We start from the raw sequence: 57,671 nt of genomic DNA on the forward strand, positions 1-57,671 counted from the left end.
GTCTCCTGCCGAACTGTATGAGGATATGCGACAGTTGCTTGCAGAAGTCGACATTGAGCCCCCGGAACGTGAGACCCTGTACAGCGGAACCGACGTTTCAAACGGCCTACGAAGTCTCTCAGACTGCTCGTACGAGCTAAACGACTGTACAGTACATATCGCGGGCGATGCAATCGGACTGGCGAACCGCCTGACGGGCTTTGGAATGGTACATGCGGCACAGTCCGGCCAAGCTGCGGTGAGGTCCTTTGTGCAGGGGGAGTCGTATACACGCAGGTTGTTGTGCCAGAACTTCTGGACGAAAGCTGTCACTGGTGTGGTTTCGCCCGTCCATCACACCATCGGGTTGGACGGAATAGCTCGTCTGGCAAAGTCTGATATTGAGTATCAGGAGAGTTTCGAGCCCCAGCAGCCGACAGATATTCTGAGTGCTGTTCGAATCTTCATTTAACCCCGCAAGTCAATGTTAAACACTCAGTTGGCCTGAGACGGGTGGTCGGTCAGGAGCGGTTGATACTGGGGTCGTCACATCATTGGTTACTCTATGGATGAGTACCCCCAGCGGATAGCTCTGCTCTTGGTTTCGCACCTGACGCAACCTGCTTCATATCCCGGCGACGGCAACCGTCTGAGTGGTTGAGTGGCTCGGATAGAGATTATTCGCATCAGCTCGCCGCAACACCTACAAAGGCTAACGAGGGTCTTCAGCTATTAGGCCCGACTGCCTTTTTATAGCCAGAAAGTATAGCTAATCAAAATAGCTAGTCAACATATCTAGATAGTATAGCTAGCTATTGTAGCTGCATTAAGTAGTCAAGGAGACCAGCGAACAGGCACTGTCTAGTTCTGAATCTCCTCAGCTGGCGTTCGTCCGTTGAGCGCTTGGTTCGGTCGTTCGTGGTTGTAGTGGTGTCTGAAGCGTCGTAACCACTGTTTCGCGCTGGATTGACTGCCCCGCCAGTAAGAGTGAAAGCGGTCGATGCGCATGGTCACAGTCTGGAACCACTTTTCGATATGGTTCCGGATTCGGTAGTCAAGCCGACCGCTCAAATCATGACGTGAGAGGGCAGTCAGATAGCCGCCAGCATCGACGAGAAACACTGTATCATCGACATCATGTTTCTGAGTGAGTCGATGCAGGAACGCCGCCGCGGGGTCAGTCCCGCGGCGGCTGAACACGTCCACTTCGAGCAGCAACTTTGATTCGGTGTCAACAGCGGCGTACAACCACTTCTTTTCTCCGTCAATCTCGATTTGTTTCTCATCGACCGCGACCCGCGACGGCTCCGCCGTCGGCGGGTCGCTCTGTGCTTCAGACAGTGTATGCACCCAATTCCAGACTGCTCCGTGAGAGCGATCGACACCCAGCAGGTCTAGGACAGCAACCGTCTCCCTAATCGATAGCCCCGCAGTATGGAGACGCACCCCAAACCGCCGGACGGGTGTCGGGGTGCGCTCATTCTCCCAAACGTCTTGACTGTCCTCATCCAACGTTTCTCTGAGGAGGTCTGCGAGTTGCATAGGCACTTCTCGCTACGACCTCCTCGCTTCTCAAACTCGCTCAACTAGACAGTGCCAGCGAACAGGAATAGTCAGCTAACACAACTATCAGTTCCAGTTTTGTTCGATAGCCTACCGAGTCAGGGCTAGGGGCACATCAAACGGAGCGACAAGTAAGGCGCAAAGACAAGGCTTCGTCGACAATTGTGCTTACGAACAAAAATCAAAGCAGATCTTATCGGGAAGCCGCTGACTGCTCCCAGTCGTACCCCCATTCACGGAGCTCTTCTGCCACAAGGTCCGGGTTGTCCATGGCAACGACGAGGGCAGCCTCCAGCGCGTCAGTCTTGTACACGTCCTCTCCAACTTCATCCTCCAGATTGCGGAGGAACGTGGACTCGCGTTCCGCAACTTCGGGCCGGATGAAAATCGGTCGCTGCTTGCGGTCCTGTTTGACCGAGTCACGACGGAATTTATATGGAATGTCGGGTTGGGTCGTAGCTTCTACGTCGGTGGACTCGGTTTCGACAGCCATCTCATCCTGCTGGTCGTCTGATTCTGGCTCTGGATCTGCGTCCGTCTCTGCAAACGGATCGTCGCCGGAGCCGGATTTCATGCTGTTGCCTCCTGTTCGCGGGTCTGGCGGAGGTGTGCCGCCAGTTCCTCGAACTGTTCCAGCGTTTCGATTTCGTAGTCACGTTCCCGACTCCGATGTTCTTCGATATATTTGAACGCCGAACACTGCTTGCGCCAACACCCTTCGAGCAAGGACGTTCGTTCACGAAACACTACCGGGATGTCGTACGATTCCGCCTGGAGTCGTTTGAGCATCTCTTCTTGATCGTTCGTTCCTTTGAATCGGTTCGGTACTGCAGCTAACACGCCCACGTTAATGTCCAGCGTGTCTTCAAGGCCGGTAACGAGGTCTGCAAGTCCCGCAACGGACTGCTGTCCCTTCCCACTCGGCTCGAACGGAATGACGAGGTTCCGCGTCGCGTGCAATGCGTTGTACAGTTTCACGTCCGCAGTCGCCGGTGGATCGATGATGACGGTGTCATACTCGGACGGAACGCCCGCGTCTTTTAGCACACGTAGGAGCTGGACGTTGGGGTTCCAGTTCTCGCCGAAGTCCGCTGCTTCCTCCTCGCGACGCCGGAGGTGTTTCGAGAGCACTTCCAGAGAATTGTGTGCGGGAAGGACATCGACACCCTCTGAGGTTTCAATGAGGTCAGAGAAGGGACCGCGTGGCCGCTCGACAAGATGCCGAACTAGGCTATCGGCCTCTGAGTCAGTTCGGTGGTCCGCAACGTCAAACAGGAATGAGAGGCTCCCCTCCTGTGGGTCCATATCGATTGCGAGTACGTCGTGACCAGCACGGGCGTCGGCGACAGCGAGATTCGCCGCCATCGTTGTCTTGCCGACACCGCCGGCCTCGCTGTACACGGTGTAGGTCAGCATACCTTACCGAATACACTGCACAGATATAAGGATTAGTCAGACGGTATAGCTATACAGTATAGTCATTTTATTTTACTTAACTACCAGCCCGGCGAGGCCAGCTACTCATCAAACAACCCCGCGAGCGCCTCTCGCATCTCTGCCCGACGGTGCGACCGTGCTTCAGACTCCGACAGATAGTTGTCGAGCACAACTTGCGCAGACGCCGACCCCTGCTCAGCTGCGACGTCTTCAAACCGCTCTGCAACCCGCCGGACAGCGGCGCCGTACGTCGTGTACCAGAATCGACGACCCGTTTTCGGCGTCGGCCTGTCACCATCAACGGTGATATCCGCGACTTCTGCCACTGACTTGAACCGTCGGCGAACGGTTTCAGCGGTCAGGTGGCCAGTGGTGGCAGCCGATGAAGGGAGCAAATAGCCGTTCCAATCCGGATCAGAGAGTGCTTCAATACGCTCAGTAACCGTCTTCAGACCGGCAAGCAAAGCTACGGTCCCAGGACCGTTTTTCCGCTCGCCGTCGGCGAATTCTATGTACGAATGAGAGTTATCATCCGGATCAAGGTTGAGCTGCCGGATATGGAGCGAGGCCACTTCGCTCGGTCGAAGCCCCCACCCGCAACATGCGACCACGATAAATCGGTCGCGTAGCTCAGTCGCCGCTGCATAGAGACGCTGAACGGCGTCTCTATCGAGTGCCTTGTTGTCCCAGGATGGAGTCGTATCCCACCCAAATCGGATTTCGAGGTCAGCAAGCGGATTGTACGCGGCACCGCCAAACATCACCAAGTGCTTGTAGAACTGCCGTGTGTCCTGAACGTATTTACGCCGTGATGCAAGCGTCGTCAGGGCTTCGTCCAGTTGGTCAAGTGCGTCGAAGGTCGCTGCAACCCGATCCATTTCAGCAACGCGTTCATCGGGATTCTCCAGCGGTGCGAGCAAATCTTTTGTATCGTGGATATTGGTATATACTTTTGCGTACCGTCGCAAAATCGACCGACGTGTGTCGATTGTCGCATCAGCACGCCCACGTCGAGTCGAAAGCTCGGCGAGGTACTCCTCAATGGCTCGCTGTGTGTTATCAGAGAGAAAATCGAATGGCTCCGACGCCTTCTCGTCTTCCGGCACTTCGATCTCGTCGTAGAACTGCCCCGGAGACAGGTCGAATCGGCGCTGGAGGTGCTTGACAAGTCCCGGAAACCGTCCGTTCAGCCACGCATATGTGGGGGTTTCAGTGGTTGGATTGAGGCCGTCGTCTTTCATCGCCGGCACAACAGTCTCACGGTAGAATGCTTTGCAGTCAGCCAAGTCCATCGTCGAATAGCGGGTTTCAGTCATTGATCTGAGTGTGTGGACAGCGTAACCGACGTACTGTCCCTGCTGGTACTCTAAACCGCCGTAATTTCGTATGTAGCGTATTTTAATCGTACTACTAATAGTTTGTCTTGTATTGTTTTCTCATGCAGAAACCCACAACAAGACAGGTACTGGCAAATTTATTACTGCAACACATAAATCATATGTTGCTATACCAAATTGACGTGGACCACAGTTTCGGAGGATGAGTTAGTTTCGGAGAAGATTGGCGACTAATTGGGGTATTTCGTGTGGTTAGTCACCGAGACCAACACCTGATAACATCGACACCAGAACGTGTATCGATAAATGCGCGGATTTTGACGACTCTGGACAGCGTTCCCACTCATCCCCAGTAAGCGTTCGAGTGTCTAGACGCTCAGTCGGGCAGGATCAGCACCGAGGCGACGAGTTCGACACACTCACCAGCGGTCAGGACCGGTGCGACCAGTTTGAGAGCTGTTTCGAGCGCTGCTTCTGTACCCATACATCTCTCGCAAGACTCGGTGTCGAGATAGAGGAAATCGAAATGCAGTACAACGACGCCTGTGACACTGGCGGTTCTTATTAAAGACTGGTAGCGATATCAGTAAGTTCTCACTCCGCACTTAGACAGTATCGGCTTCAGACGTAGCCGATGAGAGCTTTGAACTTCGTTCTGGAGGTTAGTACGATTTTAGATAATTGTATAGAAGGCACGCATCAAGCCTATCCGCCGAGGTTGTGTAGTTCGGGGAAGTCCGTTTTATGCGGTTTAGATCTTAGATGCACTGAATCCGGATAACGTGCGGTAGCTCCCGCAGTTGCGACCGTAGTGAGTCTATCAAGAATTTTGCCATGTGGAATAGGAATCTGTGCAGTAGTATATCCAACAGCATAGAATCGGATTCAGCAGTTCTGAAGGGTGACTTTACTTAGAGGTCACCGATGTTATTCACGGGGACCAAACTCTTGACAGCCGAATCTATCCCTGTTCTCTGGCTGTGCACAGAGGTAATCAAGCCGTTTTTCCATTTCGGATCGCGGCATGCCCGCTTGATCTTTTCGGGACTCCGCAAGCCGGGCTTGACTGGCGTTTAGCATCTTTTCTTTCCTTTCTAGTTCCGAAACAAGTGTGTCTACGTCCTCGTTACGTGTTTCTAACTGTTTGTTGAGTTCTTCAGCGCGGGCTTTTGCGGCCTGTCGATCTTCCCGAGTCTCGTTCAGTTGTTCACGCAATTCCTCGTTTTCAGCGCGAAGGGCTTCGTTCTCTGTCTGGATGTCCTGTGCAGAATCCTGGAATGCAACCGTTGTCCCGACTGTCCCACTAGTGGCGACCACGGTGGCAACAAGTAGCCAAGAGCTGATGTTACGTGCAAGAGTGCTCACCAGTGAACCACCTCCGACGTAACCGGAGTACTGTACAGATTTCTGCCCCGGTAGTGCAGTAGTGAGGGTTGAGTCATCATGTTCCAGCTTGATTGGTATGTGCTACTAATCGTAGTTTCTAGTTGCCTACGATTAGGCTACGAATGACCTCTAATAGGCAACTAGTACTAATGTAGAGTGTAGCTGAACTAACCGATTAGATCAGGTCCGATGGCGAAGTTGTACATTGCCGCAAATTGCTGCGTGGGTTCTGTGAGTTCCGGTCGCTACCTGCTGCTGGAAGCCGTCAAGCAAACGGATGGATAGGTAACAGCTTTTCTTACTAGTTCAGCGACAGGGTACCTATTCTCTCAAACAGTTCGTCGAGCGTCTACACCGATTTGGTACCAGCGATCCACTATCTTGCCGACGGACCACTGGCCGCCCCTCACCCCGGGTTCGTAATTCGACAATACGGCGATCCAGAGTAAACTTTTTTTGTGTTGTTCATCATCCAGATATGTGACTTCAGTATCGACGCTTCGTGCGGTGAGTCGCGCTGCGAGCAAATACTTCGTCGTCTGGGTCGTCATTCTGGCAGGGCTCGCTCTCGTCAGGCCGGACCCGTTCATCCCAGTTTTGGACTACGTGTCCCCACTACTCGGGCTAATTATGCTTGGGATGGGGTTGACGCTCCAGCCGGCGGACTTTCAGCGACTGATCAAGGAACCAGTGGATATCGGTATCGGCGCTGTCACGCAGTGGCTGGTGATGCCCGCCGCTGCGTACGGGCTGTATGTCCTGCTCGATCTTCCAGATGCTGTCGGTATCGGTCTCATTCTGGTTGGTGCCGCCCCCGGTGGGACCGCATCGAACGTGATGGCGTATCTCGGTCGGGGCGACGTGGCCCTCTCCGTCGCAATCACGACCCTTACGACCCTTGCAGCACCGATCGTGATGCCGGCCTGGGTGGTGTTTACCCTCGGTGAACAGATAAACGTCACCTTCGCAGAGATGTTCCAGAGCATCATTCAGATCGTCATTATTCCGGTGTTTCTCGGGTTCACGATCCGGTATCTGCTGGACCGCTATTCACCGAAAGCTGCTGAAATCGGTACCGATGTGTTCCCGGTTATCAGTGTTGCCGCCATTGTCGCGATCGTCGCTGGCGTCGTTGGCGCAAACGTGGATAATATTCTCACTGCCGGTCTACTCGTGCTGGTGGCAGTCGTTACTCACAACGCTATCGGGCTTGGCTCGGGGTACGGTGTCGGTCGGGCAACTGGGATGTCAACAGACCGCGTTCGGACCTGTGCGTTCGAGGTCGGCCTCCAGAACAGCGGGCTGGCCGTTGCGCTGGCAACGACCCTGTTTGAGCCTGCGGCCGCACTCATTCCCGCGCTGTTCAGCGTCTGGCATAACATCACAGGGCCGGCGCTGGCAAGCTTCTTTAGCTGGCAGGACAGCGGGCAGAAATCCGTTGAGGCTGTGCCAAGCGACGACTGATACAAGATTCCCAGCGGTACGGTTTTTCAGTATTACCGGACGTACAATCCGTCCACGTCCACCATACTCTGCTTATGCGTTACCGGCGATTGGAAACGCCAAACGAGTGCTGGCATCGCGGGCAGTGATATCGGGTCGTATATCCGGTGGTCGAAACGTCCCAGTCTCCTCCGACCATCCCGCTCTCAAAATCACAGTCCGGACAGAACAGGACCATCTTCGAGGGTGTTCCAGTAGTGTCTGTAGTTTCCTTCCGTGCCATTTGCATTGATAGTGTAACATGATGAATGGAGAGCAATATATGCTACCCCCCGGTTTTCAGCAATTGATATCACAGCCGCCCCGTGCTGTTTCCGGACAGAGGCGAGTCCGACCACATCGGGGTGGGAGATTCTGAAGCCCAGAAACCATGTTCACAGAGTTTCTATCCGCACATTACATCCTATCTGAGGGTGGAGTATCACCGATGTAACTACCTGACACCGGTGTCCGCGAGCACTTTTGGGCTAGCTACGCCTTCGTGTTGATGCTGATACACCTACCGACAAAATATGTCTCAACAGAAATCAGATTTCGCTGACGACGCGGATATCGACGAATCACTGGACGAACTGGCCTCCGAAGAAACCATTGAGGAGACCGTCGAGAACTTGGAGGCAAACGGATTCGAGGTCATCGTCGTTAACTCGGCCGACGATGCACTCGCGGAACTGCAGTCACTCATCCCGGCAGAAGCGTCTGTGATGAACGGCCACTCGACGACACTCGAAGAGATCGGGTTCGACGAGTACCTGAGTGATGGGGATCACGGGTGGGAGAGCCTTCCCGAGGAAATCTGGAGTATCGACGACGACGCAAAGCGCCAAGCTGCTCGGCGAGAGTCACAGACGGCCGATTACTTCCTCGGCGGCATCAACGGCATTTCCCAGACCGGCGAACTCGTCGCGGCGGACCGTTCGGGAAGCCGCATCGGTGCGTATCCGTTTGCGGCCAGTAACGTCGTTATCGTCAGTGGTGTGAATAAAATCGTGCCGACGCTTGAGGACGCGCTTGACCGACTGGAAACCGTCGCGTACCCCCTCGAAAACGAGCGTGCAAAGGAGGCCTACGGCGTCGACTCTGCGATCGCCAAGCAACTCATCCTCCGCCAAGAACTCGAAGAGGGTCGCACTACCGTTGTCCTCATCCGCGAACACCTCGGTTATTAACTGAAAGACACTCAGAAGCTAAGCGGTGGTCGGCCCCGCTGCCCTGCCTTTCCGGGCAGAAGCACACTATCAAAAAAACAGCAATCCTCGGTAATTTCCCACCCTCGGTAGTTCTGCAGGCGGATAGCCTGTGATTGACTTGCTCCGGACCGTGTAGCAGAGAGAGTGCACCGTGACCCAGACTGGCAGGAACTACGAAATCAGATGCGAATCGATATACGAGAACAGAGACGCTTTCGCTGCGGCCGTCGCGGCTTCACGGTTGGTCGTGAGGCGGCTATACATGGTTCCTTTAATCGTTGCCAGAATGTGTTCGGCCGCGTGTGTCGGATCGACATCGCGAAACACATCCGCATCAACGCCTCGCCGAACAGTTTTTTCGATGATTGTAGCAAGTCGAGTATCGATTTCGGTGAACTGCTCGCGAAACACCGCCCGCTCAAGTGCTTGCGGGGAGAGCGTGACTAAAACGCTGTGTAGCTGGCGTTTCTCTTCCGGTAGTTGACACGGGAGAAGTGTGCTAATAATGTGGTTGAGATCTTCTTTCGGGTTGTCACCGATGCTGGTGTTGATTGTCGCCTCGAATCGGTCAACGGTGAATCTGAGGAACCGGAGTAGGAGCGCGTCTTTTGAGTCGTAATAGTGGTATATCGTCGACTTGGCCTTGTCAAGCTCATCAGAGATACGCGATATCGAGAGCTCAGCGTACCCGCTGTTAACAAGCGCCCGGTGAGTTGCGTGCATAATTTCTTTTTCAGTTGCACACAGGGCATCGCTCTCGTCAGTCATACAGACAGTCGTCCCTCCTGACTTCGGCTGGGGTGGCAGTACGGTGCCGCTTGCTCAAGCGCGGTATCTGAGCGATCCTGACTAACTCGTTCAATTGGGACACGATGAGTCTCAAGTGAGCAGGAACCGAGGTGAGTGGACCGCATTAATTCACACTCCGTGATTGGCTCGACGAGAGCAGTGTCCCAAGCGTTCCACGGCTATGGTCCCAGATAACGATCGAGGTCGGAAGGACCAGTATGGACGCTACGAACGAATAGAGGACGCTGAGGGCGATCAGCAACCCGAACTGACCCAGGATCGGGACGACTGCGAGGACGAGTACTCCGGTGCCAGATGTTGTGGTGACCATACTGCCCGCCAATGCGCCACCTGTTCCCCGGACGCTAATGTCGAGTGCTTCGAGCAAGCCGACGTCGCCCCGGTACTCCTCGGAGAACCGATGGACGAGGTGGGCAGAGTAATCGATACCGAGCCCAATTCCGATCGATAACGTCGTTCCGGTGAGGACATTAAATGGGATGTCCAGATACCGCATTGTCGCAGCCAAGGCAGCAATGGTAAGCAGTATCGGGATGAGGTTCGCAGCCCCGAGCCCGGGACGGCGTTCGAGTAGCCAGTAGGCGAAGAACAGGAACGCTGCAGACGCGAGAATTGCGAGACCCAGGCTTATGTACGCCGACTCTGCGATTACATCCGAGACGGCTTTTAATACCACAACGCTACCGGTTGCGGTCGCCTCCATCCGGAACTCATCAGCAACGGCTCTCGTGTCATCTGTCACTTCCTGTTGACTCGCATCGGACTCAACAGAATATACAACTCGCGTGCGCGTGAAGTCGTCAGTCATGTACGATGCCGCGCGGTCACCGTACGGTGAGTCATACAGCGCGTTGTAGATAGTCGGAAGGTTCTGGTCGGGAACGCCGTTCCCGTTCTGGTCGTTCTGGGCGACGAGTTGTCGGAACTCCGGCGAAGCACGCTCGTAGCGGTTAATCACCGTCAGGATACTTGTCGTATCTGCACTTCCGCCGGCTGTGACAAATGAGTCAGGCGGGTCCTGATTCGCCCGGTAGATTTCCTCTAACGCTGTTCCATCCTGTAACGATCCTTCGACGTATATTGTTACTGTGTCACTCTCACCACTCTCGAAGGTGTCCTCAAGATAGTTTATTTGTTTCGTGACTGTGTACTCGCTCGGAGCCACAGCTTCCGGCAGAACCTCGACGTATCCGGGGTTCTCCTCCGGTGGGAGGAAGTCCTCAGTGGTGAACCGGGTATCGATTCCAGTTCCATACGCCCCCATGGCTGCCGTAGACACCAGCACAAGAGCGAAGAATACGTACGGGGCCCGGCGGGCGATTGTGACACCGATAGTGAGGGATTTGCCGACTGCGGAGTCCTCAGAGCCGATCGGAGCGATACTGAATTCGGGGAGGTCGTATCGCACCCGCTGCCGGTCCGTGAAGTGTTTGAGCGACGGCAGGAAGATACCGAAAATAAGGAACGTGAATATGATTCCGACACTGGCGACAAACCCAAGGTCGCGGATCGGACCAAGCTGACTGGTCCCGTTGGCCGCGAATCCCAGAACTGTCGTGCCTGTCACGATGAAGAAGGCCGGGAGCAACTGGTCTGTTGCGGTCCGCATTGCGGGCGTCGGCTCGACATCCTCGACGCGCTCTTCACGATATCGGTTCACGGCGTGAATCCCAAAGTCGATTCCAATGGCGAGGAGCAACGGCGGGACTGTGATCAACATCTGCGTGAAGGGGATACCGGCCCAGCCCATGAACCCGAATGTCCAGACAATCGCCATCGCAAGGGAGACAAGGCCAATGAGCAGATCAAACGGGTCCCGGTACGCGATAATGAGGAAGAACAGAATCAGGACCACAGCAGCCGGGACAACGAGTCCCAGCGAATCGGAGATAACACTGCTCAGTTCTGCAGAAATGAGCCCACTGCCGAAGACAGAGATATCACCGTCGACCGAACTGACGATAAACTCCGCTTCCTGCTGAATGGGCGTCAGTGGTGATGACCCCTCTGTCCCGGCACTGCTTGAGACACCTGACACCTCGTGGGTAACAGTCGTCAGTGTTGCCGATGCAGACGGCTCTTCTCGGTTCAGGTCGTTGCTGAGAAGTCCTGCAACTGCCGGCTGGCGCTCGAGCGTCGTTCGAGTGGCGGATTTGATTTCCGACTGTGAGGCTGCTTCTACGGCATCGATCTGTTCGGGCAGTGTCTCCGCGTCCGGGTCAAGCGTCTGTGCGACGGCCTGTGCAACACTCGTCGTTCCGACAACGTCCTGTGATTCGCGCTGTGTCAACCGGTTCTGGGCTTCCAGCATATTGAGGATGGCCGGCTTCGACAGGACGTTCTGGTCTTTCTGGATTAGCGTCGTGGAGCCAGTCCCCTCACCGAACGGTTCGCGTTCGAAGTTGTCGTTCACCTCGTCGAACGCTTCCTGTGCAGGAACGCCGTCGGTGAACTGTGATGTCCCCGAGTCGGTCGCAGTCATGCCGAACCCCGCCGACAGAATGAGGGTTGTGACGATGAACACAGCGACGACTGTCTTGTCACGGTTGACAATCCAATCGTCTAGGATGTCGATATATTTCTGGTAGTCTAACATTGTGTCATATACGTTAGCCTCGGAGAGTTACTGTCGGCTGTACCAGACCACGCCGCCAACGACTGCGAGAAGTCCAACACCACCGATAAGCCACAGTGGCGTCCCGCCGCTTCCGGACTGGTCCGTAACTTCTATTGGCAGACTGTAGGTGTCTGAAACCCGTTTGTCCCCGTCTGGCGTCTCATACTGGAAGTCAAGATTGAGCGGATACGTCTTGTCCAGCGCATTGCTTCCCGCTGAGAGCTGGACGGAAACCGTTTCTGACTCTCTGGGTCCCAGCTCAGCGATAAACGTTTCATCGTCACTGCTGCTGAGCGGATCATTGACGAACGCCTTGCCCTCAATGCTGGTCAGCGTCTTGTCTTTCGTATTCGTTATCGTAAACGTAATTGAGCGGTCTTGTCCGACGCCGAGCGTCGAATTCTGCATTTCGATGTCGAATTCGTCCTGACTGCCATCCACTGTTGAGCGAACTTCAAGTGTCTCTGCGACAACCCTGTCATCGTTGTCGTCGCGATAGCTCACTCCGAAGTCAAACTGCCGAGCGCCTGCCTCTGCGCTGTTGGACACGTCAACACCAAAGCTGAAGTTGGCTGATTCGCCTGCATCGAGATTTCCGACAGCGTACTGCGTCTCTTTTGGCGATAGTGTCGACTGCTGGCTTTCCCAAGCGATAACAACGTTCTCAACATCACGCGTTCCAGTGTTTGTGAGGGTTGCACTCAGTGATCCGTCTTCACCGGCTTGGAGTGAGGTGTCAATATTGGACACGCCAAAGTTCTGTTCAGGTGCCGGACTGAGGCTCAACTGTACATCGTCATAGGTGCTGGTGTCGCCCTCGTGATCATCATACTGGACGTTGGCCGACAGCGCGTAGCTTCGGTCCTCGGCATCGGGGCTGGCTGTTGCATCAACTCGGACGGTCCGAACTTCACCGGGTTCCCAGTTGCCAACATATGCTGTTGTCGAGGAACTCTTGCCGAACGTTATATCGGCGTTCCGTGAAGCAAACGTAACAGATGCGTCATCAACAGTCAACGGGCCTGTGTTGCGGAGCTGAACCTCGTACGTTCCCGTGTTGCTGACGGCGACAGAGCTGCTTGAATTGACGACTGAGAACCGCTGTTCAGGATCAGGTTCGACTGCAATGGATTGTCCTGCTGATTGCGTTCGGAGGCCGTCCTCGTTGTCAAATGCGACCGACAGCTCAAACCCGTACGGCTCCGGCTCGGCGGCTTCAGCGGCACTCACACGATAATTGAACGTCCGGACTTCGCCCGGTTCCCACTTATCAACGAATCGTGAAGTGGCAGCGCCGCCGCTCACTGTGAGGTCCTGACTCTGGGATTCCAGCGTTACCGCGGAGTCCCGTGCGGAACTGCTTCCGGTATTTTCAACAGTAACCGCTACTGTGCCCGTAGAGTCAACGCGGGCATTCGAATCAATATCAGTCACATTAAACGTGGCGTCATTGGTGACATCGATTTCAACGTCGACAGTCCGAGTGTTCTCGTTCTCGTCTCGAGCCCCCGTCTCTTCAGAGATGAAGCTCGCGTGCTTGTACCTCAATTTCAGTTGTGCTTCGTGTGTTCCAGAGTCCGCGTCTTCATCCACGCTGATCTCAAACGGGACTGTAACCTTTGGGCCGACTTGGAGGGTCCCGAGGCTTCGTTTCGAGTTCTTGACGGATATTGGTGCGTCGCCAGAGCTAAGTGACACGGTGAGTCCCTTAGCAGCGGTTACCTCGCTGTTTAACGCCGGATTTTGAGCTGAACCACTTTGCAAATCCCCGGTGTTGACTAGGGAAATTTCTACAGTCTTTTGCTCACCAGGGGCGACACCGTCGTCTTCAAGCGTTGCAACGATATCGGGGCTCCCAACGACCGCAGCGGTTGCCGTTCCGCTAGTTACGACAATGCCAACTACGGCCAGGAGTAGCAGCTTCTGTGCCTTCGGTGCCATATTAGTAAGGCTTCCATTCAATCCGCGGTTCGTTGGTAGTCATAAACGGCTTCGAAATTCTTCGGTTACCAGTCGTCATGTTCCTGTAGTTGACTAAACGTTCAATCACATATAGTGCTTTCGTCTCTTCTGAAGTCAGATAGGACAACCAATCGATCAAAACCCGCGCTGTTTGATTTTTGGGACCTCAGAGTGTTGGCGTTAGAAGGGTCTGAGAGCACACCAAATGGGCAGATACGTGCGATACACTCGGATGAGTGTGTGAATACAAAGAACTAGAATGCAGTCCAATTCACTCCGTGATACAGGGGCCAACAATACGCTTAAGTTTATTGAATGTATAGTCAAGAATATAGCTATCTACCAACAACTGCCCTTACTCAATCCAGTGATGAAAACGAGACCCCAGATTGGCCACGTGGTCAACAGCGAGCGAACAGCAAAACCGTGAGTGATTTGAACCGTACCGCTCAAGCACGGAACGGTCAATGTAAAGATGACTAACGAGATAACCTTTTTTCAGAACCCGGAGGGAACCCGCGAGGAGATCCTCGAGGCAACCTTCTATGCACTGCGTCAGCACGGCTACGCGGATCTAACTATTTCAAAGATAGGTGATGAGTTCGGGAAGAGTCAATCGCTCATATATCATCATTACGATAATAAAGACGAGTTGCTGGTAGATCTTCTTGATTACATGCTTGAGCAGGTCGAAAACCAAGTTCCGCTTCCCAACCAATCCCCTGAAGCATACATTGACGTGATCGTCGACGAAATATTTGGGACAAGCAACAACAGTGATATCGAATTTTCCCAGGCTGTGATTGAGTTGCGAGCGCAGGCAGCGCACGACGACGATTACAACCGTCTCTTTCGCAGGAGTGATGACTTTATTCGAAAGCAGATCGCCCGTGTCATCCAAGCGGGTGTTGACGCCGGCGCATTTACTGTTGAAGACCCATCGCAGACAGCCGCACTGTTCCACACAGTTTTAGTCGGGATTCAGGCGGAACGGATTACCAGCGACGAGGACACAATCGACGACGTGAGAGCCGAATTTCGACGGTACGTCGAGAACTGTTTGCTCTCGGAGTAGCCCCATCAAGTCACGTCTAGCTGAGCGATTAACTGCCACCGTCAGCCATCGTGCCGCCACCGGGCATCGACTGACAGTCTCCTTCGGGCTTCTGGATCGGGTCAACCACACCCCACGAGTGGAAGTCCCACCGCATTGACTCGCCTTCAATACGTCGCGGATATCCGGAGTCCGCCAGAATGTAGTATGTCAGCGGCTTCTGGGACTCAGCCTGAGAGATTTCATACACCAGCACCTCCTCACCATCGATGGTATCCCGACCGACCGGCGTGACTTCCGGGTTTTCCTCCGGCTGATCGGAGAAACGGCCTGGATCAACCTCGTCACGACCCATCCCCTGTTGCATCGTTCCCCGGACACACTGCCCTCCAACAACGGTGTACGTACTGTTCCCAATGTGATACATCTCCATCTGTTGTCCCTGCTGGTCGAATGACCAGTACATATCTCCCCGGTAGAAACGGCCAGACATCTCCACGGTCCGCCCTCCGGACTGCACTGTGGCTGTCATCGCATACGATTTAGGGAACCGTGTAACCTGACCGAACTGTGTTGATCTGTCGTCGTTACCGCTGAGCGTCGATTTATTCGTAGCAGTTACCGCAGCTGAGTCCGGCGTTGGTTCGGCACCGCCACCAGTCTCAGTCTCACTCGAATTACCGCTTTGATCGCTGCCACAACCGGCGAGTACAGTCAAGCCCGAACACACGACTCCGAGTAGCTGCCGTCTATGTAGTTGGTGCATGGGGACGGATATCCTCGGCTGACACACACTACACAGACGATTATGGTTATTGTTACCATGTATATTCCATCCTGGCTACGAATGGGGTGATCGTACGCGTATGGACTAACCAGCGCAAGCCGAATAGCTATACGGTATAGCTTATCTAATTAGACGTGAATTAACCCAAGTCGGATTGGAGGGGGTAATTATCATGCCCGAATATTCATACATATATTATACGTGCGTTCCAGTTATTTGCTAGATAGATGACCGACGACAGCCGGAGCGATGAGGCTGATGGGGATACGGGCCTCTTTGCGGCAACGAGCGGCACCCTCACTGAAGTTCGGTACGACCCAACTAGCGATCAGGAGCTTGCCGCGGTTATTGTTCAGGCCATCGCCGACCAGACGGGAACAGAAGCAGGAACGTATCGTGAGTCGCCATTGCACGACTACATTGATGTCGGTGCAATTGAGACACTGCTGTTCGGCACACAGCCGGGCCAGTCAACCGGACCAGCGACTCAGACCATCACATTTCAGTACCGGAACTTTCTGGTGACAGTGCGCGCTGACGGAGTGATCCAGTTGTCGAATACCGACAACAACAGGTCAGGTAGGTACTAGTGGCAAGCATACAGATCAGGGTATCTAGCCCAATAGCGTCCTTATGTGAATATTTTACTGACAATCAATCTCAGAATTTCCCATCATTGGGTTGGAAAGTTGCCACCCATCAAGCAACCGTACGTGGACAGGTTGCAATAGTCTGGCCTGTGATACTGTGCAAGGAGAGGCTTTACGCGATGATTTAGATGAGAGGTCCGATTCACGTGATAGGCGGATTGTCTCTGGTTTTCGAGGAAGCAATCACTTGACGTAGAAAACCACTATTCAGCCATTCTTGCCTGAAAGATGGTGTTAATTACAACTATCACACGTATTTGATTCTCAAAAGCAATATCAGTAGATTTCACAGGAAATATTATCCCATCAACAGAAGAGTCGTCACTGTTGAACACCACTGTGTCCGGAGTTCTTCGCGCTACTGAGGTAAATACAGAAGAGTCGTCACTGTTGAACACCACTGTGTCCGCTGTTCTATATCCTGAGAACCATCCCGTATCGGTCGGTTCCGACACCACCATGTCCGCCGTTCCTACGTAGACTGGAAGTCCGAAAGCGTCGCTTCGGCATCGACAAGGTTAGTGACAGATTTGTGGATTCCAACATCGTCAACAGTCTTCTCAAGCGCTGCAAGAATCATTTCCGGGTCCATCTCGAGAGAGTACTCGCGATAGGTCCCACCACGCCGTCCCTCGTTCCGTTCGATTGCCGAAATAATACCTAACATCGACAGTTCACCGAGGTGGTCACGCATCCGGCGTGGAACAAGCGGGTCAATCCCTGCCTTTTCGGCGAAGTTCGTGTATCGAGGTCTGATATCCCGTGTCCGGGCCGGCGTCTTCCCTTCCTGGTCAAGTGTAACCATAGCATATACCACCAGATGACCGTGTTGGGTCAGTCCCGAAATACCCTCTTGAATCCGACCCCGTTCCAGAACGTCACGTGCCTCTCGAACAAGGTCTTCCGAGATCGTGTCTGTGTCTTTGTCGCGGGCCAGGTCGCCCGTTTTCATGAGCAGGTCAAGTGACTGTCGTGCGTCACCGGCGTCTTTCGCGCCGTAAGCAGCGCACAGTTCGATGACACCGTCTTCGAGGACGCCGTCGTGAAACGCTACATCAGCGCGTTGTTGCAGGATCTGTATCAACTCCTTCGCGTCGTATGCGGGGAACTGGATTTCCTCTTCACAGAGTGAGCTCTTGACCTTCGGGGAGAGGTCATCGCGGAAAGAGAAATCGTTCGAGATACCGATGATACCGATCTTCGCAGAGCTCAGGTTGTCGTTTGCTCGCGCACGTGGGAGTTGATAGAGGATACTGTCGTCTTCGATGTGATCGACTTCGTCGAGAACGATATAGATAGTGCCACCACAGGAGTCGAGTTCGGTCCAGAGCATATCATACACTGTCGCGCGCGGATATCCCGTCGTACTGATCTGGCTCGTTTCGTCCCTGAATTCGTTGACGAGTCGGGTAGCGATTTGATAGCTACTGGAGAGGCCGTCACAATTTAACATTTTCACCGTGAGATCGATATCCTCGTACTTTGCTGCGTCTTCTTCGAGATGGTCGATTAGATACCGCGTACCAGCAGTCTTCCCGACCCCCGTTTTACCGTACAAGAAGATATTGTTGGGCTGCTCACCGTTGATTACGGGTTGAAGCGCAGCTCGATACCGGTTTAGCTCAGTATCACGCCCGACAAGGTTCTCAGGCTGGTAATCCTCTCGGAGGGCATCCCGATCCAAGTAGATCTCGGTGTCACGTTCGAACATCCCCATAGTCGTTGCTTGACGTATTGGAAGGAATCTATATAAAACCACCCCTGTCCGCAGTGTCCGGAGTGTCCGCTGTTCTTTTTATTATAAACGATTGGGGGGACCCTCCCACCCCACTATGTCCGCAGTAACTAGAGAAGGGCGAGAGGGGTGAGAGAGAACCTATATATTAGGGAAAGGTTTATTATGGTCTGCAGAGAGCTAGACCGTAATGTAATTTGATAGCTGTAGAAGAGAGCACTATAGTATTACTTGAGAACATACCTAGTCTAGACAAACAAGATTTCAATTCAAATGTTGCCGTTTCTGCTTTCCCTTCCCGTCCTGCCTGAAGAACAGCGGACAAAGTGGGGTGGGAGTGTTATCTCCTATTATTGATCTGGTTTGCAGCTTCCAGCCTCTCCCTGAGTAATTCATAGCACTTCTACTGTCTGAGTACACACCACTGTGTCCGCTGTTCTCCTCTCCGGCCCACAAGAACAGCGGACATCGTGGTGTGACTACGATGGAATAACACCACGATGTCCGCAGTAATTGACTCCTGATTTCTCAAACGCTCAGTAGAACAGCGGACATCGTGGTGTCGATTTAGTATTATGCCTATCTTTTTTCGGTCAGACGCCACGATGTCCGCAGTAATCTGGCAATAGAGACCATCTGATACGATGTTACTGCAGACACCGTGGTGTTCTCTGTGACACACTGCTTGCTCGATGATCTGGGAAGGGCCTCCGTGAGACGTACAGTTCTGACCCCTTTCTGTAATCTCCTCTCAGATTGGTCGACCCCAGAACGCTCGACAGTGTCGTCATCATAATTGCAATAGCAAATACAGAATCCACCATGGCTCTAGCTTCCGGTTCCAGCGTCAATGTTGGCGTCATATTGGTCGCGCTAGACGCTGCAGCGTTCCTGTTCATCCGCCGGGACCGCTGCTGAGCTCAGAATGTCACTGAATGGTGCATTCTATATAGCTTTCAATAACCCACTTGCCAGTCATCGTGATAACCAATAATCCACCCGCGACGTTCTACTACTTTCACTCATTCAAGTAATTCAAACACGGGAGTGGTGCACCGATATCTAACCATCTCTGTGGTAGCTGTCATTTGAACGTCCGTTCAACAAGCCGTGCCTCTGCTTTTCTGAGATGGTTCGATGCAGTGCTCGGGGCACAACCGAGTTCTTTGGCAACGTCCTCGACGCTCCCATTTCGTGGGACGTCGTAGTACCCGACTTCTCGTCCCACGGTGAGTGCCTCGCGCTGGCGTGAAGTGAGGCCGGTGGCAAATGTTCCGGGACTGGCATCGTATTCGCCGATTTTCCGGACATTTACCGAAATTCCATCGGGAAGCGCACTCCGGACCTGTTCGAGCGCGGCAGGCTCCCCGACGACGTCGAACAACACGATCCCATGCGGCCGGTAGGCAACCGGTGGGACTATCATTAGGGTCGGCTGTTCGAACGCCGTGTAGAACTGTCGTGATCGGTCAGTCTCTTGGCCACGGATGAACGCATAGAACGCCTCGTCCCGAACGGGTGTAATATCGTAGCTTTCCATGGTTTCAACCCCAGAAAGCGCCGATTCGTACGGCTCGCGATCGCCGACGACATAGAACAACGTATAGGCAATTCCGTCTTCGACGCCGACTTTCCATGTGACGAGCCATTCGCGCTTGATTGCATCGCTTTCGGTCATAAGGCGGTGCATCGGACGCTGATACTCCAGTGCATACTGGATCTCCAAGCGGAGATATCTCACAGGCGAGTTCTGAAAGCGGCTTCCGAATAAAGACACTAGTGTGTACGACAGTTCGTGCATCCGGCCCCACTATCTATCACCATCTGGCCATGAGTAGTGATCGGCGGAATGTGGACGACGCACAGTCAGATGATCGGATATGCCCCGGCAGAAGAGCAAACGACCGATTTAATTCTACACTTCGGGAGGTGCTTGGGTCATCTCCGTTCATACTCACGAAATTCGACACGTTCCTGAACTGGGTTCGGGGGTCTTCCATGTTCGTGCTGCAGTTCGGCATCGCCTGTTGCACTATTGAGATGATGGGTACTCTCGCGACGAAACACGACCTCGACCGCTTTGCTGCCGGAGTCCCTCGGGCATCACCGCGACAGGCAGATCTGATTATCGTTCCAGGCACAATTGTTTCGAAGTTCGCACCGCGGATGAAGCGCGTCTACGACCAGATGCCCGAGCCGAAGTTCGTCGTCTCGATGGGGTCCTGTACCATTTCCGGTGGCCCATTTCAGGAAGGATACAACGTGATCAAAGGTGCAGAGCAAGTCATTCCGGTTGACATCCACGTCCCGGGCTGTCCACCACGCCCCGAGGCACTCATCTACGGCATCGCCAAACTGCAAGAGCGCATCGCTGAGGGTGAGTCCTCACCGGTAACGGTCAAACCCTACGAACTAGAACAGTTCGGCGATCTTGAACGGGATGAACTCGTAGACAAACTCGCCAGCGAAATCGATGAGGACGACCTCGTCATGCGGTACGACTGGAGTTCGCCATAGGCTCTGGAAGCCGCCTCGACTACACTACCCGTCCGTAATGATATTGGCAACGCGGTCGCGGCTGAAAAGCTGTTCAGCCGATGGGATCTCTGGATAGTGATCCCCGTTTTCGTAGGTTGGCCACTCACCAAAGATATCTGGGTAGAGTTGTTTCGCGGTCATCTCGATCTGGAACAGATTCATGATAGGGCCGTGGTATCGCATTCCGTGTGCGTACACACGGTCGGTTTGGACTGCGGCGAGCTCTTTCCCAACGCTGTGTGACTCGAGTCGCCCGCGGATATCATCCATGTCGTAGCGCGGTGTCATTCCCCAGAGGTGGAGGATTACGTCAGGGTCCGCCTCCAGCATCGTTTCATAGCCAACTGAACCCCAGAGACCGTCCCACGTTTCATCCCCGAAAGCGTCGTTGGCTCCAAGTGGACGCGTGTCGGCGAGCCAAAATCCCGGACGGTTCAGATGATACGTCCAAAACTGGTCATCGCCAAGTGTAACCCGAATCGCTGTCGGTCGTTCTTCTTCTGGCGGAAGGTTCGTTTGGATGGTATTGATGAGCTCATCGTAAACGGCTCTGAGCTGTTCGTAACGCCTTCGCTCCTGAAATACGGTGGCGACACGACTGAAAAGCTCCCACAGCGTGTAATACTGGTAGTCCCCACTGTAGGGTCCCTGCGGGTCACTGTGTGTTCCGCTGTAGAAATTTCCGAAAAAGGGGCCGATGTTGTCGATAATTTCCTCGATATCGCTCATATCCCAGTTCTCCTGGGTAATCGCCCATGCGGGGTCAAGGAAGTGAACGTCGCTACCGAGGCTATAAAAGAACTCCTTGCTGAAATTATCGTAGGGGTTGGGAAGGTCTTCCCACTCAAAAGAGACGCCGGAAAGTCGCTCGTAGTAGTGGTTCATCGATGGCCCAGCCATGTCTGGCACGAACATCGAATTGACCGCGTCACCGTGATTGAGCGCAACTAACATATCTGCATACTGATTGTACATCGTGAAGACGTTCTCCGGGACGGAGTCGAACTCGACTTCCCCGACGGGAGAAAGTGAGGCAGTGTAGGGGCCATTATCTGATGGGGTCGATGTGTCCGTTCCGCTATCGCGCGATGTAGCGGTACTGGGCGATTCGCCACCGTCACCGGAACAGCCAGCAACGATCGACGTGCCAAGCAGCACACTACCGCCGGAGAGGTAGTCGCGCCGGGTGAGACCATTTGAATCGTCTGCCTTGTCCATGTTTTAGGTTGGCCTAATATGGTGTATATGGCTTTCGGATTAACTGGCCATCTGTGGCGCAGGGATGCTAGAAGATCTTCGCGATGAGGAAGAAATCAAGTCCGAACATGGCGAAATTCTAGTACCCCACCGACGACAACGCTCATTATTGACAGGGCGATCCAGAACACCCAGATAGCATCACTTCTCACCGGGAACGTTTCATGAATACTCCTGAACGGTGGATCGTGCATTGTCTGCCCCAGTTAGTCTACGACAGGTCATCGGCCTCACTGAAGCCATTCTGTGCCTTGCTTGCAGTGCGAGTGACTGACCACGCCATTACTGCAGTGTATGTTGCACAACTTCACTCTGTGACGGAATACCTCGATATTTTCTGTCCTTACTATACATATGCACTTTCTAGTGATAAATTCGCTATAATATAGCCATAACAAGCCAAGTACGACAATAAGAAAGATACTAGTAAAAACTCAAATATATAAACAAAAATATGGGGTAGGAATTGTGGGCCTTTGTTTTTATACTCGACATTCTAGTCACAAGAATACACCAGACTCACCAAATAGTGATATATTGTGGCTAGATCGCCTTAGACGGTAAGACCTGGTTTAGCTTCAACTGTATATGATCTCTGCGACAGCAAGTCCGTAAGCTGCTATACCGAACACAGGTGTCCGATACTAGTGGCCAACAGGCCTGTTGAGTTCGCTGGGACCTCTCACATAACATCTGTACAGATGTTATTGCCTTTCGGCTTCAGCTCTAGGCCATAGCTTTTTAAACGAAACTTGGTACGATGGATTGTAAATCTTCGTTGGGGCTTTCAGCTAACTATGGCTCCGAAAACAGATCTTCAATCTTGGAGGGTGAGCGGAGTGGAACCTCACCCGGAAACTTCCTCGAAATACGATACTGTGATTGCGCTGTGCACCGTCTTGACTGGAATAACACGACAGCCGCTATTGGCACATAACTGAGCTTCAAGACAATATATCAGCGACAGAATTAGAAAAGCCGAACGACTCAGTTACAGTTCGACGACATCGCTGCTCTCCGCAGCCTCGTGAATTGCTCGGATGATCCGCATATCTTGGAGGCCATGGCGACCGTCCGGGACAATCTCAGCATCAGTCAAAACGCGGTCAGCGAAGTAATCGAACTCCTCTCGCATTTCATCCTCCGCGTCGAAGTTCTCGTGTTCGACAGTTACTGTGGTCTCGTTCCGAGACAGATGGAGTTTCGCTTTCCCGTGGAACGCTGGACGGAGTTCGATCTGCCCGTCCGTTCCAGTTATTTTCAGTTGCGTATCACGGTGGGCGTTCTGGCTATCGGTCGTGACCATTTTCACACCGTCTTCCAGCGCAAGCAATGCTCCGGAGCGTTCATCAGGCACGTCCTCGAAGGCCTCCCCATGAGAATCCATCTGTGACTGCACCGCCAGCGGTTCTCTTTCGAGCAAGAACCGAGTCGTGTTAATCGAGTAAATCCCGAGGTCCATCACTGAGGTGCCATATCCTGACAGGTCCGGATCGAGCCGCCACTGGTCTGTGTTCGGATTCATCTCAAGCAACGGCTGGCTATTGTTGCCGTATACGGATACTGGCTCACCGATGAATCCGTCTTCGATGAGTTGCTTTGCACGCCTGACGGCGGGGTCAGTTTGCATTCGATAGGCGATCATCAGCGGCACGGCGGCGTCCTCACAGACCTCAACCATCTCCTCTGCCCGTTCGACTGTTGACTCCATTGGTTTCTCACACAGGATCGCTTTGTCTAACTCCGCGGCTGTTTTGGCGTACTCTAAATGGAAAGCGTTCGGTGTCCCGATGTAGATGGCATCAAACGCGTCGGACGCCTTCCCGTCGTGGAACTCTTCGTAACTTATCCCGTGGTCTACACCGTTTTCGTCGGCGAGACGTTTGGCTTTCTCCGAGGAACTACTGACAAACGTCGTGACTTCACCTAGATCAGAGTCTTGAATCGCGGGGAGTGCCAGGTCGATTGTCCACCAACCGAGGCCCAACAGTGCGTACCGAACCGTTCCGTCCGTTGTGGTTTGCCAGTCACGTCCGTTATAGGCATCAATCCAATCTTTCATACGAATCCATTTTAAACGCCGGCGGTAAAAACTTCGGATTCTGGGGACGCAAACACCACGCTGGTGGGAGGAACATGGGGACTCTCGTTACAACTTCGACCGAACGCGTGTTTCCCAACGGCGGTGCTTGATGGTGTATAAGCTCTGGTCGTTTTCCCGCCTGTTCTACTGGTGAGTGGGGCGATGTCGCCGCAGTCAGTCATTATTCGATACTGCGATAGCATTACAAACAACCTGTTGTTACTCAGGTGCTATTATGACCTTTTTGACTGTGAGAAAAATAGAGAGAAATCACAGGTTGAACCTTCTCGTTCAGCAGTTAATACAGTATTATATGAGTAGGTGTAACCTAATAAATATGAATGCACCAGAATTATCGGTATCTTGTTCGCTCTGTGAAGGCATCACCTAAATATAGTTCAGAATATATGTTAGTCTGACATATGAATTAATACGTGGACTATTACGTGGGTGTCGGATTCTGTGAGTTGTGTCTCCATTCAAACTCTGATACATTGCTAGTGATCTATATCGGCCGGTCTGAATTGATAGTTGGGTTGAGGAGGTCGATTCCGATTATTTCGTGCCGGATAAATCTCAGCTACAGCTGCCTATCTCATATAAATATAAACTCTATATTCGACCGTGGTGTAGCCGTAGCGAGCGCATATTCATGTTTCGAGGAAGTGGAGCATTATGACATTGGTACATCTTACAGGGAGTTACAGCGCATGAACAATAATGAAAACCAGACATTGATATCAGGAGGAACTGTTGTTACGCCTACTACTGAAATAGAGAAGGGGACAGTAGCATTCTCTAACGGGAAAATCGTCTCAGTGGAAGCAGAATCTCATGACAACCCTGATATTGATGCGACGGGTAAATACGTTCTTCCTGGATTGGTAGATCTCCACGGTGATGACATCGAACGGCACCTTTTTCCAAGAGCGGAAGAGCGTGTCGACACAACTATCGCTCTGGATCGATGCGATATAGCCAATGCCAGTGCGGGAGTTACGACAAAATATCACGCTATCTCATTCGAGGACGTTCCAGATGATAACCGGAGTATCGAATTAGCCCGTCGCCTCGCCGAGCAGATACGAAATTTCAACTACGAAACTGGCGCCCGAGTCGACAACAGACTCCATATGCGGTGTGAGCTCACCAATGAAGCGTCAGTTGACGCTGTCTCGGAAGAAATCAAATCGGGGGGCGACCTCGTATCTCTTGTCACACACGTTCCTGGAACAGGTCAATTCACCGGCGAAAACACACTTGCACAGCGCTATGACCGCTCTGACGGGGAATTAGAAACAGGGCTTCAATCCCTCAAAACACGTCGCAGTGGTGTCCCCGAAGCAGAGTTGCTCGCGCGCGCACGAGAGGTCACAGAATTAGCGAGCAATAGAAATATGACGGTCGCTTCACACGACGATGAAACTGTTGCGAGTGTAGATAACGCTGCTGCCATCGGGGTAGACATCAGTGAGTATCCGCTTTCCCACCGTGTTGCGCAGCGTGCAACCGAGCTAAACTTGACCGTTGCAATGGGTGCTCCGAATGTGGTGCGTGGCGGGAGCCTGTGGGACGGGCCCGATGCGTCTCAGGCAATCAAAGACGGCGTTGTTGACATCCTTTGTAGCGACTTTCGTCCGCAATCACTGCTTAGTTCTGTGTTCATTGAAAACGATGAGCCGCTCAAAGACCGGGTGTTTCGTGTTTCTACTGCACCAGCTGCTGCTGCCGGCCTGTACGACAGAGGGCGGTTGGAGTGCGGGGCAAGGGCCGACATTATCATCGTCGATCCAGATCCGTCTCCATCTATAGCACGAACATATGTTGCCGGCGACCAAGTGTATTGCTCGGCATAGCCTACTCAGTACGTGTACTGCGTGAAAATTGGGTGCGGAACCAAACCGTTCTTATCCGGCTACTCGCTGTCCGGTGCTTCCCGCTCAACTGACCAGTGATAGACGGAACACGCGCCTGCAACACCTACGACCAGGGAGAACAGTCCGAAAACCATGGTCCCGGAAAGTGAGAAGGCGACAGAAGCAGCGAGGACCATTGCGCCCAGCACCGAGACAGCTGCATAATACCGATACCACTGTCGATTCTCCGCCTCCTCCTCAGAGCGGTTGAGGTACTTTTCGAAGTCGTCGGCCTTCTCGGTAAGGGTGATATGCCCACGGTCTTGGTTGAAATCGATGACACCGATATCGTCCATCTTCGGTAGATGGCACTGGTACAGTCCGACGTACACGCGCTTGCGCTCACTTGATGTCAACGCATCAGTCGTGGTTTCGTTTTCGATGGCCGCGACGTGTTCCGCAAGTTCTCCAAGAGATACCTGTTCGTCCCGTTCTCGAAGAAAATGGAGGACCTCTCTACGGCGGCTGTTTTTCAGTATTTCAAAAATAACGTCCAGAGATGCACCGTGGCCGTCCTGCTCCTGCGGCGCTGCTTGGTCGGCACTGCTTTCGTTCCCTTTTGACGCTGGGACGGATTCATCGCTCAGTTCATTATTCGGTTCTGCCTTCGTTTGTGCGGTGTCTTTGACTCCCATATTTACCCACTTCCTGTGTGCTGCGACATCGTCCACCCGTCTGGAATCGCGCTCACACAGCCCCCCGGCTGTATCGACGGAGCGTTACGCTGTCAGCCAGCATTTCAAATCAACATCACCTTGCCACTTAATACTTTGTTATGTAATATATTAGATAGTTTTTCTTTGATTACCGCCAAGGATAGTAAGTAGTTGATTCGGTATTCTGGGAGTAACAGTGCTCTTCGAATCAATATCCGGTGATCCACGGTACGGGGGTGTTTTGGCGTGCGTTGGAACACGATAAATACATAGAATGACCGTTTCATTTGCTGAGGCGCAGATATATTGTACTTATACGTAATTGCACTCTCTATGATTGTACAAGATAAATCATCGCGTATACTGTCTGTTTCCGTTGGCTGTACAAGTAACGTAATCCTATGAACCCCAATTGAAGGGCTACCTGCACCGGTACAATGACGTTGCACGTACGAAACCATTGATGGAACTTTCCTTGGGATGGTCGTCAGGAATTGGAACCGTACGAGCTCTGCAGTATCGGTTGTTGACTGGTGGCCGAACAAGTAGGTGGAACGCGCGATCTGTGAATCAGATGGAAGAGCGATATTACTCACCATATACTCAGTATGTGGGGTAATCAACCGGAATGGTGTATGGTTACGAAGCGAGAGCAAGCGACACGAGCGAAACAATTAACCATAGGCACATGGAATATCATTGTACACGAGTTTGTGTCCAAGAAAAGTAGTTGGTACACTCGTGCATACGAATAGATACGATGGCAGACTTTGATCAGTGGGACGAAGTGAGCTACGTAATCAGTTCACGGTATCGAGTCGAGACTCTCCGCCGGTTGTCAGAAGGCCCTGCGACACCGTCGTTAATCGCGGACGATAGAGAAATGAGTATTGCTCACGTTTCACGTGCCTTGCAAGAGCTTCGTGAGTCGGAACTGGTCGATCTACTAGTTTCGGAAGATCGGAAAAAAGGCCGTGTGTACGACATTACTAAGAAGGGTGTCGATATTTGGGAAACAATCGAACGGAAGAATATGGCATAACTGCCGCGTCTCGGCCTTGAACTGACATGATCGTACAGGCGCGTCGACTTAGAATTATCTCCGCCTTTCTTCGGTTTGAATTGAACTATGTCTAGACCTGGATATCTCGCGTATACGCGACTCCGTAACAGCAACTCCGGTACTAGGTCATAATTTGGTGCGCTTTCCACAGGCCCAATTACGGTTAATTGAGACGCCAACAAACGGTATCGACTTACTACGACTGTGGCTGTCAGTTCATCGTTTGACGGACGCGTCTGGTGGTAAACGAATGCTACCCATTCCGAGACATCGTCTAAGGAAACCCGGTTTCGGATATTGAATGCAAAGAGTGTCTACTGACTAGTATAGCGGTCGTAACAATAATGATTTGTAACCTACCCGCGTACGCATGTTGTCAATAGGCTCCGGAAAATTACTGATTGGATGCGTCGCTGGACTCTTAGTCCTTGGCGGCGCTACGCTAGGGCTTGGAATCGGTGGCTTCGCTGATGTGCCGGCAGATTCTGAGACCACTGTGGGCGAGGACGAACTGGAGATACGCGCTGTGCAGACGCCAACTGAAATTCGGCCGGACGAGCCGTTACGTGTGCAACTTCGACTTACAAACGCAGGGTCGGAGACGACAACGAAACAAGTAGCGCTACAATTGAGTGGGGATGGAGACCAACAGTCTCTCGAAACGGTAGCGACAAAACAAGTCGAGGTTTCGGCAGCTGAACCGACGAACGTGACCCTGACTGTCGAGCCTGAGCAACTCAGTTCTGGAGAGTACACGTACGCCGTTGCTGTCGGTGAGTCTTCCTCCCCGGAGACAACTGGGAGTGTGGCTGTCCTCACTCCGCCTACGTTTGTACTCGACGATACCACTGAAAACGCTACTATCGTCCGTGGAACGAACGTCTCGATCCGAGCAAACCTGACCAATGCCGGTGCATATCGCGGCGTCCAGACCGTTCGAATCGCTGTCGATGAGGACCAGAACGGCCAATACACCGATGCTGAAAGGCTGGACGAGAGCGTATACTCGCTTGCGGGCGGCCAGAGTCAAGTGAGCACTGCCACGGCCCACACCACTGATATGGAACCCGGTCGATACCAATACAAGATCGCCACGGAAAACACAACAGCGACTGGCACCCTCTCTGTCCAGCAACCGGCGACGTTCCGAGTGCAGAACACGACAGCACCGGTCAACGTAACGAAAGGCGAAACTGCCAATGTCTCCGTAGTCGTCAAGAACGTTGGTGATGTGGACGGTACCGACAATGTCACAATCCGCAGTGATTCCCTGAACACCACCTATTCGCGCTCTGTTTCACTTGCTGCCAACGAAACGACAACGGTGTCTATTGGAGTGAATACGACAAATTTGAGCAGCGGGACACACAACCATTCCCTTGGAACTAGTACTGACACAGACCCTGTCTCGATGACGGTTCAGGACAGTCATTTCGAGGTATCGGATCTGGATGGACCAAATGTTCTGTACGTCGGTGATATGGCTGTGTTCTCCGCAGACGTAACGAACACCGGTAACATCACCGGAACCCAATCGATCCAGCATCGCATCGACAGCGATGACGACGATCGACCGGAGGCCTACGGCGTCGACAGAAACGTCACGCTTGCACCCGGCGAGTCGACTCGCGTTCGGTTCGAGATTGACTACACGGTAACTGACTCGACAGAGTACCCCGTAGAACCACTGAGACTGCAGACGTACGTCCATGGAATCTATTCAGAAGACGCGCGTGCGTCAACAGCGATGTCGGTCAAGCCGTCATGGGCAAAAGACGGAGGATCAAGCAGTTATAGCGGGAGTACCAGCGTCTCTGAGGGTGATCGCGCTTCGCTTGATGAAATAACTCAAGATAAGTACGGACGCCACTATGATGAGGTGAGCGGTGAAACGAAGCGCCAGGTCGAAGAGATTCACGAACGCCAACCGTTCGCAGACGGCCTTGCGGCCGCAGAGGTACGAACGCGTGAGGAAATCGCCCGGCAAGAGTATGATGCCGATGTGAAAGCTGGCGAGAAGTTTAATTTCACTGGATTAGATATTGAAACTCAACAGAAGGTTGAATCAGACTTTGATGCACAGTTTGAGACTGATTCCGGTGACCGAATTGAGTCATGGGACGAACTGGCCAACGACACATACGAAACGTCGTATGAAAATCTAACTACTAGTCGCCAGGCAGACATCAGGACGACGTATCAGGATCAATTCGAATAACCACTCTTTCTGTCAGGAGTAATCGCCGTACATGGGCCCTTCTCGGAATCGTTCTAACGAGATATTTATGCATCTAACAGTTCACTGTATATGACCGCTAACCCTGGAAAGTAAGGAATAACAATAGATTGATTTGTCCAACATGGTGACAGAGAGGGGCCCTACTGGTGGCCGGTGAGTGGCCCCACAACCTACCATGACTATCACTGAACCAGAGGTTGCTATTGGCGCGTGGGTCTGGCATGAAAGCCGACCCGGGATGAGTAGCTCCCTTTTCGGTAACTCTGTGCGTACCGTAGCGGACTCACTCCACTCACCAACAGGGGGGACACAGAGTGTATAAAGGCTCTACCGTCGGTGTCGTCGTTCCGGCACACAACGAAGAGGGGTTCATCGGTGAGGTCATCGACTCACTTCCGGAGTACGTCGATCAGGTGTTCGTTATCGACGACTGCTCGACAGATGGCACATGGACCGAAATCAAGGAATACGTGGATACTGAGGTGAAACCCGCAAGTGTGACCGGGGACTCCGCACAACAAATAGTTGTCGCCGACGGGGCCGGGACAACGGTATCTGAAAGCCAGACGTTTCTCGATAAGCGGATCGTCCCAGTCCGTCATCAGACTAACGGCGGTCGCGGGGCTGCCGTACAAACCGGATACGAGCTAGCGCTTATGAGCGACATGGATACGGTTGCAGTCCTTGATGGCGACGGCCAGATGGACCCGAACATCCTCGATGAGATACTCGACCCAGTCGTTGAGGGGGATGCGGATTACGCGAAAGGCAACCGCCTCATATCGCGACGCCACTGTACTCAGATGTCCAACTGGCGGCTGTTCGGGAATGCGCTCCTCACGATGCTGACCAAGATTGCCAGCGGACACTGGCAAATGCGCGACCCACAGAACGGATACACCGCGATTTCCGCGACGGCGCTTGACCAGCTCTCGCTGAACGATCTGTTTGACGACTACGGATTTCTGAACGATATGCTCATTCAGTTAGACGCCAATGGACTGACTGTTCAGGATGTGCCGATGGAGGCGCTTTATGGCGACGAGTCGAGCGGAATCAGATACAGTTCGTTCGTTCCGAAGCTCTCTATGCTGCTCCTGCGACGGTTCTTCTGGCGAATCGGTAAGAAGTTCTTCAGACTGTGACCAGTTCTCCAGATGATACGTCGTCCGATTATGTAGTTCCTACTTATATCGGACCAGTGGAGACAGTATCGCATGGTTGGATGGTCCTCATCTCTGTTGCGAGTGGCCGATTTGGTGGCCGTCATTCTGCTTACCATGCTGGCGATCGCGGCAACTTTCGTGTCGGAGTCACTGCTGCGAACCGTGGTGACGATACCGTTTCTGTTCTTCGCCCCTGGATACTCGGTGGTGGTGGCCATGTTCCCACACCGGCGCTCGTCACTCGACGGCGAGCGGTTGTTCGGCTCCGAGGCGCTTCTGTTGGGTATAGCTACCAGCATTGGCCTAGCGATTATCGTCGGGGTGAATCTCGAGTACACGGTCTGGGATATCGCCGCAGTCCCAGTGATGGTTGCCCTGTCGTCAATAGCGCTTCTATCGGCCACTGTCGCGATGTATCGCCGACTGTCGCCTCTCAACGAGACCTCACCTACTACGTTTGGTGGCTCATCGGACCGAGCCAAGACCCCGAATATAGGCGACTCGATACAGCTCAGCTCGGTCATCGTTGCTGTCTCTGTCCTCGTCGCAGTACTCAGCGTCGGCGTTGTCGCACTGGACCCGCCCCGCGGTGAGCGGTATACGGAGTTTGGTCTCCTTACCGAGGCGGAGAACGGAACCCTCGTCGCTGACAACTATCCGTCCGAGATATCGGCTGGCGACCAGGAAACACTGTATTTCACGGTCACGAACCGTGAGATGCAAACCAAACAGTACACCGTTGTGATTACGCTCGTCGCGACGAACGAGGACGGAGACGCAATCCAGCGTGCGCGATTGGATTCTTTCAGAAACGAAGTCGCTGCCGAAGAGACGTGGCGGCAAGAACACACGGTTGAACCCCTGCTGAGCGGTGAGCGGTTACGGCTTACGTATCTGCTTTACGACGGGACTATCCCCGAACAGCCCACGGCCCAGAACAGCTACCGGGAACTCCACGTCTGGCTTGACGTGTCGTAGCGAAGGCTCTAGCGAGGCGCAATCCCGCTTGAGTCAGGCAGTTCTGTGAGCAGGGGCTGCGGTAGGCAAGTGTGCTTGAATGAACGCCTCGTAATCCCGAAGCACGGCCTCCGGGGCGAAATCGCGCGCCCGCTCGATTAATCTCTCTTTCTGCGGTGGGTCGGCCAGAGTGGTATGTATCCCGTCTGCGAGGGCGCTTTCGTCCCCGACCGGCACTAGCGGTCCGACCTCTCCACCTTCTAAAATTTCGTAGGGACCGCTAGGGCAGTCCGTCGAGACGACCGGGCAGCCACACGCTAGCGCTTCGATGATAACTGTCGGGAGCCCTTCGTGTACTGACGACATGGCTAGCACGGATGCACCGGCCATGTAGCCGTAGGGGTTGTCGACGTAGCCCGGAAACGAGACTCTATCACTGATGCCGAGGTCCCGTACCAACTGCCTGAGTTCGCCACGCTCGGACCCCCGACCGACGATGATTGCTCGCGTTTGCGGGCGCGCTTCGTGAACCCGTTTGAACGCTTTGAGGAATGAGCCGAAGTTTTTCTGTGGTTCGAGGCGGCCGACGCCGAGCACGACCTCGTACTCTGGAACGCCGACCCATTCGTGATCTACCGGCTCTCGGGACCGCATACGGACCTCTTCGACGGGAATCGGGTTGTGCAGTACGGTTACGTCCTCCGGACTGACTCCTACGTGCTCGACGATGCTCTCGGCGGCACCATCGGAAACGGCAACGAACTGATCCGCCCGGTCGGAAAGCCGGCCCGCGAGCCACTCAACGAACTTCTCTTTCGGCGATTCCTGCACTCCGAGGGTATTGTGGACCGTCGGAACCGCGACCGCATCGGAGCCGACCAATCCGTGTGCGAAGAGACAGACATCGTTGGCGTACGTCATCTGCGAGAAGATCATGCTCGGTGATTCGGTCCTGAGATACCTGCGGAGTGCCGGGACAGCGGCACCGATACCGATTCCCGGGATAGACGGGGTCTCCAGATCGATGAGGCGAACGTCGCTTCGCACTTCTTTCTTGAACTCGCCTTCACAAAACGAGACGAGGAGGTCGACGTTGTACTCCTGCTCGGCCAACCCGTTCGCGATTGTCACTGTCACTCGTTCAGCCCCCCCGACTGTTAGGGACGGAACGTAGAACGCCAGCGGTCTCTGCCCTGTCATATCGACATTGTCTCGGTCAGTAGGCTTTTTTTATTATCTTCCTACCCGAGGCGTATCACGTATTTTTGCCGTATCGCACGTCGCGGGACGGTCCGCAAACTGGCTCGGAGACTACGGCAGAATTTGGCGACAAACTCGCCAACGCACAAATTCCGCTCCGGAGCAGATATCTGGTTAGGACTGTGATACCCTAGAAAGCACAGGCTTAACAATAAGTATCGGACAGCAAGCGTCCTGCACAGAATGCGCATCCTACGTGTCGCCCAAGATATCTTTCCAGACAAAGTTGGGGGAGCACCTTATCACATACACGCTCTAAGCCGCGACCAAGCCGAGATGGGACACGATGTGACGGTCCTGACCGTCTCGAACGACCAATCCAAGCCACAGACAGAACAGAGAGCCGGGTACACCCTTGTCCGTCTGTCGCCGCGCATCGAACTGTTCGGTAACGCGCTGTTCGCCGGGACGGTGAAGTACCTCCGCAACGCTCGGGAGTACGACGTGGTACACGCTCACTCACACCTGTTCTTTTCGAGCAACCTCACGGCGGCTTACAGTCGGGTAACCGACATCCCGCTTGCCGTTACGTGTCATGGACTTATGTCTCAACGAGTCCCCGAATGGTTTTCTCGGTTCCATCTCAACACTGTCGGACGGTTCACATACAACGCGGCGGACGTGCTCTTCTCTTACACTGCGCCCGAACGCGAGCGACTTCGGGACCTCGGTGTCTCCTCCGATATCCGCGTCATCCACAACGGGATAGACGTCGACCGATTCACGCCAGTCGGCGCAACGTACGACCGGATAACCGATGCCACTGGTCCGGCAGTCGTTTTTGTCGGTCGTCTGGTCGAAGGGAAACGGCCCCGGGACGTTCTGAAAGCCTTTCAGACGGTACAAAATAATATACCTGAGGCCAAACTGTTTTTTTGCGGTGACGGGCCGCTCCGGGACAAGCTAGAACAGATTGTCGAGCGAGAAAACATGCGCGAGTCGATACGTTTTCTTGAACGGGTTCCGTATCAGGAGATGCCGGCGGTATATCGTGCCGCGGACCTGTTCGTGCTCGCTAGTAGAACAGAGGGGTTCCCACGAAGCGTCATGGAATCGATGGCGTGTGCCACACCCATTCTCAGCACCCGACTGGAACAGACAGAACAGGTAATCGAGCAGGCTGGCCGGACGGTGCCGGTCGGGGACACGACGGCACTAGCTGATGCCATGTCTTCGATGCTCGACGATAGAGCCGCGTTACGAAAGCTCGGCCAAGCAGGCAGGGAGATCGTTATGCGAGAATACGACTGGTCCGAAACGGTAGAACAGACGACACAGACCCTCGGTACTATTTCTACGTCTACGCCCTCCCAGCAACAGGTCGACAGTGGCCAGGCCGAAGAGCAAGTGATACCCGCCGGCTCGAACACGGAGCATGAGCAATGAACCGCTCAGACACGGCACACGAAGCTCCCACGACGGGTACCGACAGCTACGATGGAACCTCCCGCCAATCTCCGGACGAGACCTTACGCGTCTGCTTTCTCATCAACAAACTCGCACCTGATGGCGCACCGACTATCGTCCTGAACCTCGTCGAGCAAACGCGAGACCAACAGTTCGATTTCACGGTCTGTTTCTTCGGCGGTGACGACACGCTCCAGAAAGATTTTGAGGACGCAGGCGCGCGCGTTGTCGACTTTGGAGCGGTCGGGGAGTTCCCGCAGTTCGACCCACGCTCGCTCCCGCGCATGCTCCGTTTCTTCCACCGGGCATCGTTCGACATCCTCCACTGCCACTTGCCGTACTCACAATCGCTCGGACGACTCGTCGGCTCCGTAGCCGACATCGACCAAATCGTGAGCACACAGCACAACGTCCCGGCGAACTATCATCCCATAGAGCGGGTAGCGGAACGTATCACCCGACCGCTCGATTCTCGGACCATTGCCGTCTCAGAGGGCGTTCAGACGGCTTTCACCGGTGAGAGCGAGGTCTTTCACCACGATGCTGGTAGGCAGTGGACCACGATTCCCAACGGGATTGACGCGGACGCCTTCGCTGGCTCCGTGGACGCGGCTGACGGAAGTGTCGTCCGCCAGGAGTGGAACCTTTCGGGCTCTGACCCGCTCTATCTCAACGTGGCCCGATACGAACCCCAGAAGCGACAGGAGACGCTCATCGAGGCGATGGAAGAAGTTGTCGACAGCGTGCCGTCGGCACATCTTCTCATCGTCGGGTGGGGCTCGCTCGAAGCATCGCTCCGAGAGAAGGTCCAGAACGCGGGCTTGTCCCAGGCTGTGACGGTCACCGGACGCGTTCCGGAGATTCACGGGTATTACGCGGCTGCTGATGCCTTCGTCTCTGCATCGGCCTTTGAGGGACTGCCGGTGACTATCCTCGAAGCCATGGCCGCCGAATGCCCAGTTGTTGCCACAGACATTGACGGCGTGAGAGAAGTCGTCCTTGACGGTGAGACCGGACGATTGGTTACACCCGAGGAGCCCACACAGATGGCAGCGGCGATGCGAGCGCTCGCGGACCACACGATCCGGGAGCGCTACGGGGAGAAGGGATACGACCGTGTTCGAAACATGTTCACCGTCGAACAGATGGTCTCTCGCTACACCCGGTTGTATCGCTCTCTCGACAGCCGACAGAGACGGGACAATAACACCGGATAATACGAAAACGATACCTGACTCCGATATGCACGATACTGTCGTCCGCGGCACTGCCAACCCTGTCCGACTCGCGTCGGCGGCCCGTTATGCCGCATTTACTTATTGTTACAAAACCGAACAAGCGGACGTGAACCGTGTCACAGGTAGTAACTTCATCTTTCTCCATCGGCGATGAGTATCGTAAATAATCTCGAACGCCGCCTCGACAACTGGGTCGGGTTTACTGATAGCCATCTGCAAACGACTCTCGCCGTCATTCTATCGGGCCTCCTCCTCGCCGAGTGTTTCCTGTTTCTTCGAATCCAACTGGCAACGGGATACGAAACCTCGATCGTCGAGTCACTCCCGTCGACGTACTGGCTCCTCTTTTATACGATATTAGCCGGTAGCATCGTACTGCTGTTTTTCGCCGGTGCTACCGGCACCACGTTCTGGCGACACGGACTGGCCCTCTTGCTGGCGAACTATCTCATATACATGTTCCTGCCAGTTGCCCGAGGGTACAAGCTATATGGACGCGGTGAGGCTGATAAACTCCGGCATCTCGGGGACGTCCAGGCCATCGTCGAAACCGGGGGACTCCCCGGCATCTGGTATCCCGGCGAACACGTTCTGATGGCGGAACTACACATGCTCGGCCTTCCGCTGACGAGCACCCAATACGGCATCAATTTCGCGTTCACTCTACTACATATCGTGGCCATCGGTGCCGTCGTCCGTCTGTTCAGTCAGCGGCGGGAAAGCATTGCAGCCGGACTAGCGGTCGGCGCGCCGCTCCTGTACACCACGTTCCACCTTTCGGCACATCCTGCCATCTTGTCCTTTATGCTACTCCCGGTTGTTCTGCTCGTACTCGAACGGTACCGCCAGACGAACGAGAAGACGTACCTCTTACTTCTCGTTACGCTGGGTCTCGCGGTCATTTACATGCACCCGATGACGACGCTGTTCATGATCGGGATGATTACGGTGACGGCGGCGTATTCAATCCTGTACCGAGGCATCTTCGATAGCTCAATCAAGACGCTCAGTCTCCGTCTGGGTGCGCTCTTCCTGCCGCTTCAGTTTATCTGGTTACAGGGCTTCCGGCAAACGGAGGTGTCTATGTACAATATGTTCGGACCGGACAAAGGGTCGAGCCCGGCGGCTCAGGAACTGGCGAAAGCCACATCGGTTTCGTTCACTCCGGTGCAGCTAGCCTGGAAATTCGTCGACCTCTACGGTAGCGTGTTCCTTTACTTTTTGACCGCGGGCCTCTTTCTCGTAATCATTCTCGTCGCCTTCCTCCGCAGAAACAACCGCTACGACTGGGGCCTCAGCGCGACCCATTTCATGGCCGGTGTAACACTGGCAGTGCTCTTCTTGCTTCGTGACCTCGTCGTCAAGGGCCACATCCGTCTGTCACGCTACGCTATCCTCTTTGCCGCAGTGGCTATTGGGATGCTCATTCTACACATCTTCGAGCGACAGCGGTCATATCTGATAGTCTTATCCGCGCTCGTAGTGCTTCTCGCGGCTGGATTAGGTGCCCAGGCAGCATACGAACCGAACCGCCATCTCACCCACGCTGAGTACGACGGGACGCAGTATGTGTCGACGAAATATAACCTTGAAGAGCCCGTGTACTCGATGGATACGTCACACAAAATGAAGGAGTTCGTGCTGTCGAGCAACCACGACCGCCTATGGCCGAGAGGCATCACTACGGAGAACAACGTTCCGGATGGGTTGGGTTACACCGGACCAGATGTGAGGGCGGCAGATACGTACGGCAGTGCGTATCTCGTGACGAAGACGTACGACCGCAAACGACACACTGCCTCCCACTACACGCCGGAACAGCAAGAGTTCCTCTTCCGATATGGCGAGTCCCATTTGAATCAGTTAGAACGGGATTCGACGGCGAACAAAGTCTACGTGAATGGCGGGTACACGGCCTGGAGAGTGTCCCCACAAGTGGATGAGGATATCGCGGAATAATCTGGCTCGGCACTCTGCTTTCGGAGCGGTATTACTCGACTATATATCCTAGGTCGGAAAGTTGGTCTCTGATGTCGTCGCTGAACTCGACCTCTTCCCCATCGAGTTTCTGACTGTCGATTTCGCTTAGCCGCCTCTGGAGGCCCGCCTTGAGTTCGTCCCTGCGGTCGGGGTACGACATTGAGACGTCTGACTGTTCGTCGGGGAGTTCGAACAGCACGTCACCTTCCGCACTCTGCTGATATTTGAAGTCGTGGGTCCGGAGCGAACTAAGCGCCGCATCGTCGAAGTACCCGGTATCGAACGACGGGTCATGTTCTTGTATCGCCGAGAGCGGGCCCTGGATGTCAGCGGCACGCTGGCTGAGTGCAGCTGTCCGTCGTTCGTTCCGGAGGTCTATGCCATCGAAATCGGTCGTATCGCCGCCAGCAATCTCGACGAGCGTTCGAACGATGTCGATATGCTGGACGAGTTCGTCCTGTTTATCGGCCACTGAATCGAGCCCGTGTACGACGGCCGGGACGTGAATCAAACCATCGTGAAGGACGAATTTGTGACCGAGCAGGCCACACTCTCCGAGGAGGTCACCGTGGTCGGCGGTCACAACGAAAACGGTGTTCTCGAGGTCGAGCGCCTTCAGATGGTCGAAGAGTTCTCCGATCAGTGAGTCAGAGTACGCTACGAGCGTGTCGTACATCACGTTCAAAGCGTTCCAGTCCGCTTCGCCGAACTCACTGACATTGGCGATTCCTCGGTGAAGGTCGGCGGTGTGTTTGAAGGCCCGCTCGCTCGCTGCTCTTGGCGATTCGACGAGGTCCGACGAGAACCGGTCCTGCCATGCCGGCGGCGGATAGTACGGGAGGTGTGCGCCGTGGTAGTGTGCGGACAGAAAAAACGGTTCCTCCCTTTCGGTTCGGGACGAGACCTGCTTCTTTACGACTTCGTTGACGAAGAAGTCGGGCCGGTGTTTCGTCTTCTCCGTACTGAGGCCGCCTGAATGGGACCGCAAGTTGCTGAGGAAACGGAGCAGTGTACGCGGGCTAACCTCTCTGAATAGGTCGGTCGGATTGATGTGTTTGAACGTTTCGAACCCACGGGAAAGGCCGGTAGATTCGCTGAAGTAATGGTTCGCCGAGACACCAACCGTCTGATACCCTACCTCCTGAAGTCGCTCGGCGACGGTGTTGACGCTCTGTGGCAGCTTGTTCGTACCGTAGCCTGTCCGGTGGTGTTCGGGAAAGGTTCCGGTGTGTATCGATGCTGCCGACGGCAGTGACCAGTTCGCGGCGGCAATGCAACTACTGAAACTGACTCCGCCCGCCTGATTGGCGATACGCTCCATGTTCGGCGTCGTCGCTCGCGCGTGGCCATCTAACGTGGTACGGTCGTATCGAATACTGTCTAGAGTAATCCAGATGATATTAGACGGAGCAGTTGACTCGCTCATTACTGCGTTAGATTCGGCGTTGGCAGTTTGTTAATGACTACGTACACCGGCTGTTCATCGAACGTCTGCGAAGTCCAGCGATTCTTCCGCCGGTGGCCTGCAGACTCTATCGGCCGATAAAACACTGTACGCGAAGTAGCTGAAGATTGGTCAGTTTTAACTCGTATAACTATACCCGTCGGTGAAAAATTGGGTCCCAATGTCACTGAAGCAACGGCCAAACGTGCTGTTGATAGTTCTCGACACAGCACGTGCGCGCACGGTGCTCCCGGGTCTCGAATCCGGACTGATGCCGACGCTGTCACGTATTGCGAGTGACGGAACGACATTCACCGATGCGACGGCCACTGCGCCGTGGACTCTCCCTTCTCATGCCGGGATGTTCACCGGAAAGTACACGTCATCACACGGCGTCCACGCCGGAAACCACATCTTTGACCCGGACTCCGAGCCGCTCGCATCCCGAATCTCCAACGCAGGCTACCGAACGGCGGGCATCTCTGGAAACGTCTGGATAAGTCCGGAGTTCGGCTTCGATGCCGGCTTCGACGAGTTCTCGATGAAGTGGGACCTTTTTTGGGATGCCCCCGAGCTTTCGAGCGTCATCAGCAACCGGAACACGACGGCGACCGGCGACACCATTCTGGATGTGTTTCGGGGGCAGGGCCCGGTCGACCTCCTCAAAGGCACGCTTACTACCGGTTACGCGAAGTTCCTCGCGGAACGTCACGATGATGGGGCACACCACACTACCTCACGAACGGTCGAATGGTTGGAACAGAACGGCACGGAGGACGACCCGTTCTTCTATTTCCTGAACTACGTTGAACCACACCTTCCGTACGAACCGCCCGCGCCCTTTCTCGACGAGTACCTGCCTGACGGTGCCGACCCGTCACGCGTTTCGGACCTCAACCAGGACCCCTGGCAGTACGTCGCCGGCGACCAGGAGCTGACCGATGCGGACGTAGAAATATTCAAAGGCCTGTACGAGGCAGAGCTGGCGTATCTTGATACGCAACTCGAACGGCTCTACGATACACTTGCTGAACAGTGTATTCTCGACGAGACCGCCATCATTCTGGTCGGAGACCACGGGGAGAACATCGGCGAACACGGGCTGATGGACCACCAGTACTGCCTCTACGAGACACTGATTCACGTCCCTCTCGTCATACGATACCCGGAACTGTTTGACGAAGAGGAGGTTTCTGGACCCGTCGAACTCCGGGATCTGTATCCGACCGTTACAGACCTCGCGGGCGCTGAGCAGCCGGCCGATACGGACGTTTCGACACACAGTTTGGTTCCCCGGGACGGCACCGTTCCCGTACGGGACAGAGCAATCGCCGAGTATCTCGTCCCGCAGCCGTCGATGGATTCGCTCCGAGAGGCAGTGGAGTCGTTTGATGAGGCTGCGACGCGGTTCGATCGCCCGCTTCGAGCGATTAAAACAACCGACTGGAAATTCATCGAGGCACCGGACGACACTGAACTGTACGACCGCGATGACGACCCTATCGAATGGATTGACGTCGCATCGATACATCCGGACATCTGTGAGCTCCTCGGGACAGACCTCCGAGACGAACTCGGTCGCCTCGCTCGCGGAACGTCGGACAGCAATACCATCAGCGCGAATAAAAAAGAGCGCCTCGAAGACTTGGGGTACCTACAGTGACACTCGCCCGATTTATCATCCGCATAATAGAAGACTCACAATTACGCCGGACCACGACCTGGCAGCGGACGACACACTCGACCGAGTCTCCTGACACATCAGAAATCATACAATAGATATGAACGAGCCACCCGTCAGCGTTGTCCTCCCGACGTACGACCGCCCAGAAATCCTCCGAAACGCCGTCAAGAGCGTTCAGGAGCAGACGTACCGTCACATCGAACTTGTCGTCGTTGACGACCACTCACCGACCCCGGCGGCGGACACGCTCAGTCCGCTCTCGTTCGACGAACTGACCGTCGAGATAATCAGACACGAGGAAAACAGGGGCGCAAACGAGGCCCGAAACACGGGAATACGTGAATCGACGGGCGAGTACATCGCTTTCCTCGACGATGATGACGACTGGGCCCCGTCAAAAATTGAAAAGCAAGTGGCGGTGTTCCGCGAGGCCAGCCCGGAGGTCGGTGTCGTCTACACGGGTTCCGAGTACGTGTACGACGATTACGTTCGAACGGTCGTCTTCTCGCTGGAAGGGGACGTCACCGAAGAGATGCTCCGCGGTCGCTCCCTCGGCGAATTCACCACCCTAATGGTACGCCGGGATGTCGCTATGGCCGCTGGGCTCCCCGATACAGACTTTCCGAGTTGGCAGGACCGCGACTGGCTCCTGCGACTGTCCTGTCACTGCAAGTTCAAAACCGTCCCCGAGGCTCTCACCACTCGGCGTCGCAAGACCGGAGAAGACAGCATCAGCGATAACTTCGAGGAGAAGCGCGACATCTCGTACCCACTGTTTATCGAGAAACACAGGGACCTCGCCGCGGAGTACGGGTGGCGATGTGAGCGGGCGTTCATGGCCGCGACGACCGAATCACTTGGACAGGAGGCACTGAAAAACGGATACTACGCCGATGCGAAAAAATACTTCCTCAAAGCGCTCCGATACCATCCCCTCGATAGATCACGGCTCGTGTACGCTCTGGTCGCATATGGCGGGAAGTACACCTACGGGGCGGCACACACGCTAGCCAGTCTGCTCCACCGGGTCAGGACGGATACCATCCACAAGTAGGAACTGACTAGTAATACCGCCGGTCGGCTCGCTACAGTTGCAATCGTGGCTTGAACTCACCCCCTCGCGCGCACCGTCTGTACAATTGTTTAATAACTCTCTTACTTTGATTCCGATAGTCTTGGGGACAGATAGTATGAACTTGGATGTCGAAAACGTCCTCATTTACGTCGACGACGCTGTTAGATACGATGCGATTGCGGACACGCTGTCTGATTTCGGGCCGACGCACAAGACCATCGCAGCGTCGACTCATACCCCGACGTCGTTTGGGAGTCTGCTGACTGGACTATTACCGCCGCGGAGCGGAATCCACAGTTTCAAACACACAGTCCCCCCTGACGTGCGGTCTGTCTTCGATATCGAGACATACGAGACGTCGATGGGGTCTGAGGGAGGGATGAACGACGGCATCGCAGACATCTTCGGCTCTCCGGCACGGACGACTATCGAGGAAGCGAGGCCGCCATTCGTCCACGTTGTCCGCCGTCCCGGTGGACATGCGCCGTACAATGGGTTCGAGTGGGAGCAGTACGAGTACGCGGACGAGACTGCCGCCGAATATTTCGACAGGATTTCGAATCAACCAGAACAAGCACGAATCGATTACGAGCGGGGCGTGGAGCGCTCGTTCGAGGAATTCCAGCGCGTCCTCGGTGTCCTGAAAGAGCGCGGGCTCGCCGACGACACGTTAGTGGTCTACACGAGCGACCACGGTGAACTCCTCGGCGAGTACGGGTTTTTCGGACACACACACGCTGCCACGCCCGAAGTCGTCTACGTGCCGACGACGTTCATCCATCCCGAGCTCGAACCTGGACAGGTCGACGGTCTCTTCCACCACGTCGACTTGGTGCCGACCGTCGCCGACGCGATGGCACAAGACGTCGACATCGGAGAAACAGACGGGGTTATTGAGGGCGCCGACCGCAAAACCGGATACAATCACCTCCGGCACATCCGGTACGGGACCCTTGCCGACCCGCTCGAACGTCTGCTCCAGATGACCGGCGGATTCGAGCGGACCATCCAGAGTCTCTGGGATGCGAACGGTGGTCACGTTTTCGTCGACGGGTCACACGTCACTGCCTCGCTCATCTACCTCGTCCTGTTGCTACAGAAGCCGTTCGGGAAGCAAGTCCGATACGGGAACCGCGTCCTCGAATCGTACAAGATGTTCACGCCCGGACACGCGTCGTACGGGCTCCCCGGGTTCGACAAGTCCGAGGCCCAGTCGAAAATCGACTTGATTCTCGAAGGCGAGACCGCCGGCAACGAACACGACATAGATGCAGCCACTACGGAGCATCTCGAAGAGATGGGATATCTATAACGGGGACAGCGTTTCGGTAGCCATATTATAATTTTCACAGGGGGAGTCTTGCACACAGATATTGTGGCCGATAACACAGCGAACCACGCGTACAACCGACCGCCTCGGGGTGCACAAGATTGGGACGTACTGCTCAACGAGAACTTTTCGCGTATAGACGGCGACGTCGAGATTCGGGATACGGAGGAGAACCGCAGTCAGTACACACCGAAGACCGGTGCGAAGTACCTCGCGACGGATACCGGACAGGTCTATCTCGGCGACGGGAACGAGTGGCAGCGACGAGCCTCCGTCAACGTCGTCCGGAACGGTTTCACTCGGACGGCCGACGGAACAGTGATTGCTCCACCGGGCGAACTCCAAGCGGCAATCGATGCGACCGCGACGAACTCCAACTTCGGTCAGCAACCCACACAGACTATCAGTCTCGTTTCCGGACGAACGTATGAAATATCCGATACAATTACGCTCAAATCCGGTGTCCGGCTGGAGTGCAACGGCGCTAGAATCGTCCCATCCGGCGATTTCAATGTTTTTGAGCTTCACCGTGAGACACAGCTAGTCCGCCCCCACATTGACACGCGAAACATGGACTGGCAGTCGATTCAAGTCCTCATCGGTACCAAGGAGTCCGACAAGCTAGAACCGTCAAACCGAGCCTGGGTACAGGACGCCTATTTGCTCGGTGAGCCGGGACGGGGCACTGGCTTGCAGTTTCGCGGACAGGACGGACCGTGTTCAATGCAAGCAGCCAGCGGTATACTCAATGGATTCGACACCGCACTGGAGTTCTACGCGGCGGGCGGCGACACCAGCGGCCAGGGCGACTGGTCGAACGGCAACCACTTCGAGGGCACTATTCGGAACTACCGTGTCGCGATTAGCATGCGATCGGAAGGTGCAGCGGTCAGCGGGAACACGGTCAGGGCGCAAGTACAGGCAAACAGCAAGCGGAGCGAATGGCTCCTGTGGATGGCGGATGACCCCCGAAGCGAACGGGACAGCGAGAACTACCTGATGAAGGGCAACACCCTCTTCGTGTATCCGTGGGACGTCAACAACTACAGCGCGAACAACCCCTACAGCTCTGATGCGGACCGACGGGCTCCGATATGGTATCTCGGGCGAGGGACCCGCTACGGGAACTCCATATACGATTTCAGTGGCCTGCTGGGAAACGAGTTCATCGTGAACAACTCCGACAACCCCGACCGAAACGGGATCTTCACCGCACACGGCGGAGAGGTCACTGGAACGGCACAGCTCCGGTTCAACCCCGCATACGACCGAAACGATAGTCGAAGATGGCACCCGGAGTCCGAGAACAGCTGAAACCAGGGCCTTCTGGACAGCAGTCGCTACGAGTTACGTGATTCGTGGTGCCAGTTACGGCTGTCATTGCGCTGGTAGTTCGGCGGCTGGCTCCACTCCGTAGTCCCCGTCACATGCCCACCGTGGCCGGTGAGAATACCGTTCCTGTCAGGGGTGTCAGCGTTGTTGACGATGTACTGGTTGCCCATCAGGCCACCGAAATCGTACAGCGAATTCGCGTACTGCTTGCCCTTTCCGATGTACCACACCGGAGGCTTGCGGTCACTGCTATCGTAGTACGGGTTCTTTTCGTAATTGATGTTGTCCCAGGATTTCACCAGCATGGCGTTCCCCTTCTTGACGTAGGAAGAGTCTCCGCGCTGAGAGCTGGAGCGGGGGTCGTCTTCCATGTACCAGAGCCACTTACTGACTCGCGGGTTCGGCTGCGCCTGCAGACGGAAGGAGTTGCCAGTGACGGCCGCGCCTTCCGACCGCATCGAGACCCCGATTTCGTAGTTTCGGATGAGCCCCTCGAAGTGGTTGCCGTTCGACCAGTCGCCCTGGCCGCTGGTGTCGCCGCCCGCCGCGTACAGGTCTATCGCACGCTTGAACCCGTTGATAGTTCCGGTCGCCCACTGCATCGAGCAGGGGCCACCGCTTCCGCCGCGGAACTGGAGGCCCGTTCCAGCGCCCTTGTCGCCCATGAGGTAGGCGTCTCGGACCCAGGCCCGGTTCGCGGCCTCGAGTTTTGCAGCGTCGTCGGCACCGACGACGATTTGGGTCGAACTCCAGCCTTGGTTCCGGGAGTCGATATGTGGCTCTATGAGCTGGCTCTCCCGGTACATCTCAATGACGTCGAAGTCACCGGAGGGAACGATTCTGGCGCCGTTGCACTCCAGTCGGACGCCGCGCCGTATTTTAATTGTGTCCGAAACGGTGTAGTTCTCACCCGAAACCAACCGGACGGTCTGGGTCGGCCGCTTGCCCCATTCGGCTCCGTTCGAAGCGTCGTCGATCGCGGACTGGAGGTCGCCGGGCGACGCGATTATCGTCCCGTCGTCGGCGGTCTTCGACCCCGTAGACGAGGGTGTAATGTCCCCAATTGGGTTCCACATGTCACCGTCTCCGAGATACACTGTCCCCGTATCCGTCGCGAGGAACTTCGCACCGGCGTTGGGCGCATACTGGTCCATGTTGGATTCGGCGTCCCGGTGTTCGACGTGGTTGTCGAGCTTCTTGAAGTTCTCGTTGAGCGGTACGTGCCAATCTAGCGTGCCCTCCGCGGGCGTGTTGTATCGTTCTGACATTGTTTTACTGGGTACCCCCGTACCCACCCATCCCATAGCCTTCGCTGCCGAGGTCGTCGGTCGCGGTCTCGGTCTCCGTCGGTGTCGGCGTCGCCGTTTCAGTCGGTGTGGCCGTCTCGGTCTCCGTCGGTGTCGGCGTCGCCGTTTCAGTCGGTGTGGCCGTCTCGGTCTCCGTCGGCGTCGCGGTTTCGGTCTCCGTTTTGGCCGCGTCCCGGAACTCGAACCAGTTGAAGTCGATACCGGAACCGACCGCCTTGACCTGGATGACGTGTTCGCCACCGGAATCGACCGTCACATCCGGAAGCGTCGCCGTCTCCCAGGTAGTCCAGTCGCCCGTGTTCGGGACAGCCACCGTGCCGACCCGGTCGCCGTCGATCGACACCCGCAGTTGCCTGTCGTCACGGGTCGTCGCCACCCGGACGTCGATGATGTAGGTTCCGGTCGGCACCTCCACGGTGTATTCGAGCCACTCGCCGTCCTCGAAGTAGCCGACGTTGTACTCCCCGGAGACGTCCTGCGTCTGCCGGATGTCAACGTCGGAGTCGCGGTAGTCGAGGTCGTACTCGCTCCCGGCGGTGGTGTCGTGGTACGCCACGCCCTCGCCCCCGAGGTCGTAGTTCTGGGCCTGCACCCGACCCGGCAGAACCGGGACGCCATCGAACGGCTGGTTGCCGGCGACGACGAACTCGGCCCAGTTGAAGTCGATGCCGGAGCCGACGGCCTCGACCCGGAGAACCTGCTGCCCGTCGGCGTCGATGTTTACGTCCTCCAGGGTCGCGGTTGTCCACGCCGTCCAGTCGCCCGTGTTCGGGACGTCGAGTGTTCCGAGCGTCTGCTCGCCGAGCGTGAACCGGAGCTTTCTGTCGTCCCGGGTCGTCGCCACGCGGACCTTGATGTCGTACTGGCCCGGCGAGACGTCGGCGGAGTATTCGAGCCACTCGCCGTCCTCGAAGTAGCCGACGTTGTACTCCCCGGTGCTGTCTTGGGTTTCCCGGATGTCGACGTCGGTGTCGCGGTACCCGGTGTCGTACTCGTTGCTGGCCGTCGTGTCGGAGTACGCGATGCCCTCCCCACCCGTGTCGTAGTTCTGGGCCTGGATACGGCCGGGAATCGTGGCGGGCGTCCCGTTGTAGGGGTCTTGCCCATCGACTCTCTCAAACTCGACCCAGTTGAACTCCACGCCGGAGTCCAGCGCCTCGACCCGCAGCGTCGATTGCTGTTCGGTCGTTATTTCGATGTCCTCTACTGTGACGGTCTCCCACGAGGTCCAGTCGCCCGTCTTGGGAATGGTGATGGTCGCGAGGGCCCGGTCGCCAAGGAACAGTTCGAGTTGGCCGTCCGAGAGCGCCGACGCGACTCGCAGGCTGATATCGTACGTCCCCGGCGAGACAGTGGTCGTGTATTCGAGCCACTCTCCGGCCTGGAAGTAGCCGACGTTGTACTTCCCGGACTCGTCTCCCGTCGGTCGGATGTCCACGTCGGTGTCCCGGTTGGCGGACCCGTAGATGTTCCCGTTGGACGTGTCGTGATACGCCTCGCCTTCGCCGCCGATGTCGAAGTTCTGGGCCTGGATACGGCCCGGAATCGACCGGACTGTTCCCTCGTACGGAGACTGGGACTGCGTCGTGTTGCCGGTCGAGAGGGTCAGCGAGTAATCGCCACCGCTCCGACCGATGTCCATGACTTGCAGGTAATATGTCGCACTGGTAGAGAGCGATTCCGGGAGATACACGGGGGCCGCCGAACTCGCGTACGCCTGCGACACCAGTTCGCCGTCGGGGTTGAACACCCCAAGGGCAGCGGGCCCCGTGCCGGGGCCGGGTGTAAACTTGACCGTCACGTCCTCGGTGTCGGGCCGAAACGTGAAGAGGTCGGACGAGCTCGGAGACAGCGTCGTCGAGAGCGGAGACCCGACGTTGAGGCTGCTGACCGACTTCGCCACGCTGGCGTCTCCGGCCACATCCGAAACATCGACCGCGGCGAGCTGGGACGTCACTGCTGGCTCGCCGCCGTAGCCGAACTGTGCCGTCGAACTGACTGTGGTAGGACCACCTTTACCGGTACATCCCGCCAGGGACGCGGTGGCAATGCCTGCTAATTTCAGGCATGTGCGTCGGTCTACGACGGTCGTGTCCGTCGGCCTCCTGTCCTCCCGCGACACCTCTTCACTGTCGTGCGAGCGATTCTGTTCTTCGTTGGTCACACTCCGGTAATCTCTATTTACTATTTTATTCGTTGTTGCGGGTTGGGTGGCTTTTGAACTACTTGCCATCCCATTCAATATATCTTGCCATCCCATTCAATGTATCTTGCGTACCAGTACTGGAAGGAAATTACAAACGAAAATGACAGCCAAACTATCGAACGTCTGCCGATATTGCCGAATAGGTGCAGAAGTAGGAAGGAATTAACAGTAAGATATGGCAGAGTGCCCCGCTGGCAAATCCAGTTCCTGACTTGCTTACCGGGCCTCAGCCGCGTGGTTCCGGTCCGGCGACGACGCGACCTGTATTCCGAGTCAGTTCACGTAGCCGAGATGCTCGAGTCGCTTGCGGGCAGTCGCTCTATCCTGGTCGGTCGTGTCGGAACCAGCGGGATTCTCAGCGGTGATTTCCGGACGCTCGCCGCGCTCGTATGTCAACCACGGAACCGTGACCAGTCCGTCGGCGTACACCCCGCCCGGGTGTCCGTACTCCCGTATCGGCACGGGGAAACTCCGCTCACCGATGACCTGCCCGTGGTCCGCGGTGACGACTGTCTTTCCCGAGAACTCATCGAAGAGCCGTTCGACCTCGGGCAACACCACGTCGAGATTCTCCTTGAACGCACGCTCGACGATCTCGTCGGAGACGTCCAGTTCCCCGCTGAGGAGCTTGTACCACTCGAAATTGAGCCTGTCCAATTCGAAGTGCTCCTGTCCGGTCGGCCCGAGGAACGGGTAGTGCGGTTGGAGGTAGTGGACCAGCAGTCGCTTGTTGGGGTACCGCTCTTTCGCCTGTATCGCGGCTTCGGTCATCGTTTCTGGGAGGACCGTCCGGTACTCCTTGTCCCATCCGTCCTCCCTCCACACGTCGACGACGTCGTGAAACCGCGTCTCTACCTTGTCTCGATGCCTGTGCAACATCGGGCTTCCCGTTACGTACACCGTATCGAGGAACTCGCGCCCGTGAAAGTTCGCTCTGAGGAACTCCTTCGTGTCCGACGCCCTCGATTCCACCGACTCGAGTTTCCCGGGAAGCGAACTCTGCTCCTCGAACATGTCGTAGCGACACGCATCCAAAATGAGGAGGTGGTCCCAGTCCTTGGCAAAGACGTCGATGCCGTCACGGTTGTACGGCCACGTCCGTAGTCGGCGATAGTAAAGGCGGTTGACCTCTTGGAAAATCTTGTGTGGTTCATCGAGGCCGTGTTTCAACGACTCCAGCGTGTACATCTCTACTGGTGGGACCGCTGTCGGACGTATTGTTATACCGTCTAAAACCGGCTCACTTTGCTACCGTAATTCCGGTCCCACTACCAATCCGAATGCGATAGGCCGCCCCCAACCCGCCCTCGCCGTGCAGTGTCCGCGACCCGGAGGCGACGCCGCACGCTCCTGTCATTCCCCGGTCGGGTCGTCGATGCCGACCCGACACCGACGCTGCAGGGACTCCCTATCGCTTGCGAGACAGGACAGCGAGATGATGGTGTCACCGTTGAGGAGAGATGTCTGAAACGAAATGTGGTCACCCACCGCGGTCCCGCTGTAGAGCGCCCTCGATGTCCGGTAATCCACCGTTCCGGTCCGACTGAACAGCTCGAGACTGCTGCTGTGGTGGTTGACTGTGACGTGGAATTGTATAGCATCGTACGTTTCTCGAAGCGAAGTTGCATCCGCTGGCGATATCTCCTCCGGTGACTGTCCAAGCAGCCCCTTGTGCTCGGACGAAACAGTTGTCCCGTCATCGTCAACGACGACAATCTCAGTCGTCTCCCCTCCGGCGATGCCGACGAACCGCTTTTGAACTATCTCACCTTGATTGACGAGCAGCAACCGATCTAACCAACGCGTACCCTGTAAAAACGGGAGGACGCCAGCAAGCACTGTTCGTCGCTTCATCGCCCTTTCCTCTTCTGTTCGCCGGGTCGATTGATCTGGATTGTCTGTCTCATTTTGATCACGCTAACGCATCGAATATTGATTCGAGGTTCTGCTTGACTTCCCAATTGAAACTAAACATGAGAGCCAGAGCCAGAGCCACATAGACTCCGATACCTACGAGAATTAACAGAATAAACTCCAATACTGGCGCATTAAGAGTCACCGTCTGATAGACGTAGGTCACTGCGGCTGCCATCCCAAGACTTGCCACCAGTGGATACGAAACCTCTCTGAGGACCCGAACCGGAGACGTTCCGACAGTCCGGGCAATAAGGTAGGTGTCTATCGGCATCATCGGGAAGATATAGATGCCCGTAATGACGGCTGCGGTACCCTCAATACCATACATCATCGTGGTCGGGTAGATGAATATCGCAATAAGGGTCACGCGTACAGCGGAGAGCTTGGCGATATAGTCAGGTCGCCCGACCGCCTTCCAGACCGGTCCCATCGTTGCACCCATTGAACGCAATAGCCCATAGATAGCCAGCAACTGCATTACTGGTATCATCGGCTGCCATTCAGGGGTAAAAAACGCCTCGACGAACGCGGGTGCGACTGCTGCGATACCCATCGCTGCTGGGAATGAAGCCAATGTGGTCATTCTAAGCGTCTGGAAGTATCCGGACCGCAGCTTCTCGATATCATTCTGTACTTTCGAATACGCCGAAAACGTCACACTTGAGATTGTCTGTGTGATTTCGGTCGCTGGCGCGTTTGAAAGCCGGTAGGCGAGTTGGTAAAACCCCAGTGCACTTGCCATGAGCGCCCAGCCGACAAACGCATCATCCCCTCTACTGTACAGGAAATATAGGATCGAGTTGGCCGTAACCCATTTGCCGAAACTGTAACGTTTCTTTGCAACATCAAGGTCAAACGAAGGCCATGGCCGGTACCCGTCTGCGATATATGAGACGAGAAACCGGGCGGCGTCGCCGGCGATGAATCCGATTGCCAGTGCATAGACGGTTGGCTTATACAGAGCTATGCCTACGGTGACGACGAAGTATGCCACCGCGCCGCTAACTCTGTAGACGAACTCTTTGTGGAAATCTAGACTCTTCTGGAAATAGACGACAGCAGGGTTTCGTAACCCGACAATAAACGGCGAAAGGGCGATGACTCGAAACAGATCGGTCGCCGCAGGTTCGTTGAACAACGATGCAATAAATGGGGCCCCAAGGAACAGGATCACGGCGATTACGGTCCCCCTGGCTGTCTCGATTGTCCAGGCCGTGTTGAGTTCGTCGTCGACGTTGTCCTCCTCGGCCTGTATCAGAGCGGACTTGATGCCCAACTCGGAGAACTTTTTGAGTGAGGAGAGTGTTAACAGCGCTATCCCCATCAACCCGAATGCACGCGGGGACAACAGTGAAGCAACGATGACTAGCAATAGCAACTCTAGCCCCCGTTCAGTGACGTTCATTATGCCAACCCAAACGCCACTCTTCACAGCCTGCTCCATAACATCATCACTGGCCGGGAGCAGCCGCTTTATCAGTCGTTTCAGTTTATCTAGCATTGTCGCTTAAACTCTCTGCCACGTATGTGATGAGCCAGATCATCAGGCCGATTGACCGACACCAGTTCGTTCTTCCGACTCAATACTCTGTATTGCTGTGCCTGCATAGGCTCTCCGTTGCTACATACTTTGGATACCATCTGTTTGTTATGGGCGGGGTAACCGTGACGCAGCCGAACTATCAGGGTGTATCCCGACACCTCTTCTCAGTGTCCAACTGTTTGAGTGGACTGGGATTTACTGTTTGTCAGCAGTGAGTACTTGTCCGCTTTCGACCATCGATTCCAGCGGGTTGTCATCAATTTCCAGTGGGAAATCGACTTGTCCGCACCGCCGGGCGGACTCCCAGCACCCGAATATAAGCTCCGTTGCCTGCAGTGCGTTGTCAGCTGAGAGTTCAGGTTCACGGCCTGTGGCAAGTGCGTCGACGGTGTCCGCTATGGCACGGTCAATATAGCTTTCAGGCCTCGCGTTTTCTACAGTGGCTCCCGGTATGTGAGCGCTGATCTTCTGCTTTGCAGCGTCGAATATTGTCTCGTTGGGACCATGTACGTCCTCTCCATCAGTGTCGAGTGTTGTCCAGCTGTTGCCAGTCCGGACCCGTAGCGGAACCTCGCCACCGATTTCTATCATTCCGTCTGAGCCCAGCAGCCGCATATGACAGTCGACAATACCACCGTCCCCTGTCGATGCAAGCCCATTGACACCGTTCGTATACCGCCATTGTGCGATGGCCTGATTCTCGTTGTGGGCCCCAAACTGCACGTTTTCCTCGCTGTATTCGATCCCAGCCATCACCCATTTCGACATCGTCTGGTCAGTGAAGTACCCACAGAGGTCAAACAGGTGTGACCCATAGTCGAATAGATTTTTTCCACCGAGTTCAATTCGCTCCAACGAGCCTATTTTCCCGTCTTCAAGCAGCGACTTGGCCTTCCGGAACGGCTTTCCGAACCGCCGTTGATGATTAAACGTAAGCTGGATACCAGCCCGCTTACAGGCCGATGCCATTTTTTGACAGTCCTCCCATCTCGTTGCCATCGGCTTTTCGCAATGGATGGCGTCCATTACCCCACTCTCAGCACACGTCATCACGACAGGTGCGTGGATGTGGGGCGGCACGCAGACGCTGACAATGTCGGGCTTGACAGCATCGAGCATTTTCTCAGTGTCCGTGTAGACGTTCCCATCCGGGAGATTCCATCGTTCGCCGAAGTTCTCTGCATTCTCCGGGACGACGTCAGCACAGGCGGTGAGTTTACACGAATCTAGCCGTTTGTACGCGCCTGCGTGTCTGTATGCCATTGCGAACCCGTCGGTATCCGGGTCGTCCGGATCTGCACCGGTCCCAATGACTGCGACAGTGTAAGTCATCGATGGAAGGTGGGATAGTAGCCTCAATAGTAGTAACCTCGTACTGATTTACTCAGGCAGTCCCCACCGACTGCCTGCTCTCTCAATCCTACCGTGACAATCTATCCGAAACTTCGGTATCATTCTACCAGAGAAAGGTATAAGCGCCATCTCGTCTGGTTTTAGCACACGAACGGTGTATTATATGACTCTTAACCACTCCGATTCTGGTGAATTCCAAGCAGGACAACCGGATGTCCAACTAACTACCCATTCACCCGTGGACTGACCACAGTCGATGCTTGGCTGAATATACGAAGCCCGGCAAAACCAATTGAGATTTAATTTCGGGATGTCTTCATATCTACCGTCGGTGAGTTCGTACCCAAATCACAAGGAGGTCAATAGGTGGGATATGCTGCAGCATGATTGACGGTATGGCCTGTTTACTAAAACGGTCTCCGTCATTGGATTCCTGGTAACGATGGACCAAAATAGTCGCCGACAAAGCGTAGCTACGGTCGCGAAGAGGACTATCTCACTGTACTGATGTCTTCAGATGAAAAGACCAAGGAAATGCAGCCGGAGCAGGCGACTCGACGGACTATTCTGGCCCTCGTTGCGACTGGACTCTCGTTTGGTGCTGCAGTGCTGATGAAGCGGGAGATGCTGTATCGTGGGTACGGTGAGGATGGCTATGGTGAACAGGGCTTCGGCGAGTAACTAGTGAATCTCTGCCAACTTTCTCTAACGAAAGAGTTGTGACCAGCAGCTGCTAGCTTGTCTAAATTCGGAGCACCGAAGCAACACAGAGTAACGTTATCCTGATCGTTCTGGAGATTGTGAAGGTCGATCAATATCCGGTACCCCGCCCCTGCCTTCTTCGTGGTGGGTGTGATCGAGGAATCCTCGAAGACGCCCAGCTGTCTTTGCAACAGTACTACCCGCTTCTATCATGGTCGCTACTGGGGTTATTCTGACGTAATTCAGCGGGTCAAATGTCTCACAGAAAATGTTCTTGAGCTGATCCGCTCGTGAGACGTTACACTTTGACCAGTAGTACGGACTCTTCGTTTCGAGTTTATACTGTTTCTTCCAGTAGTCGGTAATAGATGACGCGTATGGATGGTCGACAACGAGTTCGGGATCGTATCGAATATCAAACTCGCTTCTGACTCGCCTGGCGAGTTCTTTTTCTTCGTGACCCCACCCCATTTCTTCGTCCCACCCACCGACGGTCTTGAACACGTCTCTATGGACGCCCATATTACACCCCCAGAAGTGATCGACGTAGCAAGGGTCGCCCCCCCAGTCGTAATGGGCGGTGAAATGGCGGGCAAACACATCATCTACCGGGTGGATGGTTCGACCGGCGTACGCCGCCTCTGTTTCGAGGACATCGTTGGCTTTTTCAAGATATCCTGGCTGGGGTCGAGAATCGTCATCGAGAAACACTATCTTGTCGCTTGAAGATTGTCTGATCCCCTCATTACGGGCTCTGGTCACCGGGCTCTTATCACATACGATAACCTCAAAGTCATCGAACGTCTGGTCTTCGAGGCACTGTATCGCTTCAATCTCATCTCGCGGCTTCAATGTCGCGATGACAACGCTGACCGATACCATGTAATTCCTTCTATCAACTTGCTCTTGCCTCGAAGATATTAGTATATCCCACCTGTCATTAGTAGGCAAGGCATTCACCCGTCTGGCCTACGTCGGCATGGCTGCAATGACTGCCTGTACCCACGATACAACTCCGTAAATGAACACCACAAACCCACCCATGGAAACCCAGCGTAGTCGCCTGTGATTTTTCGGTCGGGCGCCATCTGGTTTGCTGAGCTCGACCGCAAAAAGAAAGCCTGCGTAGCTGAGCAGGTAATACAACAACAGGTTCCAACGACCGATAAATATCATTCCTCCCAACGCTAACAATAGCCAGACGACAAAAATCCCCACAAACTGTCGGGCCCATCCAGCGCACATAGCCAAGTCAATACACGTCTTCCTGTTTTGTTATGCTACTACTAGAGCGTACTATCGGACGATAATCTGAATGGTGCTTGTAATGACAGTCACCGTATCGGCAACTGTCGACACACAATGTTCCAACCGGGAGCCCCGTCAATGAGCCACAGGAAGATTGCTACTGATAGGAGCAGTACTTCGAAAACAATTGCACAAATAGCGCTGGGATTCGCCATTGACTCACGGCCACTAAACAAGGAAGGTGGGGGGCAACGGGGTAGAAACCTATGCCTGGGGATGACTCAGATATGATTGTTCCACATACCCATTCTGTGGTAAGGTAATGTGTATCCAATGTTGAGAGCGCTATGTAGCTAGCTGACAGGTACTTTCATAGCCACATCAGTTATCATCCGTACTGATGGATCTATCGAGAGATGTTCCCACCACCAGAGGCTAGGGTGGCCGTTTCTTCTGCAAGACGCTGCTCTGCAGCATCCCTGTTTTCAGGATATCCAACGTCGACACGCCACCCATTGAGACGAACGGCGTCGATTGTTCTTCCGCTGTCCATCAGTAAATCAATGGCATCGCTGAGTTCGTACTCGCCGCGATCAGAGGGTTGAACAAGGCTACAAGCTTTGAATATTGCCGGCGAAAACGTGTAAAAGCCGGTCATGACCAGATTAGATGGCGGATCGTCCGGCTTCTCTACGACATCCGTTATTTCACCGTATTTATTGGTCACGCAAACGCCATATCTAGACGCTTCGTTTTTCGGAACCTCCTCTACCAGAAACGCGCAGTCGACGCGTTGTTCCTGTTGTCGTTGCACGACTGTGTCGAGGTTCCCCCGAAACACATTGTCTCCCAGCATCAACATAAAATCGTGTTCAATTTTCGGCTCGGCCTGTAACAAGGCGTGCGCTAGCCCAGCAGGCTCCTCCTGATGGACGTATGTTACCGGGACACCATCGTACGAGCTACCGTAATAGTCGATAATCTGCTGTTGACGATATCCGACGACGATAACAAACTCATCTGCATCAAGTGAAATAAGTTCGTCAAGGCAATGAGTCAGAAGCGGTTTTCCGTCTACCTCAACTAACGCTTTCGGGAGGTCATCAGTCAGTGGCTGAAGTCGTGTTCCCTTCCCGGCTGCGAGAACTACTGCTTTCATCACTCACACGCTTTCCCAGATGCCACATTGTAATATTGCTACTAATCGGAACCTGCCATCGGTAGGCGAACCGCACATTCTTTCGGCTAGTCACGCTGTTCAGCTATCGGCGTAGATCTCGAAGTGAATCCGAGTGAATAACAATGAACTCTTCTTCACCGAGTTGCGACTCATGCTCCGGCAAAAATATCAACTGTGAATCAGTCGAGGATTTGACAACGGTGAGTTCCTCCATCTCGTAGCCCAGGTCTGATTCCCAGTCTGGGTCCGTCGCTACTTCTTCCCACTCCTCTGAGGTCATCATTCAGCTGCCACTCCATTCAAACATCCTGACCTTGACAGACTCAACCACCTGTATGTAAACCACGAATTCTGACCCCGCCCCCAAAGCCCTAATCTCAGATTAAGACGATGTTTAAACTTCCTCTCTACTGCGCTGACATTGAGCATATCTCGGAAAGGAGTAATTACTATATTAAAGATTGCGCCCCTATACACAGCACTTCTTTGCCATTTACAATTAATTTACTTACCAACTCATTCTATGAATTTGTGCCTATCAAAATCTCTGAAAACAGACTAATTCCTGATGGTAGGGTTAAATTACTTTAATATTCGATAGGACTTCACTGGACAATGACATTGTTTTACGATGTATATGAGAAATGAACGCTGAGCGAAGCCACAGATTCACCATCGGAGCAGGATGAATCAAATACCTTCAGGCACATTTGCATCAATACCATCCTGTATCTGCGGCTCCCCGTCTACGATCCTATACTTACTTCTTGGATCGTTACGCCCGAAGCTCGAAACCGATGGAGCCCTCTCAAATGCCATTACGAACCTTAGCCCTCCTCGACATCTGAGCTATATGATCAGCTACCACCGTTCCACGTCCGTCTGGGGTGGTAAGCTCCGCCATGCCAGAATAACACGACTATAACAATACACCCCTGCGGTTTAGACACTGATGGAGAGGGCAGTTACCCGACACCCACAACACCGGCCCAATCCTTACCACCCCCCTCAGGGACGCTCGTGCCCTGTATAGTCGCTGTCGACTCGGATCGCTCTCTCCACTTTGACAGTGAGCCGGAGCGGCTTCGGTCACACCGTTCTTTCCGGCTCATTCCGGTCTCGACTTTTTAACTATGACAACTGGATTCTAACCCTTTGCTAATGATTCACTGATTCTCCTGACTAACTGTTGAGATACTGCTGACCCTTCTCGAGTTAAATTGTGTGATGGGAAAGCCTAGATGTCCAGTAGACACTGTACCAGAAGTCATGACCGAGAAACGGGCATTATGATATCATTCAGATATTCACCTAGAAGTTGGCTATAGGAGTGCTTATCGAGTAGCTATAATCATCGAAATTCTGGGAGTTTATAACAAATATATGATGGCTCGACACCAGTATCCCTCAGCACATGGATAACTAGCAGGTGTCCAGAAGAAGCCGACTACCTCATATATGAACTCAATTACTAAACTGTAACAGTTAGACGTAGCGGTGTATGCCGGAACATATCTCCGACAGCGAAATGGAACGGATTTCGGAATTCGCGAGCACTCCGATGTACAAACGGTCGCCCG

General features: G+C 54.5%; 44 protein-coding genes (1 of these 44 cut by a window edge). 19 read left to right on the forward strand and 25 right to left on the reverse strand.

Annotated features, from left to right (window positions below; all coding sequences use genetic code 11):
• Window positions 1-451: the 3' end of an NAD(P)-binding protein gene (locus RR_RS03030; RefSeq protein WP_011222614.1), read on the forward strand. Its footprint begins 620 nt before the window's first position; the window shows 451 of its 1,071 coding nt (coding positions 621-1,071); its start codon lies beyond the left edge, outside the window; it ends in the stop codon at window positions 449-451.
• A 389-nt stretch (window positions 452-840) separates the two neighbouring features.
• On the opposite strand, the gene RR_RS03035 is transcribed toward RR_RS03030, so the two are convergent.
• The 5 genes from RR_RS03035 to RR_RS03055 all read right to left on the reverse strand — a co-directional run bounded on the left by RR_RS03035 (window position 841) and on the right by RR_RS03055 (window position 5,681).
• The gene (locus tag RR_RS03035) at window positions 841-1,521 is read right to left on the reverse strand and encodes an IS6 family transposase (protein ID WP_011222372.1); all 681 of its coding nucleotides are present in this window, start codon (window positions 1,519-1,521) and stop codon (window positions 841-843) included.
• 214 nt (window positions 1,522-1,735) lie between these two features.
• Window positions 1,736-2,116, reverse strand: a complete 381-nt coding sequence (locus RR_RS03040; protein ID WP_004965623.1) for a hypothetical protein — start codon at window positions 2,114-2,116, stop codon at window positions 1,736-1,738.
• Window positions 2,113-2,958 carry a ParA family protein gene (locus tag RR_RS03045; RefSeq protein WP_004965622.1) on the reverse strand — a complete coding sequence of 282 codons (846 nt, stop codon included), beginning with the start codon at window positions 2,956-2,958 and terminating at the stop codon, window positions 2,113-2,115. The genes RR_RS03040 and RR_RS03045 overlap by 4 nt, the downstream gene beginning before the upstream one ends.
• Before the next feature lie 101 nt (window positions 2,959-3,059).
• Complete coding sequence (locus RR_RS03050; RefSeq protein WP_011222615.1) at window positions 3,060-4,295, reverse strand: tyrosine-type recombinase/integrase; 1,236 nt, start codon at window positions 4,293-4,295, stop codon at window positions 3,060-3,062.
• Window positions 4,296-5,243: 948 nt separating this feature from the next.
• Window positions 5,244-5,681, reverse strand: coding sequence for a hypothetical protein (locus RR_RS03055; protein WP_229380487.1), 438 nt, complete (start codon window positions 5,679-5,681; stop codon window positions 5,244-5,246).
• Between the two features lie 528 nt (window positions 5,682-6,209).
• Between RR_RS03055 and RR_RS03060 the strand changes: the two genes are divergently transcribed.
• Both RR_RS03060 and RR_RS03065 read left to right on the forward strand, forming a co-directional pair.
• Window positions 6,210-7,166: a bile acid:sodium symporter family protein gene (locus tag RR_RS03060; protein ID WP_049938544.1), complete on the forward strand. Its 957-nt coding sequence runs from the start codon at window positions 6,210-6,212 to the stop codon at window positions 7,164-7,166.
• A 551-nt stretch (window positions 7,167-7,717) separates the two neighbouring features.
• Window positions 7,718-8,374, forward strand: a complete 657-nt coding sequence (locus tag RR_RS03065; protein WP_011222617.1) for a lactate utilization protein — start codon at window positions 7,718-7,720, stop codon at window positions 8,372-8,374.
• A 192-nt stretch (window positions 8,375-8,566) separates the two neighbouring features.
• Here the strand turns inward: RR_RS03065 and RR_RS03070 are convergent, their stop codons facing one another.
• From RR_RS03070 to RR_RS03080, 3 genes are all read right to left on the reverse strand, one after another.
• Window positions 8,567-9,163, reverse strand: coding sequence for a TetR/AcrR family transcriptional regulator (locus tag RR_RS03070; protein WP_011222618.1), 597 nt, complete (start codon window positions 9,161-9,163; stop codon window positions 8,567-8,569).
• 145 nt (window positions 9,164-9,308) lie between these two features.
• A complete protein-coding gene (locus RR_RS03075; protein ID WP_011222619.1) occupies window positions 9,309-11,801 on the reverse strand; it encodes an efflux RND transporter permease subunit in 2,493 nt (830 codons plus the stop codon).
• A gap of 27 nt (window positions 11,802-11,828) precedes the next feature.
• Window positions 11,829-13,763 (reverse strand): COG1361 S-layer family protein, encoded by a 1,935-nt coding sequence (locus RR_RS03080; protein WP_011222620.1) that lies wholly within the window; start codon window positions 13,761-13,763, stop codon window positions 11,829-11,831.
• 496 nt (window positions 13,764-14,259) lie between these two features.
• On the opposite strand from RR_RS03080, the gene RR_RS03085 reads away from it, so the two are divergent.
• Window positions 14,260-14,859 carry a TetR/AcrR family transcriptional regulator gene (locus RR_RS03085; RefSeq protein ID WP_011222621.1) on the forward strand — a complete coding sequence of 200 codons (600 nt, stop codon included), beginning with the start codon at window positions 14,260-14,262 and terminating at the stop codon, window positions 14,857-14,859.
• A gap of 28 nt (window positions 14,860-14,887) precedes the next feature.
• Here the strand turns inward: RR_RS03085 and RR_RS03090 are convergent, their stop codons facing one another.
• Window positions 14,888-15,304: a hypothetical protein gene (locus tag RR_RS03090; RefSeq protein ID WP_229380486.1), complete on the reverse strand. Its 417-nt coding sequence runs from the start codon at window positions 15,302-15,304 to the stop codon at window positions 14,888-14,890.
• A 548-nt stretch (window positions 15,305-15,852) separates the two neighbouring features.
• On the opposite strand from RR_RS03090, the gene RR_RS03095 reads away from it, so the two are divergent.
• Entirely contained in the window at window positions 15,853-16,215 is a 363-nt protein-coding gene (locus RR_RS03095; protein WP_004965598.1) for a HalOD1 output domain-containing protein, read from the forward strand.
• A 532-nt stretch (window positions 16,216-16,747) separates the two neighbouring features.
• Here RR_RS03095 and RR_RS03100 read toward each other — a convergent pair.
• Window positions 16,748-17,992, reverse strand: coding sequence for a Cdc6/Cdc18 family protein (locus RR_RS03100; protein WP_004965595.1), 1,245 nt, complete (start codon window positions 17,990-17,992; stop codon window positions 16,748-16,750).
• 1,102 nt (window positions 17,993-19,094) lie between these two features.
• A complete protein-coding gene (locus tag RR_RS03105) occupies window positions 19,095-19,688 on the reverse strand; it encodes a helix-turn-helix domain-containing protein (protein ID WP_049938629.1) in 594 nt (197 codons plus the stop codon).
• 152 nt (window positions 19,689-19,840) lie between these two features.
• Between RR_RS03105 and RR_RS03110 the strand changes: the two genes are divergently transcribed.
• Window positions 19,841-20,527: an NADH-quinone oxidoreductase subunit B gene (locus RR_RS03110; protein ID WP_011222624.1), complete on the forward strand. Its 687-nt coding sequence runs from the start codon at window positions 19,841-19,843 to the stop codon at window positions 20,525-20,527.
• 24 nt (window positions 20,528-20,551) lie between these two features.
• Here RR_RS03110 and RR_RS03115 read toward each other — a convergent pair whose 3' ends face one another.
• The gene (locus tag RR_RS03115; RefSeq protein ID WP_011222625.1) at window positions 20,552-21,766 is read right to left on the reverse strand and encodes an ABC transporter substrate-binding protein; all 1,215 of its coding nucleotides are present in this window, start codon (window positions 21,764-21,766) and stop codon (window positions 20,552-20,554) included.
• Between the two features lie 1,030 nt (window positions 21,767-22,796).
• Window positions 22,797-23,867 (reverse strand): D-xylose 1-dehydrogenase Gfo6, encoded by a 1,071-nt coding sequence (gene gfo6 / locus RR_RS03120; RefSeq protein WP_011222626.1) that lies wholly within the window; start codon window positions 23,865-23,867, stop codon window positions 22,797-22,799.
• A gap of 731 nt (window positions 23,868-24,598) precedes the next feature.
• On the opposite strand from gfo6, the gene RR_RS21425 reads away from it, so the two are divergent.
• Window positions 24,599-25,744: an alpha-D-ribose 1-methylphosphonate 5-triphosphate diphosphatase gene (locus RR_RS21425; protein ID WP_007190665.1), complete on the forward strand. Its 1,146-nt coding sequence runs from the start codon at window positions 24,599-24,601 to the stop codon at window positions 25,742-25,744.
• A gap of 59 nt (window positions 25,745-25,803) precedes the next feature.
• Here the strand turns inward: RR_RS21425 and RR_RS03130 are convergent, their stop codons facing one another.
• Window positions 25,804-26,439: a DUF7344 domain-containing protein gene (locus tag RR_RS03130; RefSeq protein WP_011222627.1), complete on the reverse strand. Its 636-nt coding sequence runs from the start codon at window positions 26,437-26,439 to the stop codon at window positions 25,804-25,806.
• A 781-nt stretch (window positions 26,440-27,220) separates the two neighbouring features.
• Here RR_RS03130 and RR_RS03135 point away from each other — a divergent pair.
• The 4 genes from RR_RS03135 to RR_RS03150 all read left to right on the forward strand — a co-directional run bounded on the left by RR_RS03135 (window position 27,221) and on the right by RR_RS03150 (window position 31,906).
• Window positions 27,221-27,502: a winged helix-turn-helix domain-containing protein gene (locus RR_RS03135; protein ID WP_011222628.1), complete on the forward strand. Its 282-nt coding sequence runs from the start codon at window positions 27,221-27,223 to the stop codon at window positions 27,500-27,502.
• Between the two features lie 493 nt (window positions 27,503-27,995).
• On the forward strand, window positions 27,996-29,741 hold the full coding sequence (locus RR_RS03140) for a hypothetical protein (protein ID WP_049938547.1): 1,746 nt from the start codon (window positions 27,996-27,998) through the stop codon (window positions 29,739-29,741).
• A gap of 335 nt (window positions 29,742-30,076) precedes the next feature.
• Window positions 30,077-30,907 (forward strand): glycosyltransferase family 2 protein, encoded by an 831-nt coding sequence (locus RR_RS03145; protein ID WP_049938550.1) that lies wholly within the window; start codon window positions 30,077-30,079, stop codon window positions 30,905-30,907.
• 72 nt (window positions 30,908-30,979) lie between these two features.
• Complete coding sequence (locus tag RR_RS03150) at window positions 30,980-31,906, forward strand: DUF1616 domain-containing protein (RefSeq protein ID WP_011222631.1); 927 nt, start codon at window positions 30,980-30,982, stop codon at window positions 31,904-31,906.
• A gap of 33 nt (window positions 31,907-31,939) precedes the next feature.
• Here the strand turns inward: RR_RS03150 and RR_RS03155 are convergent, their stop codons facing one another.
• Window positions 31,940-33,085 (reverse strand): glycosyltransferase, encoded by a 1,146-nt coding sequence (locus tag RR_RS03155; RefSeq protein WP_007190660.1) that lies wholly within the window; start codon window positions 33,083-33,085, stop codon window positions 31,940-31,942.
• Window positions 33,086-33,328: 243 nt separating this feature from the next.
• On the opposite strand from RR_RS03155, the gene RR_RS03160 reads away from it, so the two are divergent.
• The 3 genes from RR_RS03160 (at window position 33,329) to RR_RS03170 (ending at window position 37,749) form a co-directional block, all read left to right on the forward strand.
• A complete protein-coding gene (locus tag RR_RS03160; RefSeq protein WP_011222632.1) occupies window positions 33,329-34,531 on the forward strand; it encodes a glycosyltransferase family 4 protein in 1,203 nt (400 codons plus the stop codon).
• Window positions 34,528-35,769, forward strand: a complete 1,242-nt coding sequence (locus RR_RS03165; RefSeq protein ID WP_011222633.1) for a glycosyltransferase — start codon at window positions 34,528-34,530, stop codon at window positions 35,767-35,769. The genes RR_RS03160 and RR_RS03165 overlap by 4 nt, the downstream gene beginning before the upstream one ends.
• A gap of 171 nt (window positions 35,770-35,940) precedes the next feature.
• Window positions 35,941-37,749 carry a hypothetical protein gene (locus RR_RS03170; protein ID WP_011222635.1) on the forward strand — a complete coding sequence of 603 codons (1,809 nt, stop codon included), beginning with the start codon at window positions 35,941-35,943 and terminating at the stop codon, window positions 37,747-37,749.
• Window positions 37,750-37,780: 31 nt separating this feature from the next.
• Here RR_RS03170 and RR_RS03175 read toward each other — a convergent pair whose 3' ends face one another.
• Entirely contained in the window at window positions 37,781-39,196 is a 1,416-nt protein-coding gene (locus RR_RS03175; protein ID WP_011222636.1) for a sulfatase, read from the reverse strand.
• A 199-nt stretch (window positions 39,197-39,395) separates the two neighbouring features.
• Between RR_RS03175 and RR_RS03180 the strand changes: the two genes are divergently transcribed.
• The 4 genes from RR_RS03180 to RR_RS03195 all read left to right on the forward strand — a co-directional run bounded on the left by RR_RS03180 (window position 39,396) and on the right by RR_RS03195 (window position 44,617).
• Window positions 39,396-40,877, forward strand: coding sequence for a sulfatase-like hydrolase/transferase (locus RR_RS03180; protein ID WP_011222637.1), 1,482 nt, complete (start codon window positions 39,396-39,398; stop codon window positions 40,875-40,877).
• Window positions 40,878-40,995: 118 nt separating this feature from the next.
• Window positions 40,996-41,952 carry a glycosyltransferase family 2 protein gene (locus RR_RS03185; protein WP_004965554.1) on the forward strand — a complete coding sequence of 319 codons (957 nt, stop codon included), beginning with the start codon at window positions 40,996-40,998 and terminating at the stop codon, window positions 41,950-41,952.
• Between the two features lie 136 nt (window positions 41,953-42,088).
• On the forward strand, window positions 42,089-43,285 hold the full coding sequence (locus RR_RS03190; protein ID WP_004965552.1) for a sulfatase-like hydrolase/transferase: 1,197 nt from the start codon (window positions 42,089-42,091) through the stop codon (window positions 43,283-43,285).
• Between the two features lie 63 nt (window positions 43,286-43,348).
• Window positions 43,349-44,617: a hypothetical protein gene (locus RR_RS03195; RefSeq protein ID WP_007190653.1), complete on the forward strand. Its 1,269-nt coding sequence runs from the start codon at window positions 43,349-43,351 to the stop codon at window positions 44,615-44,617.
• A 26-nt stretch (window positions 44,618-44,643) separates the two neighbouring features.
• Here RR_RS03195 and RR_RS03200 read toward each other — a convergent pair whose 3' ends face one another.
• The 6 genes from RR_RS03200 to RR_RS03225 all read right to left on the reverse strand — a co-directional run bounded on the left by RR_RS03200 (window position 44,644) and on the right by RR_RS03225 (window position 52,940).
• Complete coding sequence (locus RR_RS03200) at window positions 44,644-45,903, reverse strand: hypothetical protein (RefSeq protein WP_004965548.1); 1,260 nt, start codon at window positions 45,901-45,903, stop codon at window positions 44,644-44,646.
• Window positions 45,904-45,907: 4 nt separating this feature from the next.
• The gene (locus RR_RS03205; RefSeq protein WP_049938555.1) at window positions 45,908-48,106 is read right to left on the reverse strand and encodes a carbohydrate-binding domain-containing protein; all 2,199 of its coding nucleotides are present in this window, start codon (window positions 48,104-48,106) and stop codon (window positions 45,908-45,910) included.
• A gap of 315 nt (window positions 48,107-48,421) precedes the next feature.
• Window positions 48,422-49,336 carry a hypothetical protein gene (locus RR_RS03210; RefSeq protein WP_004965544.1) on the reverse strand — a complete coding sequence of 305 codons (915 nt, stop codon included), beginning with the start codon at window positions 49,334-49,336 and terminating at the stop codon, window positions 48,422-48,424.
• Between the two features lie 165 nt (window positions 49,337-49,501).
• Window positions 49,502-50,002: a hypothetical protein gene (locus RR_RS03215; RefSeq protein WP_011222641.1), complete on the reverse strand. Its 501-nt coding sequence runs from the start codon at window positions 50,000-50,002 to the stop codon at window positions 49,502-49,504.
• Window positions 50,003-50,060: 58 nt separating this feature from the next.
• On the reverse strand, window positions 50,061-51,566 hold the full coding sequence (locus RR_RS03220) for a lipopolysaccharide biosynthesis protein (RefSeq protein ID WP_011222642.1): 1,506 nt from the start codon (window positions 51,564-51,566) through the stop codon (window positions 50,061-50,063).
• 237 nt (window positions 51,567-51,803) lie between these two features.
• Entirely contained in the window at window positions 51,804-52,940 is a 1,137-nt protein-coding gene (locus tag RR_RS03225; RefSeq protein WP_011222643.1) for a Gfo/Idh/MocA family protein, read from the reverse strand.
• 528 nt (window positions 52,941-53,468) lie between these two features.
• Here RR_RS03225 and RR_RS22235 point away from each other — a divergent pair.
• Window positions 53,469-53,642 (forward strand): hypothetical protein, encoded by a 174-nt coding sequence (locus RR_RS22235; RefSeq protein WP_007190648.1) that lies wholly within the window; start codon window positions 53,469-53,471, stop codon window positions 53,640-53,642.
• Window positions 53,643-53,738: 96 nt separating this feature from the next.
• Here RR_RS22235 and RR_RS21430 read toward each other — a convergent pair whose 3' ends face one another.
• From RR_RS21430 to RR_RS03245, 3 genes are all read right to left on the reverse strand, one after another.
• Window positions 53,739-54,545 (reverse strand): glycosyltransferase family 2 protein, encoded by an 807-nt coding sequence (locus RR_RS21430; protein ID WP_011222644.1) that lies wholly within the window; start codon window positions 54,543-54,545, stop codon window positions 53,739-53,741.
• Window positions 54,546-55,317: 772 nt separating this feature from the next.
• Window positions 55,318-56,070 carry a UTP--glucose-1-phosphate uridylyltransferase AglF gene (gene aglF / locus RR_RS03240; RefSeq protein WP_011222645.1) on the reverse strand — a complete coding sequence of 251 codons (753 nt, stop codon included), beginning with the start codon at window positions 56,068-56,070 and terminating at the stop codon, window positions 55,318-55,320.
• 103 nt (window positions 56,071-56,173) lie between these two features.
• The gene (locus RR_RS03245; RefSeq protein ID WP_004965526.1) at window positions 56,174-56,374 is read right to left on the reverse strand and encodes a hypothetical protein; all 201 of its coding nucleotides are present in this window, start codon (window positions 56,372-56,374) and stop codon (window positions 56,174-56,176) included.
• Window positions 56,375-57,671 lie beyond the last annotated feature (1,297 nt).

It is taken from the genome of Haloarcula marismortui ATCC 43049 (assembly GCF_000011085.1).
In the GTDB taxonomy this organism is placed as follows: domain Archaea; phylum Halobacteriota; class Halobacteria; order Halobacteriales; family Haloarculaceae; genus Haloarcula; species Haloarcula marismortui.

Bases quoted from the DNA above. Each gene is read 5' to 3' on its own strand.
- RR_RS03035 (WP_011222372.1), bottom strand. From the start codon at position 1,521: ATGCAACTCGCAGACCTCCTCAGAGAAACGTTGGATGAGGACAGTCAA.
- RR_RS03040 (WP_004965623.1), bottom strand. From the start codon at position 2,116: ATGAAATCCGGCTCCGGCGACGATCCGTTTGCAGAGACGGACGCAGAT.
- RR_RS03045 (WP_004965622.1), bottom strand. From the start codon at position 2,958: ATGCTGACCTACACCGTGTACAGCGAGGCCGGCGGTGTCGGCAAGACA.
- RR_RS03050 (WP_011222615.1), bottom strand. From the start codon at position 4,295: ATGACTGAAACCCGCTATTCGACGATGGACTTGGCTGACTGCAAAGCA.
- RR_RS03065 (WP_011222617.1), top strand. From the start codon at position 7,718: ATGTCTCAACAGAAATCAGATTTCGCTGACGACGCGGATATCGACGAA.
- RR_RS03070 (WP_011222618.1), bottom strand. From the start codon at position 9,163: ATGACTGACGAGAGCGATGCCCTGTGTGCAACTGAAAAAGAAATTATG.
- RR_RS03075 (WP_011222619.1), bottom strand. From the start codon at position 11,801: ATGTTAGACTACCAGAAATATATCGACATCCTAGACGATTGGATTGTC.
- RR_RS03080 (WP_011222620.1), bottom strand. From the start codon at position 13,763: ATGGCACCGAAGGCACAGAAGCTGCTACTCCTGGCCGTAGTTGGCATT.
- RR_RS03085 (WP_011222621.1), top strand. From the start codon at position 14,260: ATGACTAACGAGATAACCTTTTTTCAGAACCCGGAGGGAACCCGCGAG.
- RR_RS03090 (WP_229380486.1), bottom strand. From the start codon at position 15,304: ATGTACTGGTCATTCGACCAGCAGGGACAACAGATGGAGATGTATCAC.
- RR_RS03095 (WP_004965598.1), top strand. From the start codon at position 15,853: ATGACCGACGACAGCCGGAGCGATGAGGCTGATGGGGATACGGGCCTC.
- RR_RS03100 (WP_004965595.1), bottom strand. From the start codon at position 17,992: ATGGGGATGTTCGAACGTGACACCGAGATCTACTTGGATCGGGATGCC.
- RR_RS03105 (WP_049938629.1), bottom strand. From the start codon at position 19,688: ATGACCGAAAGCGATGCAATCAAGCGCGAATGGCTCGTCACATGGAAA.
- RR_RS03110 (WP_011222624.1), top strand. From the start codon at position 19,841: ATGAGTAGTGATCGGCGGAATGTGGACGACGCACAGTCAGATGATCGG.
- RR_RS03115 (WP_011222625.1), bottom strand. From the start codon at position 21,766: ATGGACAAGGCAGACGATTCAAATGGTCTCACCCGGCGCGACTACCTC.
- gfo6 (WP_011222626.1), bottom strand. From the start codon at position 23,867: ATGAAAGATTGGATTGATGCCTATAACGGACGTGACTGGCAAACCACA.
- RR_RS21425 (WP_007190665.1), top strand. From the start codon at position 24,599: ATGAACAATAATGAAAACCAGACATTGATATCAGGAGGAACTGTTGTT.
- RR_RS03130 (WP_011222627.1), bottom strand. From the start codon at position 26,439: ATGGGAGTCAAAGACACCGCACAAACGAAGGCAGAACCGAATAATGAA.
- RR_RS03135 (WP_011222628.1), top strand. From the start codon at position 27,221: ATGGCAGACTTTGATCAGTGGGACGAAGTGAGCTACGTAATCAGTTCA.
- RR_RS03150 (WP_011222631.1), top strand. From the start codon at position 30,980: ATGGTTGGATGGTCCTCATCTCTGTTGCGAGTGGCCGATTTGGTGGCC.
- RR_RS03155 (WP_007190660.1), bottom strand. From the start codon at position 33,085: ATGACAGGGCAGAGACCGCTGGCGTTCTACGTTCCGTCCCTAACAGTC.
- RR_RS03160 (WP_011222632.1), top strand. From the start codon at position 33,329: ATGCGCATCCTACGTGTCGCCCAAGATATCTTTCCAGACAAAGTTGGG.
- RR_RS03165 (WP_011222633.1), top strand. From the start codon at position 34,528: ATGAACCGCTCAGACACGGCACACGAAGCTCCCACGACGGGTACCGAC.
- RR_RS03170 (WP_011222635.1), top strand. From the start codon at position 35,941: ATGAGTATCGTAAATAATCTCGAACGCCGCCTCGACAACTGGGTCGGG.
- RR_RS03175 (WP_011222636.1), bottom strand. From the start codon at position 39,196: ATGAGCGAGTCAACTGCTCCGTCTAATATCATCTGGATTACTCTAGAC.
- RR_RS03180 (WP_011222637.1), top strand. From the start codon at position 39,396: ATGTCACTGAAGCAACGGCCAAACGTGCTGTTGATAGTTCTCGACACA.
- RR_RS03185 (WP_004965554.1), top strand. From the start codon at position 40,996: ATGAACGAGCCACCCGTCAGCGTTGTCCTCCCGACGTACGACCGCCCA.
- RR_RS03190 (WP_004965552.1), top strand. From the start codon at position 42,089: ATGAACTTGGATGTCGAAAACGTCCTCATTTACGTCGACGACGCTGTT.
- RR_RS03200 (WP_004965548.1), bottom strand. From the start codon at position 45,903: ATGTCAGAACGATACAACACGCCCGCGGAGGGCACGCTAGATTGGCAC.
- RR_RS03210 (WP_004965544.1), bottom strand. From the start codon at position 49,336: ATGTACACGCTGGAGTCGTTGAAACACGGCCTCGATGAACCACACAAG.
- RR_RS03215 (WP_011222641.1), bottom strand. From the start codon at position 50,002: ATGAAGCGACGAACAGTGCTTGCTGGCGTCCTCCCGTTTTTACAGGGT.
- RR_RS03220 (WP_011222642.1), bottom strand. From the start codon at position 51,566: ATGCTAGATAAACTGAAACGACTGATAAAGCGGCTGCTCCCGGCCAGT.
- RR_RS03225 (WP_011222643.1), bottom strand. From the start codon at position 52,940: ATGACTTACACTGTCGCAGTCATTGGGACCGGTGCAGATCCGGACGAC.
- RR_RS22235 (WP_007190648.1), top strand. From the start codon at position 53,469: ATGTCTTCAGATGAAAAGACCAAGGAAATGCAGCCGGAGCAGGCGACT.
- RR_RS21430 (WP_011222644.1), bottom strand. From the start codon at position 54,545: ATGGTATCGGTCAGCGTTGTCATCGCGACATTGAAGCCGCGAGATGAG.
- aglF (WP_011222645.1), bottom strand. From the start codon at position 56,070: ATGAAAGCAGTAGTTCTCGCAGCCGGGAAGGGAACACGACTTCAGCCA.
- RR_RS03245 (WP_004965526.1), bottom strand. From the start codon at position 56,374: ATGATGACCTCAGAGGAGTGGGAAGAAGTAGCGACGGACCCAGACTGG.